Below are 57,671 nucleotides of genomic sequence, written 5' to 3'. Positions count from 1 at the left end.
CTTTGTTTCCGGGTCAATTTTTTAAGCAGACGAGTACCAAGGAAAATAGCCATCAGACTAATCATCGAACCGAATAGTTTTTGCCAAATGGCAATATCAGGTGGCCAGCCGTTCTCAAGCAGCACTGGAGACATCAGATTATAAGAGGGTAAAATGCCAAAAGGGATAATAACCAGCAAAGCACACCAGCTTTTCTTTCCCTTCCAGACTGAAACAATATTCTTCCAATAATTTTTGTCAGTAGTCTCAGAAATACGAGTGTTCTTACTGAACTTATATTCATTAAAAAACCATAATTGTCCCCATGTAAATGCCAAAATCGCAGAGAGCGAAAGCATACAGCCCTTCCAGTCTATGTAAGGATATAGCAACAACAAAACGCCGCCGACGATAATATTGCCGAACATAGAACCGCCACTTTTTACACTAGAAATAAGATATCGCTCATGCTCTTCAAAAATGTTGCAGATTAACCCTGACAACGCCAAATCTTGCGTGGCGGTCATAAATGAAAACAATAAAATGATCAATAAAGCTAGTAAATAATCATTAACCGGTTCAATAAAAACACTCGCGAATAAACACAATATCATCAAAAATTGCGCAATCAACAGCCAGTTCCGATAATGGCCTGAAGATGTTTTTAAATATTTATCAATAAACGGCGCCCATAACACCTTAAAGGCAATTGGCAAAGCCATGAGTGGAAGTGGAATAAGGCTTAATAATTCATCCAGCTTGCGTACAATTAAAATCCCAACAGCCAAAATGCTTATGCTAATGCCAATATACTGCGTGGAATATAAACTAAAAAATAAAAACCAAATCTGTTTGGGGATTTTTTTAATCTTTTTATGGGGCATTTTAATATAAACCTTAACGTGACAACGATTAATTATGTCCAGCGGTTGCTATTTTTAATCCTTTAGAGAGCGGGATTAAGCATATCCATACCAGGATTGCTGAAAAAATAAAAGGGTAACCATCGCTATTTGGTAAGGGCAGACTAACCGTAAAGTAATACATACTGGTAGCACAAACTGGTCCTAATACAGCCCAAAAGCTGGTAATAGACGATAATGCCCCCATTAGCTGCCCTTGCTCAGAATCAGCAACCTGCGACGAAAAAATACTTACCATGGAGGAGTTACTGATGCTTGAAAAACTATAAATCATCATCGCCATATATATCGCTAAAATACTATTGGAAAGAGCAATACATATCAACCCCAGCGCAAATAAAATGAAACCTAACAGAGGAATCTGACGATCGCTTAGTACATAGCGGACCAGCTTAAGCAAAACTGTTTGGGCAAATAAGCCACCGACCCCAAGGATAACAAAAGAGGTTGCAATTTGACTATCATTCCATGTAAAACGATATTTTGTAAAAAACGGCCACAGAGTAATAGAGAACTGCGTCGCAAACATAAAAATAATTTGCACAATAAACAGATGAAATAAACCTTTATACTTAAGAAAATAGGCTACCGAAGAGAACGGATTATCAACTTTGAATGCTCTTCTCTTGTCTTTAGGCAGCGTCTCCTTAAATAAGAAAATAACACACAGTAACCCCAGCAAGCTAAAAATGGCGGCAACATAAAAAGGAACTCTTATCCCTGGCTGAACAACAACTGCTGAGATAGCCGGTCCGATAACTAAGCCCAAACTCATTACACCAAAAATAAACCCATAATTCTGCATTTTACTTTTTTCATCGCTCATATCCGCGACACTTGCCAAAGAAACAATGACGGAAGAGCCAGCAATACCAGCGATAATTCGGGCTAGAAATAAAAGATTCAGATTTTGGCTAATCGCATATAAAAAATAATCGAGGGTGAATGCCGTGAAGCAAATAATTAAAATTGGCTTGCGACCAAATTTATCGGAAATAGCCCCCATTACTGGCGCAAAAATAAACTGCATAATACCAAAAGTCGCTAGCAGCCACCCACCGATAAGCGCATTATCTGCGACACTCTCGTGAGTTACCGATTCCAGCAAAGAGGGAATAATCGGGTAGATAAGAAATAAACCAATCTGGTCTAAAAAAACGGTTATCAACAAGCAAATAAACGATAAAGACAAGGTCTTCTTTTGCATACCAACCTCACAATAACAATTTACTGAAAGATTTACTACCCAATTTCAAAGATGCAGAGTAAACGACTAAGAATGTTGCAACACATTAAGCTGTCTATACTGCTTAATTCACAATGGGCAATAACATTAATGTGGCAGATGGAGTTAGTTTTGCTGAAGATGCCAAAACTCCTTATAAATCCCATTTTGTTGCAATAACTGCTGATGAGTACCACTTTCCACTATTTCGCCTTTATCAATTACTACAATTTGCTTAGCTCCGATGATAGTTGAAAGCCGATGGGCAATAACTAATACTGTTTTTCCTTGTACGAGCTTATTAATCACCTTTTGCACTGCCAGTTCATTCTGAGTATCGAGTGCGGCAGTTGGCTCATCGAGGATAAGAATAGGCGCGTTTTTCAAAATGGCTCTGGCAATAGAGATACGCTGCCTTTCCCCACCAGAGAGACTTTTGCCAATATCATTCAGTTGTGTTTGATAACCGTCGCGGAAATTCTGGATAAATTCATGGCAATTTGCCTGTTTACAAACTTCGATGACTTCCTCGTCACTAGCGGATAATTTTGCCATTCTGATGTTATTAATAATGGTATCCTGAAACAAATAAACATCCTGAAATACGACAGAGACTAGACTCATTAACTGCCTCTGAGACATATCTCGTATATCGATACCACCAATTTTAATACTGCCTGATATTACATCAGCAAACCGGAGAATAAGCTTGGTTATTGTAGTCTTACCGCAGCCACTGGCACCGACCAGAGCGGTTAATGCTTTTTCCGGAATATAAAGGGATATATTCTTAAGTACATACTTGTCCTGGCCCCGGTACGAAAAGTTAACTCGTTCAAATTCAATATTATAGTGCTCAGGCATAATCTCTGCCTTTTTTTCAGGTAATGACGGTGCATTCAACAGTCCCTGCAATTTTTCATACCCTATAACCAATGATTCAAGCATCGATGACATTTGTACAAAAAAGTTTAATACATCTGTGGAACGGGCAACGATTAATAACACGCAGGCTAGCAAGAGGTAAGAAATGGTTGCAGCATTCACCAAATACGCACCTAACGAGATGATAAGGATTAAACCAGCTTGAATCACGATGGTTATAATTAAATTAGGTTTTTCCCCTTTTTTCGTGCCAATGCGCAGTATATTTGCCACATCTGTTGTTACCTTAACAAACTCTGTCATCTTTTCTTCGGTTTGGCCTGTCGATTTTAATACATCAAGTCCTTGTACAAACTCGACAGCTTCACCTTTTAATTTTGCATTGGCTTCTGCCAGAATGCTAAAACCTCTGCGATAGGCCTTCCTGCGCCACAGATAGAGTGGAATTGCCATTGGAAAAACCAAGAGCATCATCAAAGAAAGTTGCCAACTGTAAAATAACAAAGCAATTGCAGCTGACAGTGGTATAACCACGCCGGTAATGATGATATTGAGTAGCATAAATGTAAATACTGCCGCTTCATTTACACTTTGCATCATAAGGTGATTTATTTCACCAGATCTAAACTGACTTAAATAATCTAAGGAAATATTACGTAACTTATTGCCTAATTTTTCCCTTAACTCGGTAACGGCTAAGGTCGAATAACCATCCGCATCATAGCGTTCACAAAGCACCTTAAAAATAAAACTACCCGCCAGTAGAACAACGACAATAATTAAATGAGTGAGTGTTGCAGTAATATTTTTGGCTTCTAGCGCAGCAAATAAGGGATATAGTAAAACCAGCGAAACGCCAAACAGACAAGAGGAAATCACAGTATAAATCAGACTGCGGATCAATATTTTCTTTTGCTTACCTGCCGCATTGATTAAGCCAGTATACGTTGTCAGCAATGATTTTGTTGTGCGTGTGTGTGTATTAATATACTCTTTCATCACTTTTCTCCATCAGCCAAATTATTGACTGGAATCGACCAACTTTTTGCTTTGTTATACTCTTGCCACAACAATTTATAGTCACTAGAATTTTCGATTAAATCATTATGTGTCCCATGAGTTTTAATCATCCCTTTATCCAATAATATTATTTGGTCGGCATTGACAATCGTCGATAAGCGGTGAGTTACCATAATGACAGTTTTATTTCTATCAATTAAACGGTTAAAGGCTTTTAACAACAAAGCTTCATTTCGGGCATCAGAAAAAGCCGTCGGTTCATCTAAAATAACGATTGGTCGATTTTGCAGAAAAACCCGGGCAATGGTGATTCTCTGTTTCTGACCACCTGATAATAGCTGCCCTCTTTCTCCTGCCAGAGTGTTATACTGTTCAGGAAGTGTCAGAATGAAGTCGTGAATTTCAGCTTTTTTGGCGGCTTCAATAACGTCATCGTCAGAGATACCGTTTAACCCATAGCGTATGTTATCTGCGATCGAACATGAGAATAAAAAGTTATCCTGAAAAACAAATGAAATTCTCGACATAAGTTCAGCGTATTCAATATCTTTTATATTCACGCCACCTAAAGTTATCGTTCCAGAGGTTGTATCAAGAAAGCGAGGAATGAGATTAGCCAGCGTTGTCTTGCCAGAACCAGATGTACCAATAAGAACAGTAAATGAATTTTCAGGAATTCTGATATTGATATTGGATAAAACAGTGCCAGAATTCTGGTAAGAAAACCCAACGTTTTTGAAAATTATCTCATTATTGTCAGGTAATAGCGGGTTAGTGGGAGCCTTTAAAATTGGCAGATTTTCAACTTCAAATATCCTTTCTATTGCTGCCTTTGACTTTTGTAATATCTGAAACAGGCTCATCACAGGATAAACACTTTCTGCAATACCGATCGCCAGCAATAAAAAACAGAACGTCGTGATAAAAGAGATTTGGTCATTTAGCTGGGCTATGCTCAATCCAACAACTAATATGATACTCATCGGCATAGCAGAGAAAAGGCTGCGGGCAATTTTTGTAGACAATCGCATAGATTGCAACCAATGAAAGACCACCTGACTATAATTTTCCAGCGCTTTTTGATATTGACCGAATGCCCCCTCCCCGGCATCAAATGTTCTTACTGCACTCATTCCCTGAATATATTCAATGATTTTACCGTTGATTTGAATAGTTGCATTGTTATAGCTTTCCTTTAAAAGCTTAGCTTTTTTCATGATAAAACTCAGCAGCAGAAAAGTAACTAAAGTGATTGCAAATACAATGCTTGCAAAGACCCAATTAAAGATAAATAAAACGAGTAAGGTAAAAATTGGGATAACGAATGCCTCAGCTTTTAAAGGCGGAGCATCAGCCACAAAAGCATGTAATTCTTTAATATCATCAATTAATGTTTTAACAAGATTCCCACTGCCCATGTTTCTAACCGTTTCAATCGGCAATTGATTGATTTTTTTGATAAGCCTGGTTCGTAATATTTCTTCTAGTTCAAATGCCGCATAGTGAGATTTATCATGAGCATAAGTTCTCAGCGTATAAAAAAGAATGCTCAGCACAAGCAGAGAGAGAATGGGCAGTCCCGGGAAGACACTGGCATCCAACATTAATTGGTACAGAACCCAGATCAACATTAGCCAGATACTCAGTTTAAGCACCTGAGCAATTGATGCCAAAAATATAGAATAAGATACTTTATTCTTTACTGGCAGAAATATATCCGTATGATTCATAATTAAGTTTCTCCTTAGCCCATATCTATCATGCAATAAGAAAATCCGAATAGAAAAAAAGCTGTTTTCTTCTGATTATTCGTTAAGTTATGATTCTTTTAAATCATATATCCGGCAATTGATTATCATCTGATAAATTATTTACAATCAGACAGATAAAAAAATACATTGCCAAAGTAGACTACTACTACTTTAGTTGCAGATTTATTGGTAGGGTTAAGAAACTGATATTTTTATTGTTATACAAGAAGCGATTTATCTGCCTGCACAGAAAATTTATTATTCAGTCCAGCCTGCTTTTTCGCAGTCGTAAAGCATTAAGCAATACTGAAATCGAGCTCATCGCCATTGCCGCGCCGGCGATTACCGGGCTGAGCCAGCCAATTGCAGCCAGCGGGATACCGAGAATATTATAGAAAAAAGCAAAAAACAGGTTTTGTTTAACAACGCGTACAGTAGCGTAAGCCAGAGCCAGCGCATCGGCTACCTGAGTCACCGAATGACGCATCAGCGTAGCTGAAGCAGTATTGGTGGCCACATCTGCCCCGCCATACATAGCAAAGCTGACATCCGCCGCGGCCAGTGCCGGCGCATCGTTGATACCGTCGCCGACCATCGCTACTACCTTGCCCTGCTGCATCAGCGCTCTCACCGCTTCGGCCTTGGCACGCGGATTCATTTCTGCCTGATAATAGCTGATACCCAGTTGTTTGGCAATGTATTCAACTACACTGCGCTGGTCACCGCTCATAATATGAATATCAATATTTTGCTGCTGTAAGCGTTTAATTGCACTGGCAGTGTCTTCTTTTAAAGCATCAGCAATAGCAAATGCACCTGCTATTTCATTATTAATAGCGACAACCACAATACTAGCAATCTGCCAGATTTCCTGCTGCTGAAATGGCCCAGGTATGCTGAAACCGCACCAGGCAGGATTGCCGACTTTTACCGCGCCATAACCGTCTACTTGCGCCTGTGTACCCTGCCCGATTTCGCTGTGGCTATTGCTGGCGGTCAGTACCGGCAGGTTTTGCTGTTCAGCAGCCTGAATCACTGCTTGCGCCAGCGGATGAGTGGTGAGCTGTTCAGCGGCGGCTGCCAGCTGCAGAATGGTTTGCGCATCATACTGACAAGCGGGATTTCGCCACTGGGCAACAATCTGGGGTTTACCTTGAGTAAGAGTGCCAGTTTTATCCAGTACAACCGTATTGACCTGACTGGTACGCTCAAGTGAGGCTGCATCTTTAAACCATACTCCGTACCGCGCCGAGCGCCCCATACCCACCATCATCGCGGCCGGTGTGGCCAGACCCAGCGCACACGGACAGGCAATTACCAGTACGGCTACGCCGCGGGTCACTGCTTCGTTAAAATCACCACCAAACCACCAGTTTAGAATAAAAGTTAATACGGCTATGGCAACTACGGCAGGCACAAATACCATGGATACTTTATCAGCCAGCCGTGCAATCGGTGCTTTACTGCCCTGCGCCTGCGCCAGTGCCTGCATCATGTCACCCAGCAGAGTCTGACTGCCAAGGGTCTGAGCCTGATAGGTGATACTGCCGTTGCTCAGTAATGCACCGGCAAGTACTTTATCACCAGCCTGTTTCAGTAATGGTTTAGATTCACCGGTGAGATAGCTTTCATCACACCATGCTTCACCACTGTGCACGATGCCATCGGCAGCGATGCGGTTGCCGGCATTGGTTTGCAGGATGTCACCTTTCTGTATCTGGCTGAGCGGTACTTCCTGCCAGCCGTTGTCTGTTTGTCTGCGCACCATTTTCGGGGTCAGTTGCAGCAGCATGCCCATGCTGTTGAGGCTTTGCTTTTTAGTCCGCTGTTCCAGATATTTGCCCAGCGAAACAAAGGCAATTACCATCACGCTGGCTTCGAAATAGATAAACTGATGCGCATCATGCTGATGATTAAACAGCATAATACTGGAATAGAGCCAGATAGCGACCGTGCCCAGAGACACGAGTACATCCATATTGGCTACGCCGCCTTGCAGGGATTTAATCGCACTATTGTAAAACGGCCACGCCAGACCAAGCTGGATAATCGAAGCGAGAACAAACTGCCACCATGGCGGCAGCATCCAGTGCTGTCCCAGCAGCATGCCCAGCATACCGATAACAAAAGGCAGAGCAATGATCCAGATAACCGCCAGACGCCACGGAATCGCTGTCGTTTTATGCTCCTTATTCTGCATTTCAGCCAGTGCTTCGATACTGGCACTGGTTACGGCTGTGGCTTTAAATCCGGTTTTTGCCACTATCTGAACTATATCGGCCGTACTCAGCAGCTTACTGTCAAAACAGGTTTGTAATTCATCACTGGCAAAGTTTACATCGGCAGCAATAATACCCTGCTGCCGGCGCAATACTTTTTCTATGCGGTTGGCACAGGCCTGACAGTCCATGCCCTCAATGGCAAAGCGCGCTGTTTCGGCTGTATTGCCGTTAGTGTGCTGAGTTTGTTCCATGGTTCTGTCCTTCTGTTTTCCAGCCGCATATCTCAGGATTAAACTACATCAAAACCGGCAGCTTCAACCGCGGCTTTGAGGGTATCTACGTTAGTAAGGCTGTCGTCAAAGCCGATATCGGCAATACCGGTTGCAAAATTAACCGCCACAGTTTCCACACCCGGGCTGCCCTGTAGTGCTGATGTCACACTTTTGGCACAACCTTCGCAGGTCATGCCGTCAATTTTAAACTGAACCATTTGCATTTCTGTCTCCTTATGGATTCGGGTTTAATAAAAAGTAGATAAAGTACAGCTTAAACCTTAACACTGTGATAGAGTCAAGCTTTACATATGCAAATTCAGATTTTTATCTTATGAATATCAGTGCTGCAGAAAAATTAACCGGTTTATCCAGTAAAACCATTCGTGATTATGAGGCTGCCGGACTGATTCAGCCTGTACGCCAGGGTAACGGCTATCGCGATTACAGTGAAGCCGATATTGCCACACTGTGCTTTATCAGACATGCCCGCGAAGTAGATTTTTCGCTGGCACAGATTGCCCAGCTGCTTGCATTACGCAACAATCCACAACGCACCAGTGCTGATGTCAAAGCACTGGCAGGCGAGCACATACAGCGTCTTAACCAGAAAATAAATGATTTATCCAGCATGAAAGAGACTCTGGAAAACTGGTACAACCGCTGTGGCGGTGATGCTTCACCACACTGTGCGATTATCGACGGGCTGGATAAGCATGGTTATGCCGGTAATCACAGTTAAGCCGGCTCTGGTTTGTGTGATCCGTTCAGGACTGGCTGTTATTCATGGTAACTAAAACTGTCTTTTTACTTAAAACAAGCTAAAATAGTCGCTTTTCGGCACTTTTCCCGGGCTTTATTGTTGCTATGCGTCTAACCCATATTAAGCTTTCCGGCTTTAAATCTTTTGTTGATCCCACCACGATTGCAGTACCGGGCAGACTGGTAGCGGTAATCGGGCCAAACGGCTGTGGCAAAAGCAATGTGATTGATGCTGTGCGCTGGGTGCTGGGAGAGGCTTCTGCCCGGCAGTTGCGCGGCGAAAGCATGCAGGACGTAATTTTTAACGGTGCCAATACCCGCCGGCCGGCACCGCGTGCCAGTGTCGAACTGGTATTTGACAATAGTGACGGTCAGCTTCAGGGAGCATGGGGACAATATGCCGAAGTAGCGATAAAGCGCCAGCTGACCCGTCAGGGCGATTCTACTTATTTCATTAATAATCAGGTTGTGCGCCGCCGTGATATTACCGATTTGTTTCTCGGAACTGGCGTTGGTGCCCGCGGTTACGCCGTTATTGAGCAGGGAATGATTTCCCGCATCATTGAAGCACGGCCGGAAGAGCTGCGTGCCCATATCGAAGAAGCCGCCGGCGTGTCTAAATACAAAGAACGCCGCCGTGAAACTGAAAATCGTCTTGCCGATACCCGTGAACATTTACAGCGACTGGCCGATTTACAAAGCGAGCTGGATCGTCAGGTAGAAAAACTCCGGCGACAGGCAAATACCGCACAGCGCTATCAGGAGCTGAAAGCTCAGATAGCCGATAAACAGAATTTATTTGATTACAGCCAGTGGCAGCAGGCTCTGCATCAGGCAGACAGTGCCACAGCACTTTACCAGCAGCATGGCAATGCACAGGAATCACTGAAGCTGCAACTGGAAACACTGGAACAGCAATTACAGCAGCTGCGCGAACAGGAACAGCAACAGCAACAGCGAGTACGCGAAGCTGAAATGCAGCGAGCCGGTCTGCGTGAACAATGGGCACGGCTGGAAGAACAGATTCGCCACCGGCGCGACTGGCAGCAGCGTATTGCCCGGGAACAGACTCAGGCACAAACTGAGTTGCAACGTCTGCACAATGAAAATATTCAGCAACAGCAACAGCTGGAATCGGCCAATTCAGAACTGGAAGAACAGCAATTACAGCGTGAAGAATGGGCTTTACAGGCCGCCGAACATGAAGCGCGCATGCCTGAACTGGAAGAACTGGCTCATCAGGGCGAGCGCACTCGTCAGAACCAGCAAAATGAGCTGGCACGTCTGGAACGTGAACTGGCCATCAAACAACAGCAGCACCAACATGCGACAGCGGCCATTGCTCAATTGCAGCAGCGCCGGCAGCGTCTGGAAGAAGAATTGACGCAACTGGCCTTACCGCAAAACGGAGAGCTGGAAACCGCCCGTGAGACAGCGGCAGAGCTGGAACATATTGTAACTACGCTGGAAGAGAACCTGCTGCAATATGAACAGCAGCGTGAAAGCGCACGGGAAGCACTGCTTCTGGCTCAGCAGCAATACCGGCAGCTGGACAAACAGCAGCTTACTCTTAGCGCGCAGGTAGAAGCTTTAACAGCCATGCTTCCGCAAGCTGAGCGCAGCAGTACTGAAAAAGAAACAGATAGTAATATTCCTTTATTGTGGCAACATTTGCAGGTTGCCAAAAAATGGCAGCATGCGACAACCGTTGTCCTCGGACACAGACTACAGGCACAGTATACCGAACAGCTGCAACCTGGAGATACTCTGCCAGAACACACAACCGTCTGGGTTAATCAGACAGCTGAAACCAACCGGCAAAAATGGGCAACAAATGCCCTTTTACAGCATATAGAAGTTCAGGCTCCATTTTCCGAAGCCATACAATGCTGGCTCGGACAGGTATTTTGTGCAGAAACACTGGAAGAGGCTTTGCTCGGGCAGGCTGATTTACAGGCACAACAGCTTATTATTACTCCTGAAGGCCACTGCATAGATGCCATCAGTGTGACATTGTATGCTGAAGATAATGGCACCGGTCTGCTGCAACAGCAGCAGCAATTGCGCGAACAGCAACAGGCACTGCTTGCACTGGAACAACCTTTGCAGCAGGCTGCAGAAACCATGCAGCTGGCACAGCGCAACCTTGAGAACACGGAAGAACGGCTGAATCAGTGTCAGCAACAGCTTAAACAACAGCAACAGCGCTGGCAAACAGCCTCTGCTCAGGCTACTGAGTTACTGGCACGCACCAGCCAGGGACAACTGCGGCAGGAACATATTCAGCAGGAAAGCGCACAAATCATCAGTGAGCTGGCACAGCAGCAGCATGTGCAGCAGCAAACACAGGCTGATACTGAAAATCTTACACTCGCGGTAGAACAATTGCGTCTGCAATTACAAAATCATACTGTCAGCCAGCAAAACCAGCAGCAAACTTTGAAACAGAGCCAGCTGGCATTGCTGGAAGCGCGACGGCAGCAGGGTTTGGTAGAAATGGCTATAGTACGCCTGCAACAGCGGATTCAGACTGCCACACAGGAACAGCAGCGTATTGCACGCGAAACGGAACGCTGGCAGGAACGTCAGAGCGAGCTTGCACTCGGGATTGCCGAGCAGGAAATGGAAGACGAACAAACCCTGCAAACCGAAGAACTGAATACCCAAATTGATGCAGCTACTGAACAGTGTACAACTGCACAGCAAGTGCTTGAACAGCTCCAGCAACAATTACAGCACATACAGCAACAGCAGCACAATCTCAACAGCCAGCTTCCGCAGTTACAGGCCGATACTCAGTCAGCTTTGCTGCAGCAACAGGAAGCCTTGCTGAATGCCAGACGTTTTCACGAAACCCTGCAACAGAATCAGGCTGATCTGGAGGCATTAGCCGAACTGTTTAATCAGTCACAACAGGCTGTACCGGAATTAAATCAGGAAATTGCGGCACTGGCACAGAAAATCAATGCACTGGGTGCGGTTAATCTGGCGGCATTACAGGAGCTGGAAGAAGCACATGAGCGCGCTGAGTATTATCAGAAACAAACAGCGGATGTACAGGCGGCTATTGCGTTACTGGAAGAAGCCATCAGTACAATTGATGAAGAAACCAAAACCCGCTTTAAAACTACTTTTGATGCGGTAAACGAAAAAGTACAAAGCTACTTTCCTACCTTATTTGGTGGTGGTGAGGCCAGACTGGATATGGTCGGCGATGATTTACTCAGCGCCGGTGTATCCATTATGGCGCGCCCGCCGGGTAAGAAAAACAGCACTATTCATCTACTTTCCGGCGGAGAAAAAGCCTTAACTGCCATGAGTCTGGTCTTTGCCCTGTTCAGCCTTAACCCCGCTCCGTTCTGTCTGCTGGATGAAGTAGATGCCCCGCTGGATGATGCCAATACCAGCCGTTTTTGCAATCTGGTTCAGCAAATGTCGGCACAGACTCAGTTCGTGTATATTTCCCATAACCGGCTGACGATGGAAATGGCCGAGCAGCTGGTAGGGGTAACCATGCAGGAAAAAGGTGTTTCGCGTATTGTTGAAGTCAATATCCGCCAGGCACTGGATATGGCTGAAGCTTAAGTGCGCAGATAACAGAATGGCACTAACCGCACAATACAGCTTCTGCTTTTTCAACTCATGCTTGCTGAATCATTCCTGATAATCAGCTTTTTTTAATTTATAATTCTCTGCAACAGACCATTACAAGCAATACCTATGCTACTGAATTTTTTATACCAAATCTTATGGCAGATAGCACCCCCTTTTTTACGCAAGTATTTACGCCGGCGTGCTGCGCTGGCACCGGCATATGCGCTTAACTGGTCTGAACGTTTCGGCAAACCTTATCCCGATCCGGTAAAACACGGCATCTGGGTTCATGTGGTTTCTGTTGGTGAAACACGTGCTACATTACAATTTATCCGTGCGCTGCAAAAACATTTTCCGGATAAACCATTACTGATGACGCAAACCACACCTACCGGTCGTGCCACGGTACAGCATTTTTTTCCTGAAGCACAATGCCGCTATCTGCCCTATGATAAAAAATCCTGGGTTAAACAATTTATCCGGGATCACCAGCCTGTATTCGGCGTATTAATGGAAACAGAAATCTGGCCGAATCTGATTAATGTCTGCGCCGACAATCAGATTCCGCTGTTTATGGCTAATGCGCGCTTATCCGAAAAGTCTCTGCATGGTTATCTGAGAGTACGTTCACTGGTTGCGCCGGCTCTGAGCACGTTAACTGGTTGTTACGCCCAGACTAAGGCGGATGCTCAGCGGCTTAAACAAATCGGTGCAGCCAATATTCAGGTCTGTGGTAATACCAAATATGATATTACTCCGCCGGCAGAAATGGCTGAACTGGCAGAAACATTCAGACAGCGTATTGGTAACAGACCGGTAGTTGTGTGCAGCAGTACCCGCTTTTATCACGGCACAGACGAAGCTCAGTTACTGCTTGATGCATGGGCAAAACAAAAAACCGGTAATATCCTGCTGATTATCGTTCCGCGTCATACTGAGCGCTTTGAGCCAACTTACGAATATGCCGAAAAACTGAATTTTATTACCCAAAAACGCAGTGATAACCAGAATATCGCCGAACAGACTCAGGTCTGGATAGGTGATAGTATCGGCGAACTGTTTGCTTACTATGAATGTGCCGATATTGCCTTTGTAGGCGGAAGTCTGGTCGACAGCGGCTGCCATAATATTATCGAACCAATTGTGTGCAAACTCCCTACTCTGTTTGGTCCTTCTACCTATAATTTTGCCGACGCCGCGCCCAAAGCAATTGCCGCCGGCGCAGCCAGGCAAATTCAGTCTGCAGAAGACTGGGCAGCAACAACCCTGGCTTTGCTGGATGATTCACAGCAAAGAAAACAGATGTCTGCCAGTGCGCAAGCCTTTATCCGGCAGCATCAGGGAGCAAGTGAGCGCATGGCACAAGCCATTTATCATTGTCTGACCAGCCATACCAATGAACAATCAGCTGATTGAATTTTAAAAAATCAGAGATTTAAAATTAAACTGAGATCATAAAAAATCTTAGATAAATACTGATTTCTATTAATATTAATTAACAACTTTTATATTTGGCCGATAAACTGCATACTGGATTTTCTAAGCAGATAAAAAAGCCGGACAATAGAAATTTGTCCGGCTTTTTTAATGCTAAGCTACATTAATGTACACGTACATGAATAAATGGTACAGAATCTTCCTTAAAACTGTCCTTATATTTATCCAGCATAATTGGCGGACTATGATCACCGACAACCACTATGTCTGTATCTTTAAAACCTCCGGCCTTAATTTCATTGGCAAGCACAGTAAAAAACTGATGCTGTAAATTCAGATTCCGGCATGCCTCCTGCCGGCCGTCAAATATCGGCTGTTTACAATCATAAGTATAATTACCAAGTATATCCTTTTCAGAATACGGATGATGAGTGTCGAGTGTCAGCCAATAGATAAATGATTTGCCCTGCGCAGCTTTATTTGCAGCAGACACATCATGCACAATATTATAGTCACAAGCCCCGGGAAATGAATGGCATTGTTTGATATTACTGAATTGCGGGAAAAAACGGGCATTTTGCAGACCCATATGCGGATACCAGTCTTTACGGTCATACATTTTAGAATATGAACCATGAAATGCCTGAACCAGATAACCTTCTTTTTGCAGGTGTACAGGAACACATTGTTTGAATTTATCAAACGGACCCAGAATAAAATTAGAACTTTTAGCTTTTAAATCACATAACTCACGCAGTTCTCCCATAATAGTACTGTGCAGTGCGGGATTTTCTCCCTGTGTAATTAACTGCACATTCGGGATATTTATTAACGGAGCATCAACAGACGGATTAACAGCTCCGTGTTCAGGTATAAACGTTCCCCACGATTCATTCAGAATGAAGAGTATTTTTTTGGGCGGATTCTGCATATCAATCTGCTTTTGCAATACACCCCCGTGCGGCCAATCATAAAATTCCGGTTTAACCGTACCTCGCCAGAAAAATTCATGATTAAATTTCAGATTTTGAATCGTTTCATAATAACTTCCCCACCAGCCGGATGTCTGATAACGATTGGATAGATTGACCCCGCGGTAATCAAAGAAGAAAACTGAAAAAATCAGATACAGTAAGCCCAATGACCATATCATTCTGCCAGAACATAGCCGAACAATATATTTAAGTATGAGAAACAGACTTATTGCTAAATACAGAACAAATATTGCTGAAAATAACCAGTATAATTTCGGGGCATGAGGAATAAAACGTAAAATCTCAATAAACTCGACAATATTATCATAATGATAAAATTGTTTAATCCAGTACAGAATATCAAATATATATACTACCGTGTATGCCAGAGCAAACAAAATTAATGACCAGCGTCTGCGCAGGAATAATAATGGCAAAATCCATATATACTCTAAAACAATCATATATCTTTCAGAGTAAACAAAAATATGAGCCAGCCAGAACAAACCATTGGTTATTAATAAATAAAGTAATAAAAAAATCCAAAATCGTAATGAAAAATAACACCTTAACAGATTTGCTATTTTAATAATTGTTGGAAAATTCTTATCAAAACCCATACTTAATTCGTTTCATATGTATATATGCTTAATGAAAAAAGCCGCTACTGCGGCTTTGTATGTATACATTTCCTGAATATTTAGATTGTGAATGCTTTAGGTATATATTTATCAGGCATAGTTCCACCATTTTTCTTCAGTGAACCATTTTTTAATACATCCAATATCAAAGTCTTACCAGCAATAGAAGAAGATACTTTGGTTGTGTTTACTGTATATGTAATTGTACAGCCAGTTGCCCCGTTAGCAGAAATACTGCCGGTAGCAGCAGTACCACCGATTTCTGCTACACCATATTTACCAGTTTGTCTGTCAATGGCGGTATCAAGTGCATTATTGGTACCTGACTTACAATTACTATTCTGCAGATTATCAATAATCTGAGTTTTCAGACCAGCAGCAAGGCTAGAAGCTTCTGAAGCCTGAGAACGGGCAATATAATCAGAGTAAGCAGGTACAGCAATTGCAGCAAGAATACCGATAATTGCAATAACGATCATCAATTCAATTAAAGTAAAACCTTTTTGGAATGCTTTCATTTTATTCTCCATCTTACAAAACGGTTGAAAATTCATTAACACATCAATTTGTATAATATTGAAGCAAATTTCATGCCAAATTTTAAAATTTAATTATTTTTTTAAATACAAAAATGCATCTGCAAGATAACATCTTAATTTTTAAATATTTAAATATTAAAATGCTCTGGAAATATATTTATCATTTATGGTTGAAGCATTATTTTTACGTAAGGATCCGTTTTTCAAAAGATCCACTACCAATATTTTATTTGCAATAGCAGCAAAGACTTCTGTACTTTTTACTTTGTAAGTAATTGTGCTTCCTGTAACTGAATTAGCCAAAGTCACTGATGATATTGAAGCATTACCATCAATAGTAGCCATACCATATTTACCGATCTGACTTTCAAAAGAATTGGTTCCCGAATCAATGCATGTATTATTTTGCAGATTCTCAAAAATTTATAATTTCAAAACCTCAGCCATATTCAAAGTCTCACTAGCCTATGTTCTGACTATATAATTTTTATAAGCAGGAAGCACTATAGCCACCAGTATCCCGATAACAGCAATAACGATCATAAACTCAATCAAAGTAAAGCCTTTTCTCAATAAAAGTATTTTCATTGTCCGACCAAATCAGATATTTAAGGAAATGAAAACAACATACATACCACTTTTTAAAAAATGAAATGTATTTTTCAAAAGGATGTTAAATCTGAATTACTCAAATTTTTGTATACAGACTTATTTAAATTGAACAATGATGCCGCAACTGATTAAATAACCAAAGCTTTAGGCAGGTATTTCTGTTCTATAGTACCGTTATTGAGTTTTAATGTTCCGTTCCTCAGTACATCCAATTCGAGATATTTATTTACCAGAACAAATGAAGCATTCTGCGAATATACCGTATATCGAATAGAACAGCCTGTTCTGGCAGTAGCCGAATGCTGAGCATTCACGACAGGAAATTCTGTCGTAATCTCTGCAATTCCGTATTTTCCTTTATAGCTATACTCTGATGGATTTTGTGCCCGGCATTTTTGGTTCTGTAAACTATCTAAAACCTGCGCTTTCAGGTTTCCTGCCAAATCTGCTGCTTCAGCAAGCTGAGCTTTTGCACTGTAATCCATATAAGTAGGCACGGCAATGGCAGTCAGTATCCCTATTATTGCTATAGCAATTATTATTTCAATTAATGTAAAACCCTGGTGATTTAAGCTCATGATGATTTTGTGCGTTTAAATTTGATTGATTTTCCGACTAATTTGCAAATGTAATATTCATTATTATATTTGATTATTCTATACAAAAATTTATTTATTTTGATTAAAAAATCAAATATGTACCTTTATTTCATAATAAATTGATTTATTTGTATATTTTTAATAAATTTTTTGACAAAATTTTTAAATTAAGTTTTTTATTACTAATAGTCAGACAATTATATCCGACGGATATAATTGTAAATCAGATAACTTTGTCCGGACTTACTTAATCTGGAAAATTACAGGTAATATTCCTGCATATACGCCCATACTGCTGCAAGCATAACCATCTGACTGGCCAGATTTCCGGTACCGGCTTCAGAATTAATATAATCAATCTGTTGCCGGGCGGCCCATACTGATAATGAACCATCATCACGAACAGTTTGATTATTCTGTAAAACGACATTGAAATTCCGTCTAGACAAAAACTCAAAAGCTCGTTGGCTGGTAACATAGAAAAAATCATGAGGATCTTTATCGGAGCTGACCGCTACCTGGCTCATCCCTTGCGCCATTGAACCACCAGGCACATAGTTTCGTATGGATAATCCACTTGGATGATTGTTATGCAAAGCAACAATCAATTTGGCGTGAATCATATACTGATTCAGAAAACTGTCGACCTCTTGAGTTAACTCTTCTCTTGCCTGAGCACAATTACCGCACAGACATTTTAATGCATTCTTCCGGCCGGTTTCAGTAAAAATTCTATTTGGATCAAAGTGATAATTTACTTCATTTGTTTGTATCCTGATTTCCCGGCTGCCACCATGGCGAAAATCCAGCAGACAGCCCTGCTGAATCTGGTTTAATGCCATTAATGCGGTCTGACGCGCTGTTTCTTCATTATCATGTACATGCACCCATACAATATGTTGCCATGGTTTACCTGTACAAGTCTGAGTCACCGGCAATATTTTTACTTGTCCGGTTGTATTAAAGGAATTTGAAACAGAATCTTCTGCTTGCGCAGGTAACACACCTGTAATCAATAACAATAAAAAAATATACTGAAAAATATAAAAAGTTGATTTTCTCATTTGGCTGATTATTTTCTGTTTTAATCTCAATTCTTTGTATGTATTTTTATTTTGATAAAGATATGCCTGTCAAATTACATTTTCTGCTGAATATCCAGCCTAAAACAAAATTTTCTGTCAATTTCTTTTAAATAAATTAATTTCTTAATTTATCAATATACATTTCTCATCATCTCACTGAATAGATTATTTGCCAAATGTGTCAAATTTTGTCACATTAAACTGAATTATGTAAGTACCGATAGTTATTATACTGATTAAGTATGAATTTGTATTTTTGTTTAATCAGTATGGTTTTAGTTGAAAATAATAATGGTATTCATTATTATTCGCAGATTTATCAATTTTTCTCTTTTCGTAGCTCAATAGTATGTCTGATCACCCTTTTCCTTCTTTTAAACTGGCATTGATTCCGTTCATTCTTTTTACCGGCAGCACTGTTTATGCTCAGGATAATACAGCAAAGCTGGACGATATTTACGTCACCGCCGAACAGCAGGTTAAACAGTCTCTCGGCGTTTCTAAACTTGATAGTCAGGATATTGAACGCAAAACACCGGTCAATGATATTTCTGAGCAGGTGCATACGATGCCCGGCGTCAATCTGACCGGTAATACTGCTTCCGGTCAGCATGGCAATAAACGCCAGATTGATATTCGCGGAATGGGTCCGGAAAACACCTTAATACTGATTGACGGCCGGCCGGTTACTTCGCGCAACAGTGCACGCATGAGCTGGCGCGGTGAACGTGACACCATTGGCGACGGCAACTGGGTACCGGTAGCAGAAATTCAATCAATTGAAGTTATTTGCGGATCAGCTGCCGCACGCTATGGTTCTGGTGCAGCTGGCGGTGTAGTGAACATTGTAACAAAAAAAGTCAGTAATGAGTTTCACGGTTCTATCAATGCGTTTATGAATTTGCCGGCAGATAAAGAAGAAGGCGATACACATCGTATCGGCTTTGATTTGTCCGGCCCGGTTATTAAAGATGTACTCGGCTTCCGTATATATGGCAATCTGAACAGTACTGATGCAGATTCACCATTCATTAATCAGCGTTCGAATGATAAAGGCAGTAAATCGCTGGCTGCCGGACAGGAAGGTCTGATTAATAAAGATATTGGCGGACGGCCGGCATGGCGCCTGTCTCCGGCACAAACTCTGACACTGGATACTACCTACAGCCGGCAGGGCAATTGCTATAACGGTGATGGTCCCAATAATGTACAGACTGATTACACCCAAAGTTTATATGGTAAGGAAACCCGCCGAGTATACCGCCAGAGTTTTGCACTGACTCATGAAGGTATATGGTACTGGGGTGACAGCAAACTGGTAGCTCAATACGATAAAACTACCAACAGCCACTGCTCTGAAGCTCTGTCAGGTGGTCCTGAAGGCTTGTGTCAGGATTTGGGCAGCAAAGATATTACTTATAAAGACAGTACTCTGACAACAAAACGCCTGACGGGTGAAATACACTTTCCGTTTACATTAGGTGTGTCGCACGTGTGGGTGCGGAATATCAGCACGATAAACTGGATGACCCGGATGGTCTGCGCCGTATAACTCTTCCCGGGGCAGTTTATCCGGCTCCGGCTAACCACACACCATCACTAAGCAGCTGGGCCGGCTATGTGGAAGACAATATCAGCCTGACCGGCTATTTAAAACTGATACCAATGCTGCGCTATGATCATAATAATAAAACGGGCGGTAATGTCAGCCCCGGAGTCAATCTATCATGGCAGCTTCATCCAAACTGGCTGATTAAAGGCGGAATAGCACGTGCCTACAAAGTTCCGAATCTATACCAGAGTACAGACAGTTATATGCTGTACAGCAAAGGTAATGGTTGTGCCACCTCTTCCGGAGGCGGCCGTGGCTGCTATCTGATAGGTAACAGTAATCTCAAACCGGAAACCAGTATTAATAAAGAATTGGGTTTTGAATTTAATAAAAATGGTTATCTGGCTTCTCTGGCTTATTTCCGCAATGATTACAAAAATAAGATTGAAGCCGGCCGGCAGATTATATTCACAGACAGTACTGATACGAATTCTCGCTCAGGCGGATATGATTATTTTCAATGGCAATACCCGTAAAGCGCTGGTAGAAGGACTGGAAGGCAATTTAACCCTGCCGTTTTCAAGTAAATGGAAATGGGTAAACAATTTTACTTATATGTTTAATTCCAAAAATAAGGAAACCGGCAATCCTTTATCTGTCATCCCTAAATATACGATTAATTCGTCTCTGGCCTGGAATCCTGCTGAAAAATGGGACACATTACTTACCTATACTTACTATGGTCGCCAGAAACCGCGTACAGTACCGGTAAATCCTGTTGAGGCAGGTATTGGTAACGGAGGAAAAGGAACTACCGGTTTGAGCGGAGAAGAAATCGGCAGTTATGGTATCTGGGGTATTTCCGCCGGCTACGCTGTAAATAAAAATATTAATATCAGAGCCGGAATGTCAAATATATTCAATAAACGTATCTACGCTTCCACTCTGCGCGGCACTGCATATACATACAATGAACGCGGCAGAGCAGTATGGGGCAGTATGAAAGTTTCTTTCTGATGCTTTCTGCAAACAGGCTGCCATTCAGGCAGCCTGTTTTTTTACAAGCAAATTATTTTTCACCGTGACTTATCCCTCAATTTCAGTTACTATCATAAATAGTAATGATTATTGTTTACACATAATGAGCAACTTTATTAAGTAAACAAACATAAGTTATTCAATCTGACTGTACTTTAACCAAACCACTTGATCCGGCAATATTTTTAACTGGTATTCGATTAATTTTACCATGCAGCAACAAAATCTTACCGCGCACCCGTCCTGTTGTCTCCATATGTTCTGTAACACCAATCAACTGACGGAAAGATTAAATATGCGCCAGATTATTATTTTTCTTTTATTGTTTTTTACGGCCTTAATCTTGCACAACACTGCCAAAGCTCAGCCTAATCTGAATGAACCAGCTAATTTTGCTGCATTAAAGCAATCAGACAGCGGCTATCTGTTTAATACGCTTGCGTTTACTTCTACAGATGGACAGCGTCATTACCGGGTTTATATAGCAGCTCCCGACCGTAAAGTTCCTGCAGGGGGTTTTCCTGCTTTCTATATTCTGGACGGAAATGCTGCACTGGATTTTCTTGCGCCGGAAAATATGCGGGTACTGTCCGCACAGCCTCAGCCTCCGGTGCTGGTACTGATTGGCTATGCCACAGATAAACGCTTTGATGCGCAGGCACGGGCCTACGATTACACCATTGCGCCGGACAATGACAATACCGATCCTCTTGATTCAACCAGAATAAACGGCGGGGCTGATATATTTCTGGATTTAATTCAGAATGAAATTATGCCGGCAGTAAATCAACAGGTTCGGATTAATCCCAATGCACAAACTCTGTGGGGGCATTCATACGGCGGGCTGATGGTTATGCATACTTTATTTACTCAGCCTAATCTTTTTCAGCACTATATTGCTGCCGATCCGTCCGTCTGGTTACACGGCGATCTGTTACAGCAGGAAGCTGAAACCATGCTTAAACGTCAGGTGGCTTTTTCCGGCAGCAGTCTGTGGGTTTTAAGCAGCAAACTCAAAGCCGGTAAATTACCGAAAAATCCTCAGGCGGCCGCACGTATCCGCATACGCAATGAGCATACAGCCAGATATGCCGGTCTGATTAACAAACTGATTAACGAATTAGAGCAAAAAACTGATTTAACTATCAGATATGAGCATTATCCGCAGGAAAATCATGGCAGCCTGTTTGGCAAAAGCCTGCAGCAGGCATTATTTTATCCAGTAATCAGGCAATAAAATGAATAAACGTTCACCACATCAGGCTTATCTGACACGCGTTCAGGATATTATCGATCTGAGCCCGAATTTACGCCGGCTGGTTTTGCATAGTCCGGAGCTGACTGATTATCCGCATCAGTATAATGGTGCCCATATCAAAATATTTCTGGCACCGGATGGTCAGATAACACCGCAATTACCCCAGTTTTCCGGTCATGGTTTTAACTGGACTGAGCCGGATAATAAACCGATTGTGCGTACCTATACTATTCGCAATTATGATGCACAGACGTGTACGGTAAGTATTGATTTTGTCAAACACGGAGACACCGGACCCGCTTCATCTTTTGCCGAGCATGCTCAGGCTGGAGATATTCTTGGAATCTCTTCTCCCGGCGGGCCGAATCCAATGCTGAAAACAGCGTCACGCTATTTATTTGCCGGTGATATTACAGCTCTTCCGGCAATTGAATCTCTGCTGGCAGATATTGCCGCAGATGCGAGCGGTGACGTTGTGCTGTTATTACCGCAGGCAGAAGATCTGCCTGCATCACTCCCGTTACCTGAAAAAATGCATCTGCATACCTTTTTTGGTGATTTGAGCCAGATTCCTGCTGTAGTAGAGCATATAAGCAGTTTTGCCCCGTTGAATGATGATGACTTTGCCTGGGTTGCCGGCGAAGCGGCACTGGTTAAGCCACTGCGTGAATTGCTGCGTACACAGTGGCAATTACCGCCTCAGCGCCATTATGCCGTCCCCTACTGGCGTCAGGGAGAAAATGAAGAAAGTTATCATGAAGCACGGCACAGATTTATTGATAAATAGATACCTGCTCAAGAAAATTAACTTTAGCCTTGTTCAGGCGGTATAATTAATGCAAACGATAATGATAGGAAATACTGAAAAATGATTAAATCTTGCTGGAAACCTCTTGCTTTGTCTGTTTTAACTTTGTCTCTGCTTTCTGCCTGTGGCGAAAAAACCAATGAGAATAACACTGCCAGTAATGCTTCGTCTGCTGCTGCAACTACTGTTAACGGACCAACAGTGACAATAAAAACTGCCCGCGGAGAAATAACCGTACCGGAGAATCCATCTAAAGTCGTGGTATTTGATATGGCTACACTGGATGATTTACAGGCATTGAAGGTGCCGGTTATCGGTGCCCCGAAAAAAGTGCTGGTACCGTATCTGCAGCAAACTCTGGAAACGGTAAACAATACCGGTACTTTATTTGAACCGGATATGGAAGCACTTAATGCGCTGAAACCACAGCTTATTATTATCGCTGGTCGTACCGCTCCGAAATATGATGAACTCGCGGCTCTTGCTCCCACTATCGATATGTCTGACAGCGGACAGGATTTAATTGGCGATGGCATGAAAATGCTTGATAGCTACGGTAAGCTGTTTAAGAAAGAAGCTGAAGCGAAAAAATTGCATGATGATATCCAGAATCTGCTTAATGAAACCCAGCAGGCAGCCAAAGGAAAAGGCACTGGTCTGATTCTGATGGTTAATGCCGGCAAACTTTCAGCATTTGGTTCTTCCTCTCGCTTTGGCTGGATTCATACTCAGGTTGGCGTACCGGCTGCAGATACCAGCATTCCGGCTTCTCCGCACGGTCAGTCTGTCTCTTTCGAATACGTGCAGAAAATCAATCCGGACTGGTTATTCGTTATTGACCGTACTGCTGCCATCGGCGAAGAAGGTAAAACCGCTCAGGCTGTACTGAATAATGATCTGGTACGTCAGTCTAAAGCATGGAAAGAAGGTCACATTATTTATCTGAGCAGCGCATCTTATCTGGCCGCAGGCGGTGTACAGCAAATGAAAACTGATCTGACCAATATTAAAGCGGCAATGTCACACTAAGCCGGAGTTTTATTCACGATAATCAGGTTTCGCTATGCTGCATAAATATGCAGTATTAGCGTAAACCTGTTGTCTGTATTTTTTTCTGTCATATGCTTCGTTCCTCTCAGATTAATGCAATCAATTTTTTGCTGTTACCTATTTTACTGATTATCAGCATTAGTATTGGTGCAGCTTCTTTTCATTGGGGTGATCTGTTTATCAGTAGTGATACCCGTTCTTTGCTTTTGTATAGCCGTCTACCCCGCTCTCTGGCGATTATTCTCACCGGAGCCACACTGGCCGTAGCGGGTATGGTGTTACAGATAGTATTGCGCAATCGTTTTCTGGAACCGGGTATGGTTGGTGCTACCCAAAGTGCAGCACTTGGGGTATTACTGGTCTCCATCTGGTTGCCGCAGGCCAGTCAGCTGACCAAAATGAGCTGCGCCAGTCTGGCTGCTTTGCTGGGGATGACGCTGTTTTTATTTTTATTTCGGCGTCTGCCTGCACACCGGCAACTGATGATTCCGCTAATCGGCATAATCTATGGCAGTATTATTGAAGCACTGGTGAATTTTATCGGCGTGGAAACCAATACCCTGCAATTGCTGGCGGTGTGGTTTGCCGGTGATTTTTCTGCAGTACTCGCCGGACGTTACGAATTGCTGTGGATTACCGGTCTGATGACATTAGTTATTTATTTTCTGGCTGACCGGCTTACCATTGCCGGACTGGGACAGAATATCAGTACCAGCCTCGGTATCAACTATGCACAAATGATGTGGATTTCCCTGATTACCGTGGCCATGATTACTGCCATTGTCGTGGTAACAGTCGGACAGATTCCTTTTATCGGGCTGGTAGTACCTAATATTATTTCCCGGCTGGCAGGTGACCGTTTACGTCAGAATCTGCCTGCAGTTGCACTCCTGGGTGCCAACGCTCTGCTGATCTGTGACATTATCGGCCGCACTATCGACCCGCCTTATGAAATACCGGTGTCTCTGATTTTCGGTATCGTCGGAACCGTGATTTTCCTGTATTTGCTGTTTAGAAAGCCTTCTGTACATGCAGTTTAATTCCACCATGCCGTCACATCGCTCCGGTGCACGTTTTTTCGGTGTGCTCGGTATTCTGTTAATTATTGCCAGTATTCTGTTTATGACATATGGCGTTAAAGGAAGTTGGGATTTTGTACTGCAACTGCGCGGTAAAAAGCTGCTGATGCTGCTTACTGTTGCCTACGCAGTTGGTGTATCCACTTTACTTTTCCAGACTCTGACCCATAACCCTATTCTTACACCGGGATTACTTGGCTACGATTCACTTTATCTGTTGCTGCAAACCATTACTTTGTTTGTATTCGGTGCAGTGGGATTCACCAGTATGAGTGTGCTGAGCAAATTTGTTATCGAAGCACCAATAATGATGGTTGCCTCGCTCCTGCTGTTTCGCACTTTAACCCGGAACAGTAACGGTGATTTGGCCCGATTGATACTTACCGGTATGATATTCGGAGTCATGTTTCGCAGTTTCAATAGTCTGCTGCAACGCCTGATTGACCCTACTCTGTTTACGGTTGCTCAAACCAGCTATTTTGCTCAGTTTACCTCCGTGAATGTCACTATGCTGATTATCGGCATGAGTATCATGCTGTTCAGTACAGTCTGGATCTGGCGGATGCGCTATCAGCTCGATGTTCTTATGCTCGGACGCAATGCCTCTATTGCTCTGGGTATTAACTATGTACGGCTGAGCCACAGCATTTTGTTATGGATTGCTCTGCTGGTTTCGGTTTCCACTGCACTGGTCGGTCCGGTCAGTTTTTTCGGTTTACTGATATGCGCACTGGTTAATACCTGCACCCCCGATATGAAACATCAGCTGCGGCTGCCGGCAGCATTTCTGATTGCAGCACTGGTACTGGTCAGCGGCCAGCTGATATTTGAGCAGCTGCTTGGTATGCAGGGCGTACTGAGTGCCGTTATTGAATTTTGCGGCGGCATTGTGTTTCTGTGGCTGGTATTAAAACGCAAACGCTAAGCTGCAACAGTAGCTTGTTATCATCACCATTTTTTGCACCGATTTAACCTGACAGCATTATGATTACCATAAAAAATGTTAACCACCACATCAACGGTACACCCATTCTCCGCGATATTAATCTTGATATTCCGGATAAAAGCATTACTGCACTGATTGGTCCCAATGGTGCAGGTAAATCTACATTGTTCTCGCTGATTGCCCGCTTGCAACCTTTACAGGAAGGCAATATCCATATTGATGAACTTGAAGTCAGCCACAGCAAATCAACTGCCATAGCCAGAAAACTGGCTATATTGTCGCAAGAGAACAACATACAGAGCCGTATTACCGTACGTGACTTATTACTGTTTGGCCGCTATCCGCATAATCAGGGACGCATCACAGCAGAAGATCAGCAAATTGTTGATCAGGCTTTACAGCGCTTTGAGCTGGAACCATTACAACAGCGTTATCTTAGTGCACTTTCCGGCGGACAGCGCCAGCGCGCACTGGTAGCCATGACTTTCTGCCAGCAAACCAAACATGTTATTCTTGATGAACCGCTTAACAATCTGGATATGTATCATGCACGTGAGCTGATGCGTTTATTACACCAGCTGACCAGCGAACAGGGGCTGGCTACCATTATGGTGGTTCACGACATCAACATGGCAGCAGCCTATGCTGACCATATTGTTGCTCTTAAAGACGGGCAGATTGTTATGCAAGGTACACCAGAAGATATTATTACTGTAGACCATATTCAAACCATATTTAATCTGGATACAGAAGTTGTCAGCCATAAAGGGAAACCTCTTGTTATCCATCACTTCTAGCAGGCTTTATTATGCAAAACGATAATACCCCCGGTTCACGCAAAATGACGGGGCTGATTACTGCCATGATTGCTTTGTTTGTCGTACTGGCTGCATGGTTTATCTGGCTGTTTTTGGGAGATGATGCTGCCGTACGGATGTCAATGGCACGGATTATGCTTATTTTTATGGGGCTGGTGTGTACTTTTCTGTTTGGCGTATTTATTATGATTGGCGCGAAAATCTGGCGCCGGCAACACCCGCATCACTAAAAACGCATAGATTCAAAGCCAAACTGAAAGTTATGCTAATCCGCATAACTTAGTACCAGCGTGTTTATTAAAATAATTTTCCTGCTGCTTTCCGGCTCAGACTTAATAATTATTCCGCATAGCAATCAAAAATCTGTATTCTTATTATCTTGTTGTTCATCTATATCTTTATCTGATTCTGAGATATAAATCTGCCATGGAATGCCTGTAAAAAAGCAGTTTTGGCAGATTTGGTATAATACACACACTACTAATTTTCCGGCAATCTCTGTGCCATGTCTGTATACGAACTTAACCAAATCCTGAGTAAAGACCGCTATTACCTGTATCGAGCCTGCAAAAATCCTGCCCGTTTCGGTGGCGAGGAAAAAGTAAACAGCCGTTACCAGCGCTCTCATCAGGCTTATCTGCAGCGTCTGGCCGGACTGCCTGTACCCGAATACGATAACACTTTGCCAGTGCATGAAAGACGCGAAGAAATCAAGCAGGCAATCAGTCAGCATCAGGTCGTAATCGTTTGTGGTGAAACCGGTTCCGGTAAAACCACCCAGTTACCGAAAATCTGTCTTGAGCTTGGCCGTGGTGTAGCCGGACTGATTGGTCACACTCAGCCAAGGCGGCTGGCCGCACGCTCAGTAGCCGAACGAATTGCTGAAGAACTGCATAGCCGGATCGGACAGCATGTTGGCTATAAAGTGCGCTTCAATGACAAAACCGCCCCGGAAAGCTACATCAAGCTGATGACTGACGGCATTTTGCTGGCAGAAAGCCAGACCGACCGCTTTCTCAGTGCTTACGATACCATCATCATTGATGAAGCGCATGAACGCAGCCTGAACATTGATTTCCTGCTTGGTTATCTCAAACAACTGCTGCCACGGCGCCCGGACCTGAAAGTCATCATTACCTCAGCTACGATTGATGCCGAACGTTTTAGTAAACATTTCACACAGAACGGTGTAGCAGCACCGGTAATTGAAGTATCCGGACGTACCTATCCGGTAGAAGTACGTTACCGTCCGTTGCACACCACAGATGCAGACGAAGCTGAAATAGAAATCAATGATGCCATCGTCGATGCCGCAGATGAACTGGCACGAGAAGGTGAAGGTGATATTCTGATTTTTCTGCCGGGTGAAAGAGAAATTCGCGAAGCAGCACATGCATTACAGCAATCACCTTTGCGTCGCAATGATGAGATTCTGCCTCTATTTGCACGCCTGTCAGCAGCCGAACAGCATAAAATCTTTCATCCCAATGGTCGTCAGCGGCGTATCGTACTGGCTACCAATGTTGCCGAAACCTCACTCACCGTACCCGGTATCCGTTATGTTATCGATACCGGACTGGCGCGGGTAAAACGCTATTCAGCCCGTGCTAAAGTCGAACAACTGCATATCGAACCTATCAGTCAGGCTGCGGCTCGTCAGCGCGCCGGCCGTTGCGGGCGCATTGCCGCCGGTATCTGTATACGCCTCTACAGCGAGCAGGATTTTAATCAGCGCCCTGCCTTTACAGATCCGGAAATTATCCGCAGTAATCTGGCGGCTGTAATCCTGCGCATGATCAGCCTGAAACTCGGCGATGTTAATGCATTCCCCTTTCTCGAAGCACCTGACCAGCGCTATATCAATGATGGCTATCAGGTATTGCTCGAACTGGGCGCAGTAAATGAACATAATCAGCTAAGCAAACTTGGCGAACAAATGGCACGTCTGCCAGTAGACCCGCGTATCAGCCGCATGCTGCTGGCGGGGAAACGCTTGCAGTGCGTTGCCGAAATGCTGGTTATTGTGGCTGCACTGTCGATTCAGGATCCGCGTGAACGACCACTGGAAGCTCGCGAAGCTGCTGCCAAAGCACATGAACGTTTTAACGATAAGCAGTCGGATTTTCTCGCCTATCTGAATATCTGGGACTCCTATCAGCGCGAACGTGACAAAGGGTTATCCAATCGTCAGATGGTGCAGTGGTGTCATCAATATTTTCTTTCTCATCTGCGTATGCGCGAATGGCGCGAGCTACATCACCAGCTGGCACAAATTGCCATAGATATGGAACTTACCGATAAGGCCGGTGCTTACCGACAATTACCGGACAATCATCCCCAGCCAGCCATAACTGACATTAGTGATCAGGATTTATCCGCAAAACTCAAACAGCAGCAAATCGTCCGCCGGCAGCAGCGTCAGCAACGGCAACAGGCAAAAGAAGCCAGCTACGAACAAATTCACCGTGCTCTACTGACCGGACTAATAGCCAATGTCGGACTGAAAAGCCCCGAAGGCCACGACTATACCGGTGCACGAGGAATTCATTTTCACCTTTTTCCGGCATCCGCTCTGTTTAAAAGTAAGCCTAAATGGATTATTGCTGCAGAGCTAACCGAAACCTCACGACTATATGCCCGTGATGTCGGCAAGATTGAACCGGAATGGATTGAAAGCGAAGTACCTCATCTTCTGCGCTATCATTATTTTGAACCCCACTGGGAACAGAAACGCGGTGAAGTGGTGGCCAGTGAACGCATTACTCTTTATGGTCTCACTGTTCTGCCCCGCCGCCCGGTCGCCTATGGGCGCATCAATGCCAAAGAAGCACGCGAAATCTTTATTCGCAGTGCACTGGTAGCGCAGGAATGCGATCTTAAAGCAGCTTTTTTCCGGCATAACCATCAACTGATCGAAGAAATCACCGAACTGGAACATAAATCACGCCGGCAGGATGTACTGGTAGATGAAGAAGCACTGTTCAGTTTCTACGACCAGCGTCTGCCGGCAAATGTAGAAAACAAAGGCCGTATTCTGCCGCTGGCTGATATCCGTACCTTTGAAATGTGGCGTAAACAGGCTGAGGCAGAAAATCCGAAACTATTGTATCTGAGCCGTGACGACCTGATGCAACATGCAGCCAGTAATGTTACTGAAAGCCAGTTTCCGGAATACCTTGATACTACAGACGGTCGCTGTGCGCTCAGCTACCGTTTCGAACCCCATCATCCGTTTGACGGTGTCACTATAGCTGTGCCTCTGCCACTGCTTAACCGCATCAATGCATCCAGACTGGAATGGCTGGTTCCCGGCATGATTCGAGAAAAGCTGCAGTTACTGATAAAAGCTTTACCCAAACAAATTCGCCGGATCTGCGTGCCTGTACCTGATTTCATCACTACATTTCTCAGCAATCATCCCGATATCAATGCGCCTTTACTGCCTCAGCTGGCACATGCCATTGCCCGTCAGGCCGGAGACATGCGTCTGCTTAACCAGATAGACGTCGAACACTGGCAAACCCAGCAACTGCCGGCACATTGTTATTTCAATATTCAGGTGATTGATGACAGCGGTACAGAACTGGCCAGCGGTCGTGATCTTATTAGCCTGCAACAACAGCTCGGACAGGCGGCTGCGGTTACTTTCCGTGACAACAGCAATGAGTTTGAGCGAGATAACATTACCAGCTGGGATATAGGTAAACTACCGGAAAGCATCAAATTTGCCCGTGCTCAGCAACAGCTTACCGGCTATCTCGGCCTGCAACTGCAAAAAAACGGCAGTATTTCCCTGAGGCTGTTTGATACAGCGGCGGCTGCCGAACAGGCACACCGCAGCGGCGTACTTGCTCTGATGAGTCTGCAACTGAAAGAACAGGTTAAAGACCTGAATAAAGGTCTGCCCGACTTCACCCAAATCGCCATGCTGCTTAAACACCTGGGTACTGATACTTTGCGTGAAGACCTGACTCATGCCGTTCTGGATCGGGCTCTGATAGGTGAAGATGAACTGCCGCGTGATGAAAGAGCTTTTAAAGAACAGATAAAACGTGCCCGCAGCCGTTTACCGGCAGTTAAAGAAGCTGTTAATCAATATGCCCTGCAAACAGCGCAGGCTTATACTGAAGTCAGCAGCCATCTGGGTAAACACCCGTTAACCCCGCTTCTGCGTGAGCATCTGAACAGTCTGGTTTATCCGGGTTTTGCCAGTGCCACACCATGGCAGCAGTGGCCGCGTCTGCCGGTTTATCTGCAAGCCATGCTCAGGCGTATGGATAAATACGGCAGTAATCCGGCACGTGATAATGCGCGGGAAAACGACATTCAGGAACTTACTGATACCTGGCAAAAAAAAGTACAGCAATACCGGCAACAAAATCAGCCGGTACCTGCGGCCATTGCCGAATTCCGGTGGATGCTGGAAGAACTGCGCGTCTCCCTGTTTGCTCAGGAGCTGAAAACACCCTATCCGGTTTCAGCAAAACGCCTGAGCAAAGAATGGGATAAACGCACGGCTATTTTATAAATGTACTCAATAAAATAGCTCTGTTCGGAAAAACAGAGCTGTTATCCCGTCCGTTTTACCGGCAGTTATGACACAGATTTCTATTACTTTTCATCTGCTAACTCCTGGAAATCTTTATCTATATAACCAGGCAAACGAAATCTCACTTTGACCGGGGGCAGATCAATACTCATTTTCTGTGCCAGTAACTGACCGTCAATATACTTATTTTCAAAAACCGGTACAGTTAATTCACCGAGAAAAACCATCAACTGTTCATAGGACTGAAAACAGACAGCACACCAGTATTCACTGTCAGTCACTCTTTGTCTGAGCTGCGCAGGCATTTTTTTAACCTGTTGAAACTCTTCTTTCAGCCCTCTCATCTGCTCTAATGCATCTGCATCTGTATTCCTGTCAGCATGCTTTGAACATGAAACCGGTTCGGATTTACCTCTCTGCCTTCCCCTGTTATAAACAGATTGTGCAGATACTTTAATTTTCATTGTTTTATCTTTTTCCATTAGCACATTCCCAGCGATAAATTTCTAAATCACACAGCGGAAAATACTCCAGAATTTTTCGGTAATCCTTCGGATAGAGTTCTTTAACAGGTAACAAAAAACGTAAATCCAGACTATCAAATGAGCAGCCAAACACCCTGTAATCACTTCCCAGCCTGATGTTATGCTGCTTAAAACAGCGGAGCAAATCCCCTTTTTTCCAGTCCCATACTGGATAATACTGACACTGACTCTTCACAATCGATCCGTGTCTCTGCATACTCAGGCGCTGTTTGGAACTATGTTCCACTCTGGTACCGTTCGCTACCGGGGTATTGGACGGTAAATTAAATTTTCTGCACATCATCCGGCGGATATCAGCAAAATCAAAATTCACCAAATTTGCCTTATCAATCACAGATATATTAGATGGTGGCTGAAAAACATGTGCACTGAGCATCTGATACAGTGCTGGATGCGGCAAACGGGTAATTTTGAAATTAAACTGGCGTTCATATAAATCAAGCTGTTCTTCTACAAATTCCAGCTCGGGCACCAGATACAAATAATAGGGATAAATCTCAGTAAAACTATCCCTGATTGCCAGATACGCAGCAACAGCATTCTTACCTGTGCTAAATGCCAGAATACTCTGACGATGATCACAGGCCATCTTCCGGACTGTTCTGGCCCCAGATAAAATAGCCATATTCGCAAAATTCCCTTATAAACCAACACTGCATAACTCAATTAGTATAGCTAAAATAAATTTAGATGCTCAACATGCTACAATCACCATAAACTATTAAAAAATATAAAAAATAGCTGCATACTCATTAAACCAGCAATAAAAAAGCATAACCAACCTTATTTAAATAAATTTATGTCTGGCATTCAGCTTATTATGCAAATAAATACCTAATGATATATCTGGTAAAGTTTTCGATTCCTGCTTCAACCTGCTTCTTGACACTAAAAGCTATTTCCTGGCACATATTGACAAGTCAACTTATATAAAAAAAATTAAATTAAAAATCAGTAATTTACAACATTAAACATTACATTAATTCCTGATTTAACATCATTCATAACCCAGCTTTAAAAATATTTATATAAATATCAAAACCATATTTAAAATATTTTGTATATTTCAGTAATAATAAGAAAATATTTGTAGACATAGATTAATATGACTGATATCATTAACACCTGAATATCTAAGCTATTTATTTCCCTGACCCGGTCATTTTGTTTATAAGCTTTTCTCCTACATTACGGCTTATAAATTTTTAATGACGGGTTCTTTTTTTATATAAATTCAGAAATCTATTTTACATTACTAAAATTTTATTCTTTTTCTATCTATTCTATTCTTCTCAATTCATTAAAAAACAGAATAAAAAACTTCCTCATAAATAACTGTTAATTTTAAGTAAATTATTTGTGGTTTTTTTACAAATTAATCAAATTTTTATACTTTTGCTTTTTTATATAGGTATTACAATTTTCGAAGCAGGCATCAAATTCATCTTTACTGCTAAAGTCTTTTCTATCCAAATATATTAAACGTCTGTATGATCTGATAGAGTTTTTTCTCTTTAAATACAAATAAATTCTATTGTGAAATTTAATTACTGAATAAAAATCCTGCCATTCAAAGCATGTCTTATTTCCCTTTTTTTCTTTTGTCAGGCACTCAGAAGTAATTTCAATAATATAATTGCCAAATCCTCCTATTTTTTCAAATTCATCCTTGATTTTAAATATCGGATAGAAAATAGTTATAATATTCAGAATTATCAGAGAAATTGTTATTCTATTTATATAAATATTATAAGCATCAATACCAATTACTATAATCAATATTGGAAGTGTCATAATAAAAGCATAAAAGGCTTTAGTATTTATTTTAATAATCATAGGATTAATCCGGTAAAAATAAATTTATAATTACTGATGTTTTACTTACCAATATATAAATTTTTTTTTAACGCCTGATTTTTCATTTTAGCCATTACATTATACATTTATTTGTTAACTTAACATCGACCATAAATCCTCAAGTCAGACAGCATTCTGTTAAATTAAAATTTTAATTTCTTAAAAAAAGAATTTTAGTTAACCTGAAATCCGGTTAATTATCCGTTTTACTACTTATCATAATCAGAAAGTGATTTTTAAGTTTGCCATCCCTGAATTACTGTGCCAGTGGCTACCATTTTCATACTGATACTGAATACCGGCTTTCAGATTACGGCTGATCTGTACATTTCCACCTACAGCAGCATTCCAGCGTGTTTTTGCTGAAGCCCATTTACCGGAACGTTCATTTCCGTGTATTCCGGCAAAACCTCCGCTCATTGCATATTCTCTGTCGCGAAAATCATGCTCAATACCCAGCAGTCCGAAAATATCAAACACAGTATCCCGTATACCAAAACGATATTGAGTAAGAATACTGGCCGAACCGGCTACAACACCTTTATTAAGCTTTCGGGCATATAAACCATAACCGTTTGCCCCGTCTTCACTAAAATGATTCTGTTGCAAATAATCATATCTCAGACCTAGCTGCGGTGTCAGAATCAATTGATTCAGATAAAACGCTTTACCTCCTTTAAAAGCCAGTTGCCATACGTTACCTTTGGCTTTTGCTCCTGTTGCTTCTGACGACTCACCCAGCCATATTCGCCGGTTGACATCATTGGAAAAACGGTTGTATCCAAAGCTGCCGGATATGTAGGCACCGTTCCATCGATTTGGCGCATAAAATGAACCAGCAATTAAACCATTGGTTTTAATATCAGCATTGCCATATTGTTCATTCCAGCCGGTATTTTGAAAAGTATAAGCCATCGCTGCAGATAATCCGTTACCAAATTTTTTACTGATACCGAATATACCGCTATTAGTATTCTGTTTTCCTCTGACAACAGTGGGATTCCAGCGATTCTGTGAATGATTAAATTCCATAATCACATTAACCTCATCAGAGTTATTCTGAATTGATGACATAAAGTCACTATTCAGTTTTCCTAATGTCAGAGTGCTGACCATATTAGCGTTACTGTAAACCGCACCGGATAAAGAATATAACGACCGCCTTAAACTCTGAGCGGACTGTACATTCTGAATTCTGGCCGCACCATCGAATAATTCTTTATCCTGTTCACTATATTGGTCTGCAGCGGGTATACCATCCAGCTGGCTGAAAGCCGTATCCACAGCTCTGGCAGCGGACTCTATTGCCGGATCGGCAATACTGCGGGTTAACAGACCATTATCCATAACAGCTTTTTGTGTAGAAATGCGGGTAATATCAAAATCTACATTATTGTCATCGTAAACCGTTTTACCATCTAGCAGAATTCCACCGGAAAATTCAGTTGAGTCAAATTCACCCAAGCGTTTCTGTGCATTAATAACAGCTACTTTTATCCCTGTCTGAGGCACAAAACCGGCTTTAAGCGCATCGAAATATAATCTACCGGCTAGACTGGCAGTACCATTGACAGTAGTTCGGCTACCAAGGCTGGTCTGAAAAGTACCCGCTGCCGTCTGGTTAAAACTACCATTAACAGTGGCATCCTGACTAATAAAAGTACCTGCATTATCTACTGAACCAGTGAAGCCTTTAACCAGATAAGCAGCATCTTTACCAATTTGCGTTGCAGACTGGCTACTGCCATTTACGGCCAGCGTACCGGAATTAATCTGCGTTTTACCCTGATAAGTATGATTACCCTGCAATATCAGTGTTCCAGTACCGTCTTTGATTAGCCCGCCTTGCCCGCTGATATCATTACTGAATACATAGCTGCCGTCGGTTACATTTGCTGAGAAATCACCGAAGGCAAATTGTGCCGGTCCGTTAACCGCCTTACCAATATTCAGCAGTCCCCAGCCATATACCGAATCTACACCTTTAGCGCCCAGGTCAGTGGCCGTCGTCAGTAATGTGGTTCGTAAATTATTATTGGTCATCCAGGGATATTTTTGTTTAACCAGTGCCGCAGCAGCAGTAACCTGCGGAGCAGAAAATGAAGTGCCCGTGATATAGGTTAGTGGCAATGCATTAATATCATCGCCGGGCTTTGCGTATAAATTAGCAATCTCATACTGATAATAAGCCACCATACACCAATTTTTAGTATCGCCGCATCTGTTGGAAGACTTTTGAATTGTATTATCGCTATTTACACCAGCAACAACGATCCAGCCTTTCTGCAATTCAGGTTCAATTAAAGGAAATAACGATTCAATACTGGGCTGACTTTGCCCGTCATTGGCAGCTGCCCAGATAAACAGCATATCATCCCGAACCAGAGAAACAAAACGACCGATATAGGATGCAGATTTATCAGCAGGATTATTTGCATTTAAATAAGCTTTAGCTACATTAGTGTACCATTGCTTATTACTATAATAATTAGCGCCATAACTGTTATTGACGATTTTCACGCCAGCCTTATCAAGCGCGTTAAACGAATCTATGGTAGCCAGTAAATTGATTAATCCCGGCCCACGGCTATCTGTTGCACTGGCTGAATAAATTTGCACCTCTGGAGCAATTCCAATTTTTTTACCCCTGACATCTTTACCAGCAATATTTAAAGCTACTGCATCACCATGCGGGTAAGCTTTACCATTATAAGGTGTCCCGAACTGTCCCAAATCAACAACATTGTCAGGTAAAGCCGGATGATTAACATCGACTGGCAAATCAACAATACCGACCTTCACCCCCTTACCATCAAGCCCCTGATCCCGTGCATCTTTCAGATTTAGTAGGTTAGCTTGTGTATTATCCTCACCGTATACACTGCGGGGATACTGGTTTTTACTCAACGGAATTTTTATTGCTGATTCGGTACTGTCCATTCTCGACGGATTGGATGAAGGAACAGGAATATTATCAGCCGGATCTATCGGAGTCGGATCAACCGGCTCATGTTTGTCTGGATCTGGATTAACTGGAGGAGGAGTAACCGGAGGAGGAGTAACCGGAGGAGGAGTAACCGGAGGAGGAGTAACTGGTGAAGGCACATTCGGTGTATTTTCTCCGTCTCCCGGTGTCTGGTTTCCGGTACCGGGATCGGTTCCGCCCGGTTTACCGCCAGTTTCCGTAGAATTAGAATGAACACCACTGCCACCGCCACCACATGCCGTTAAAGCAAATGAAACAGCAATCACTATGGATTTAAGCATTAAAGCTGAATGTTTCATACTGGCTGTTCCTTTATCTTAATTTGAAAAATAAATATAAAAATTTAAATTTCATTTTTATTAATATTTCTTGATAACCTTAATGAACATTGATTTGCTTATTCAGTTCGGGTTTAGCATTCAGGCATGATACATGGTCTAAATTGCTGATTTACTTGTCTATATATTTATTAACCAAATAAGATTTTTTTTATCTATTTTAATATTCCGTACTATTATGTATTTAATTTCAGATTGGTAAATTATAAATAAATATACCAAAAAAATAATTTATAGCTTTATTTACAATATGGATTTAAACCGGCGAAATACTGGCTCTGAAAGGCATTAAAGCAGTATCTTATTAAAAGAAATAAAATTTTTACGCATAAAGAATAATATTTTTTAAATTTTTTACTCATAAAACATAAATATATGCTTTATAAATTAATTATATTTGACTTGATATATTAAATATTTAGAAGAAAAAATTTAAATAAACAATATTCGATTAAATTCAGCTAATTATTACTTATATTAAAAATACTTTCATAGACAACAACTTATACAATCAGTTACCGTTATAAAAGGAACACAAGGCAACAAACCGTAACTTGTTTAGATAAATAAGGAGATAAGCATGAACAAACGCAAACCGCTAAAAAGAGATATTAAATTCAGCACCACTGAAGAATTAAGGGAAAATGCACGCAAAAATTATGAAGACGGACCGATTACTTCTACTTATGAGCTGGATGTAGAACGGGTAATCGAACTGCTTAATATAGCTTTGGCTTCAGAATGGGTATGTGTACTGCGTTATCTGCGACATTACTACATGGCAACCGGCCTGTTTATGGATGCCGTTAAAGAAGAATTTATGGAACATGCAGAGCAGGAACAAAAACATGCAGCTATGCTGGCTGAACGTATCACCCAGCTTGGCGGTGAACCGGATTTGAATCCGGATGTGTTTATTCAGCGTTCACCGACAGAATATATTGAGGGAGAAACTTTACGGGATATGGTAGAGTCAGATTTGATTGCAGAACGTATTGTGATTGATCTTTACCGGCAGGCCATTATGTATGTCAGCGATTATGACACCACTACTAAACGCATACTCGAACATATTCTTGCTGAAGAAGAAGATCATGCAGACGAATTATCCGACATGATGGAAGGTTTGGATGGCAAACCCGTATCGAAAAAAATAATTTAATAATTTAGTGATTTAACATAAAAATCCGTAGTTAGTCTGCGGATTTTTTCAGACTGCTTTTCCAGCCATTAGTGTATGTTTGAACTTTATATTTATTATTATTTCAAACTATCTATTATGACATAATTCTATTTATCTTTATAGCAATAAATCGCTCAAACTTGAGGCAGATTAATAATCAGATAAACCTTTTAAAGAAAATACTCAGGTAAATTGTGGTGTGAATCTCTTTGCACTACAATCATATTAAGAGGTTTCCAGAAAGATATCTGGATTATTTTTCAATAGTTTATGGAGTAAACAACATGAAAGCAATGGTGTACTACGGAGCAGGTGACATTCGTTTTGAAGAACGTGCTAAACCAGTTATTATCGAACCAACTGATGCAATCATTCGTTTAACCCGGACAACTATTTGCGGTACCGATCTGGGTATCTGGAAAGGAAAAAATCCAGAGATTGAACAAACCGCCATTCAAAAAGACGGTCAATTCAACGGTCGTATTCTCGGACATGAAGGGATTGGTATTATTGAAGAAACAGGCAGTGCAGTTAAAAATTTTAAAAAAGGCGATAAAGTCATTATTTCCTGTGTCAGCCGCTGTGGTACTTGTGAAAACTGTCAGAAACAGCTTTATGCACATTGCCAGAGTGGTGGCGGCTGGATTATGGGCTACATGATTGATGGTACTCAGGCTGAATACGTACGTACTCCCTTTGCAGATAATTCACTTTACCGATTACCGGCAAATTTAAATGAAGATGTGGCCGTTTTGTTGTCAGATGCCTTACCTACTGCACATGAAATCGGCGTGCAATATGGTGATGTTAAACCCGGCGATACAATAGCCATTGTCGGTGCCGGCCCGGTAGGAATGAGTTGTTTATTGACCGCACAACTATATTCTCCCTCCCAGATTATCATGATTGATATGGATGATAACCGCCTGCATATGGCAAAAGAGCTGGGTGCCACGCAAATCATTAATTCTGCCAGCGAAGACGCGGTGGCGCGTGTTTTGGAATACACAGGCGGCCGCGGAGTAGACTGCGCTATGGAAGCTGTAGGGCTTGAAGCCACATGGAATATCTGTCAGCGCGTGGTAAAAGAAGGCGGACACTTGGCTAACGTAGGTGTACATGGGCAATCAGTCAACTTTGAGCTGGAAAAACTCTGGATTAAAAATCTTACCATTACCACAGGTCTGGTTAATGCCAACACTACCGGCATGTTGCTGAAAACCTGTTGCTCAGGCAAACTGCCGATGGAAAAGCTGGCTACTCACCACTTCCACTTTAATGAACTGGAAAAAGCTTATGATGTCTTTATGCATGCTGCAGATGAAAAAGCCATGAAAGTTATTATTGATTATTAAATACTGCCGAGCAGATAAAAGCTTTAATGAAATCTGCCCTACTAAATAAAGCAGCCATTAAGGCTGCTTTATTGATTACTGTCTGTTTATAAAATGATTATCTCTTTAAATCCGCTGAAAAATCGAATATTCAGCAATTCTGTTATTTATCCGATTCGCCGTAGAATTTAAAATATCAATTTATTCTTCTTCATCCTCATCTTCCTGCACGCTGACACTGTGTTCAATCAAACTGGGAACCACAAAAGAAGTGGCTAATGCATTTTTATTCTCAGAAAGATGTTGCAGATAAGCTTCATCAACATCACCCGTAATATAACGGCCGTCAAAGCAAGAACTGTCAAAACCTTCAATTTGCGGATTCAGCTTTAAAACTACCTCTTTCAAATCATCCAAATCCTGAAATACAACACCATCGGCACCAATTTCCGCAGCCACCTGCTCTGCATTACGCCGGTATGAAATCAATTCTTCCCGGGTTGGCATATCAATACCATAAACATTCGGAAACAATACAGCCGGTGCGGCGGAAGCAAAGTAAACTTTTATCGCTCCTGCCTCACGCACCATATCCACAATTTCCCGGCTGGTTGTCCCGCGTACAATAGAATCATCTACCAGCAGAACTTTTTTACCGCTAAACTCATAATTCATCGGATTAAGCTTTTGCCGCACAGATTTTTTACGCACAGCCTGCCCGGGCATAATAAATGTCCGGCCGATATAACGATTTTTAAATAATCCTTCCCGGTAAGGCTTATTCAGATGCAGAGCCAGTTCCATAGCACTGGGACGGCTGGTATCGGGTACAGGCATAATTACATCAATGTCTGCTAAATCCAGTGTCCGTTTTACCTTTTCTGCCAGTGTTACCCCCATATTCAGACGAGCCTGATATACCGATACTCCATCAATGACTGAGTCTGGACGGGCAAAGTATACATATTCAAACAGACAAGGCATCAGATGAGGTGCCTGTGCGCACTGCTGTGAAAATAGCTGACCTTCATTACTGATAAAAATAGCTTCACCGGGTGCCACATCTCTTACCAGCTCATAATCCAGACTAGGGAAAACCACAGATTCAGAAGCAACGACATAATCTGTATGACCGTTCTCTTCCCTTTTACCCAGACACAGAGGCCGGATACCGAGCGGATCACGAAAAGCCAGTAAACCATAACCGGCAATTAATGCCACCACACCATACGCACCATGTACTCGTTTATGCAGTGCGGCCACAGCAGCAAAAATATCCGATAAAGCCAGTGCAGTACGATTACCAACCTGATTTTCCAGCTCTCGTGCCAGTACATTAAGTAGCACTTCAGAATCAGAGCGGGTATTTACATGGCGCAATTCAGTAAAACAGACATTTTTAAATAAATCCTCGGTATTGGTCAGATTACCATTATGTGCCAGCACAATTCCGAAAGGGGAATTTACATAAAAAGGTTGCGCTTCAGCACTGCAATTGGCATTTCCGGCTGTCGGGTAACGGACATGAGCAATACCAGCATTACCTATCAGTTCACGCATATTACGGGTACGGAATACATCACGTACCATACCGCGACCTTTATGCATGTGAAACATATTACCCTCAGCGGTAACAATTCCGGCAGCATCCTGTCCGCGATGTTGCAGCATCTGTAAACCATCATATAAAAGCTGATTTACCGGTTCATGTGCCACAATACCCAATACACCACACATTACTTTCTCCATTCAAGACAAATAAATACGCGCGTTTTTTGTTATTAAAAACGCGCGTTGTATTCGGTTACTTATGTTCATGCTGTTATACCGATGGTGAATTCAGCTTATCAGCAAGAAAAGACGGCAGATAAGGCACCGCCACCATCGCCAGCCTTTCAAACATGCCTGCTGTAAATGAATCCCGCCACACAGGAGATTTCGGCAAATCAGTAAAAGAACATATCAGCACCACTAAAGTGACAATAATAATTCCTTTAATCGCACCGAAACAGGCGCCCAGCATACGGTTAACTCCGCCAAGCCCGATCGATTTCAATGCTGAAGTAATCACTGTTCGCATCAGACGCTGAATAATCCACAAAACACCGAATACCATCACATATGATAATGAAACAGCCAGCGCCCGTGGCTGCATAGTCGTAAAAGCCATATCAGCCACAGGTGCAGCCAGCAACTTGGCTCCGACAAATGCAACCACCCAGCATAACAGTGAAGCTATTTCGCCCACCAGCCCGCGCATCATAGCAACCAGAGTTGTTAATAATATCAGGCCGAGAGCCAGCACATCAAAAAGGGTCATGCAATACCAACTTCCTATAAACCAATTACCAATCCGTCCAGTCCTGCAGCATGCACTTTATCCAGATTTTGCAAAGCCTGACTGCGATTATTATAAACCTGGCTGCGTACCCGATACAGTGTGCCTTTACTAGTCTGACTTTTACTGATACTGGTAGTGACACCGGCAACAGCCAGCCTTTGCTGTACCAGATTAGCCTGCGCCTCAGTGGTATAGGCACCAATCTGAATTATAGTCCGTTCCACAGACGGTTTATTATTGCTACTGGTAGCATTGCCTCGATTCTGACCGGAAGCAGAATTTTTAGACACCGTACCGGCTGCTTTATTTTCCAATATCTGCTGCGGTGTCAGTTTACCGCCTGCCGTATTATTTGCCGGTTTTGCTGTCGCCGCCGGTTTTACGGGTACTGGATTTTTATTTATTGGTTTAGGTGTTGCAGACACAGGTTTTTTGTCTGTATTAGCAACTTCACTTCTGTTTTTTACTACAGGTGTAGTATCAACTGTACTGGCTGGTGTTTTATTCACCGGCTTTACTGTTACAGGTTCAGTTTTAGGGCGGTTACTGCTTGCCGTATTAACAGGAACCTGTTTAGTTTTTTCTGTTGTTTCTACCGGAGTTCTGTTAATAACCGGTTTTGGTTTAACAACTGGTACTGCTTCAGTATGTACTTGTTGTCTGTTATTTTTTTCAACAATCTTTCTTTCAGAAGACGGTTTGATACCTGCTGAATCAGTATCATTTGGCCGCCGCTCTGACGGTACCGGTGTATTATTTATTTTAGCTGGCAAGACAGGTTTAGGATGTGTTGTTTCTTCACGCATTACAGGTCTGGATATACTGTTTTCCTGTTTATGTTCAGATGCTGCAGATGCATTACCCGAACCGACAGTTGTATTTACCGCAGATGACCTTGCCGCCGTTACCGGTTCCAGTACTATAGCTGAAGCAGATTGTGCCTGCGCCACAACACTCGCCTGAGACACCATACCTGCTGTGCCGGAAGCTGTTTCTGACGGAGCAGTTCTGACTTCAAGCTGCGGTGCCGGTACAGACTGAGGCGTGCGACGGCTCAGCATAATAACCAGCAATATAGCAGCAATAACTACCATAATTAATGCACCTACCAAACGGCGCCTGTTGCGCCGTTTCAGCTGTTCATAATTTTCCTGTGCATTCATTAATCACTAACTCCTCTGACCTTATCGTTTCTATTTTCAGAATTTACCTTGAAGATAAATCTATTATTTCTGCTACTGTATGAAACGAACCAAATACAACAATTCTATCATTCTCACCGGCCTCTGATAAAGCAGCCTGATAAGCTTCTTTAACATCAGGATAAGCTGTCACAGCAGCAATATTATGCTGAATAAATTTTTCTTGTAAAGCCTGTATAGTCATACCGCGTGGCAAAGCAAGCGGAGCTATCAGCCAGCAATCAAACTGATCTTTAATAATTTCCAGAACCGCATCAATGTCTTTATCAGCCAGCATACTGAATACAGCCATGCGTTTTTCCGCATAGGGTAAAGCAATCAAACTTCTGCGCAATGCCCTTGCTGCATGAGGGTTATGCCCCACATCCAGTACCGTAACCGGTCGTCCGGGTAACACCTGAAATCTTCCCGGATGGCGTACGCGCAACAAGCCGCGTTTAATTGCACCAATATCCAGAGGCAAACGTTCAGACAAACATTCCAGCACAGTTAATGCACAAGCCGCGTTACTGAGTTGAAAATTACCGCGCAATACTGGTATCGGTAAAGCATGACGGGCATGTTCATCCTTATATAAGCTACTTTTCTGCGGATGAAAACGATACGACCACTGCTGCATTTCCATCTTATGGCAATCAAAATCTCGGCCAAGCAAAAGTAAATCTGCCCCCACCTCTGCCGCATGCGATGACAGACTGAGCGGTACAGGAATTTGAGCACAAATTACAGGCTTTCCAGCACGCATAATGCCTGCTTTTTCAAATGCCACTTTTTCTACTGTATCACCAAGAAATGCCTCATGATCCAAATCAACACTGGTAATCACTGCCACATCGGCATCAAATATATTGACAGCATCCAGCCGCCCGCCCAGCCCTACTTCCAGTATCATTACGTCTACCTGCTGACGTATAAATACATCTACGGCAGCCAGCGTATTAAACTCAAAATAGGTTAACGGTATCTCAGCCCGTGCTGTCTGTATATGTTCAAACGCACTGACAATCAAATCATCAGCAACAGCTTCACCATTAATCGCAATACGTTCATTAAAACGTAACAAATGCGGACTGGTTAAGGTACCAACCCGATAACCGGCTTCATGATAAATCTGTGTCAGATAGGCACATACCGAACCCTTACCATTGGTTCCGCCAACAACAATCAGCGGACATACCGGCTTTAAACCCATCCAGTCACGAACAGCACCTACTCTGGCCAGCCCCATTTCAATTTCGCCGCCGACCACACCATTTTCCAGATGTTGCAGCCATGAAGACAAACCAGTTGCATGAAATTTTTCTGCCATTATTCTAATTCTTATCCTTCAGCCTGAACCTGCGGATTACCTTATTCAAGATTGATTGCCTCAAAACCGATTGTGTATTGTTTGGCTGACACCAGCGTACCCATACTTGTAATCTTCGCCATGCCTGCGCATCGGTCATATCCGGTAGCAAAAGCTGGTATACGCAGCCGCGCGAAGTTTGCCAGTGTAAAGCCATCATATTTGCTCTGATAATAATACCACTGCAACACAGTTTAGCCGGTACTGCAGCTTTGCCCTGTGTAAATAGCAGTGAAGCCTGCCCCTGTGAGCTGATTTCAATTTTTTTGACTCTGCTTTGCCGCAAGCCATAACCTGCCCATAATGCAGATAATAACCATGCCAGCAGCCATACCAGACACAACCAGCCTGTGCTGTAGAACACAATAGCCACTAGTGTCAGTACATGCATAATCACCGCCAGATAAAAAGCACATCTGGATGGCTTCAGCCGCACAACACACGCCATCATAAGATACTAAACCTGTTCTTCACCATATACCGGAGATATATGTATATCTGTATCTACCAGATCCAGTACCATATCATGTACTTCTACTGTAAAAAAATTCCAGAACTGATCAATATCCAATACCGGCCACAGCTTACGCTCAACCTCCCATGCAGACAGCTCTGCCTCAAAAATCAGATTAAAGCGTTCACCAATATAACCAATGACCTGTTCCGGAGTTTCAAATTCCGGTACCAGCAATGTAGTACAATTACTCTGTAGCTGTGACAAAGTTAACTCAGGCAAATCATCACTTGTACTTTTCAGCCAGTCGAGAAAAGCCTGAGCAGGTTTCAGCACAACAGCACTGCGATCAACAAAATACATGCCCTATCCTTACTAATATTACTGAATAACCATATTGTACTGTAAACGTTCTGCGATAGCGTATATTTACCGCTCAGCAATTTTCAATTACCGTACAATCAGCTTATTGTGTCTACAGAGTTAACTGCCATGCCTCACACCATTCATCTAGCCCGGTTTCAGCAAATCCTTACGCCTGATGAAATCCTCACTGACAATCAGCTTATCGAACCATTTTGTACCGACCAGCGTGGCCGTTATCATGGACAGGCTTTTGCAGTATTACAACCGCATACTGTCAGCGCTGTACAGGAAATTATGCGCTATTGCCATCAGCAGCATATTCCTGTTACTCCACAAGGTGGAAATACAGGCTTGTGCGGCGGTGCTACACCGCATGCTTCTGTTGCCGGTAAAGGAATTATCCTTTCGTTAAGTAAACTTAACCGCATGCGCAAACTCAATCTGGCTGACAACACCATTACCGTAGAAGCCGGCATGATACTCGCTGAAGTACAGAAAATCGCTCAAACTGCCAATCGCTATTTTCCCCTGAGTCTGGCCAGTGAAGGCTCCTGTCAGATAGGCGGAAATATTGCCTGTAATGCCGGCGGTCTGAATGTAGTGCGTTATGGCACAATGCGTGATCTGGTACTGGGTCTGGAATATGTCCTGTCCGATGGCGAACTGGTCAGTCACCTGTATCCACTGCATAAAAACACCAGTGGCTATGAAATGCGTCAGCAAATCATTGGCAGTGAAGGCACACTGGCGATTATTACCGCTGCCACACTAAAACTGTTTGCTCCGCCGCAAAGTGTCTTAACAGCATGGATTGGCGTAGACAATATTCACTCTGCCACCAGTCTGTTAGCCGCACTGAAAAATCACTTTGCCGAGCGCCTGTCCAGCTTTGAACTGATCAGTCAGGCGGCTCTGAGTCTGTCAGCCAGCTATAGTCAGTTACGCGAACCAACTCATGCGAGCTGGCATATTCTGGTAGAACTGAGCGATAGCCTGCCGGCACAAAATTTAACCGATCCCTTAATCAGCGTACTGGAACAAGGTAACTGGCTTAATACAGTTATTGCTCAGTCTGAAACAGAACGTCAGCATTTATGGAGCTTGCGTGAAAACATATCTGCTGCACAACGCAGTCTCGGAGCCAGTATTAAGCATGATATTGTCGTTCCGATTAAACATGTTGCTGACTTTGTCGAAAACTGCCAGCAACAACTGATTAAAACCTTTCCGCAAACCAAAACCATTTTATTCGGACATCTCGGTGATGGCAGTCTGCATTACAATGTTTTTATTGCTGATATAATGAATAATGATGTTTATCAATATGAAGAAAACATCAATAAAGTCGTATATGAACAGGTATTAAACTACCATGGCAGTATAGCCGCCGAACATGGCATTGGTCAGTTAAAAAATCAGTGGCTGCCACGTGTTCGCAGTAACGCAGAAATCAAATGGATGCAGGCACAAAAGCATAACCTCGACCCTGAAGGTATCCTGAATCCCGGAAAAGTTTTACCTGTGCATACATGATATAGTAAGCATTTTTAAGTCAACTATGAATATGAGTGAAGTTACTCTGTATACCGACGGTGCCTGCAAAGGCAATCCTGGCGTAGGTGGCTGGGGAGCATTTTTACAATCCGGCAGCCACAGTAAAGAGCTTTTCGGCGGTGAGGCTAATACCACCAATAACCGCATGGAGCTCACAGCTGTAATTCAAGGACTTGCAGCATTAAAACGCCCGTGCATTGTTAATATCTATACAGATTCCCAATATGTTAAAAACGGCATGCAGGAATGGATTCATAACTGGAAAGCGCGCGGCTGGAAAACTGCCTCAAAACAGCCGGTAAAAAATGCTGAACTGTGGCAGGCACTGGACAGCGAAGTAAGTAAGCATCAGGTACACTGGCACTGGGTTAAAGGTCATGCCGGACATCCGGGAAATGAAAAAGCTGATGAACTGGCTAATCGCGGCGTGGAACTGGTTAAATAAAGCTTTAATTTCTTTGTAAATTATCATCACCTACCCACTTCTCAGCTACCATAATAGTGCTATCATGCCTAGAAGCATACTATTTGATAAATTTTGGTATCGGCTTAGAGGAATTTAAAACTTAGCCTAAAGCGGTAACTGTGGGCTCGAAGAAATATTCTGGAAAAACATATTAATTTAATTAAATTAACTATTTAAGAAATATTCAGATAATAATTCTATTTAACTGAAAACATTCTACTCTGAACAAAATTTTGCTACAAATTAGTATTGAAAATAATCATCAATGTCCATCATAGTTATAGCAAAAAAAAATTAAATAAATTCAATAATATAATAAACAACTAGAAAACAATACTAACATATCTTATATTATTATCATTCAAGATTGAAACTAAATTATTGTTATATCTATCAATTGATCTATTAAGCAGAAATATATTAATTTATTAAAAAACAAAGCCTGATCTCTTAGAGATCAGGCTATGCAATGCTAAATTGAGCGTTAAATCATAATGGGTAACAGAGATGATTACCAAATCATATTCCCCTTAATATTCCAATCCATATCAACTTTATTCCATACAGAGAATTGTTAAGCTCAACCTATCATTTAACCAAACAGTTATTATTTAGCTTTACATTCATCACATTGTTCTCTATCACTGGGTTGATGACTATCTTTAACCCAACCCTTAGCAGGGTAATGATTTTTAGAACAATTGCTTTCCCAGTGATAAGTATCACTGTCTATTTTATTTTCTTTAAAATAATAAGGAGGATTTGGTTTAGACATAATATATCCTTTCTAATTAATAGATACATAATTAATTGATAATTTAAATATAAATTATCACCATATATCCATATTTTACATTTCAATAATATATGAATACATTTTTTATATAATATCTTTTCTTATATTTTCAATAGGAATTTAAAAATAAATTTGGTATTTTATTAATTGATTGTCCTTGGCATAGAACTAGACAAATAAAGCTTTAATTTCTTTATAAATTATTATCACTCACCCGCATCTTAACTACCTTAATAGTGCTATCAAGCATAGAAAACATATTGTTTGATAAGTTTTGGTATCGGCTTAGAAGAATTTAATACTCAGCCTAAGCCGGCAGATATGGGCTCGATGAAATTTTATGGAAAAAACAGATTAATTTAATTAAACCGTTTTTTTATTTCATGCTAAAATATTCCAATATTATTGAAAAAACAATAGCACAACTGCAATGATTATTTATAATTAATCTATAAATACATGTATAAAATACCTAATTTTTCACCTAAAATATAACTCAGTATCTAGTTGAATTTTTTAAAATAAATCAAATTTCCATTTAAAATAATATATTAATTGAATTAAAAATATATTCAGTGTACCTGTATTTAATACAGTTTTAATCTCATTTGAGAAATATAATGGTGTGTGCATGATTAATTTTAATTTACAATCATATTATAAGAACATAGGCGGGCTTATTTTTGAATTCGCCATACCCCCTAATAAAAAAGCCGTCTACAGTACTACATCTAAATACCTGACAGAAGGAGCGTTCAGCTTTATTGAGGGCATTATATACGAGTATGTTCCTAAATACGGTGAATATGGGCATTGGGGAATCACCGAAGTTAATACAGAACAATGGCTACTTATAAAACCGGCACTATTAAGGCTTAAGACCAGGGTTGATCAAGCCCAGAATTTAAAAGAACTTAAAAGTGATTTATTTAATTTTCGTTTTGTCTGTATGCTGGAAGACGATTATTTAAAAGAAACGGCTCACAAGTTTTCTAAATCCAAGCCTTTGCTTTCTCAGATGATTATCGATTTTATAGCCTGGATTGATATAACTATACAAAAGTATAGTTCATTCTATATTATGGGCATATAACTTTTTCATTTACTAAATCTATAAAGTTTATCAATTAAACTTGTAGCATTAATTTTTATTCTATCTTTGGCAAGGTTTGCTTATCTTTTTGGAATATATGATATTCCAGGATGATTTACATTTCCGCTATTTATTCCGTCATGATGATAGCCTGCTTTATTAATCCATGCTAAGGACAAGGTTTAACCAGACTAATTATTTAATATATTATATTAAAATGATGACGTAACAAAAATAAATAACCTATTGATTTATTAATTGCTACCTTCATGCTGTTGTTTATATTATTTACAATTGAAATCCGTTGCTTTGATTAAACTGCTTAACTTTTTGCTGTTTTATGTACATAAACCTAATATCCGCCGTTTAACGCAGCGGTTAAAACATAAAACTATCATTATAACAGGCGCCAGTTATGGCATTGGTGAGTCGCTTTGTTATCTTTTGGCCGATATTGATTGCAACTTAATATTGGTTGCGCGCACAGTTGATAAACTGCGCGAATTAAAGCAACGGCTTACTATGAGCAAAGCTAAAATTGACATTTATGCAGCTGATTTGCGTGATCAGGAACAAATTGATGAATTCATAAAATATATACAAAATTTACCTGTTGACATATTTATTAATAATGCCGGTAAATCGATTTGTCGCCCGGTCATGCAATCGTTAGACCGCCAGCATGATTTTGAACGAACCATAAAATTAAACTACCTGACTCCGGTACAATTATGCCTTGCACTTATCCCCAAATTACAGCAAAGTAAAGGACATATCATTAACGTTTCGGCTGTCAATGTGTTGTTTGCGCCAGCGGTGAATTGGTCAGCATATCAAGCCTCAAAAACGGCATTCGATCAATGGCTGCGTTCAGCAATGCCTGAATTACATAACCGGCAAATCAAAGTATCGACAGCATATTTACCTTTAGTAAAAACAAGGATGATTGAGCCGACCAAAGCTTATCAGAACTTACCTGCATTACAGCCAAAGCAAGCTGCTACAATTATAAGTTATTTATTACAAACACAAAAACGCCAATATAAACCATGGTGGGCGATGGTAGTGCAATTGGCCGGCGTCCTGTTTAATGGCATCTGGTTTAAATTAAATTGTTATTACATTAAGAGAAAATGATGATAAAAACAATCAAAGCGCTTTACACCATTAAACTTTTGACTTTTAAAGGAATTTTTTATTTATTAATGAGTTTTCGTTCGGTTGGAATGAATTTAATGGCATTGCTCTATGTACGTCAGAAGCTGAGCCCAGACCAAATCGCCATTAATGAAAATGATAATTGCATAAATTATCGTACACTTTATACGCAGTCACAGCATTTAGCCAAAAAATTAGCGGCGCATTGTGACATAAAACCGCATCAAAAAATAGCCATAATGGCAAGTAATCATACTATTATGATTCAAACTCTCTTTGCTATTGCCCGGCTAAGTGCAGATATTTACTTACTCAATACAGAACTATCAGCCAAGCAATTACAAAATATACAAGATGCGGTAAAATTTGATTGGATCATACATGATCCTCAAATTCCTATCTTAATTGATGTCAAATCATTACCAACAGATCATCCGGAGCAAATTTCCATTTACTCGCTCTTAAAGGATAAGATACCCCCCTATTCCGGCAATCTTAAAGTTACCCATTTTAATAAACTTACTGTGTTAACCAGTGGTACAACAGGACGTTTTAAAATGGCAGGGCGCAATAGTAAAGCACAAAATTTTATCAGTCCTTTTTATCAATTGCTGATGAAATTAAACCTGAGCAAATATAACAGAATCTATATAGCAACACCGATTTACCATGGTTTTGGTATTGCAACATTGTGTATGTCGGTACTATTAGGTGCCACTATATTTATCAATAAACGCTTTGATGCCGCCAAAGTTTGTCAACTTATTAACAAACATAACATTGAAGTTATCACCCTCGTTCCCTTAATGCTCAGTCGAATGATGAATTATTCTGTAACGCAGTTACATAGTTTAAGATGCATCATCACCGGCGGCGCACCAATTGCTGTCACACTGGTTCAACGAACAATTAATCAACTTGGTAAAGTGTTATTTAACTTATATGGCACATCGGAAGCTGGAATATGCCTGATTGCAACGCCGGATGATTTAATCACTCACCCATCAACTCTAGGTAAGCCTGTTAAAGGATTATCAGTCAAATTAATGAACAATGGCAAAGAGGATGCGATAAAAGGTGAACTCTATATCAAATGTGCATGGTCCACTCAGGGCAAAAACTGGACAGCTACTGGTGATATAGTTCACAAAGACAGTACAAATAATTATTATCTAAATGGCCGGGCTGATGACATGATAGTTTCAGGTGGTGAAAATGTTTACCCATTCGAACTCGAACAATGCTTAGTTAACCATCCTGACATTAACGACTTAGCCGTTATTAGTGTTAATGATGAGGAATTCGGACAGAGATTAGTGGCATTTGTGGTATTAGCAGCGCATACTGAACAAACCGAAGATACTTTAATAGACTGGTTAAAACCACAAATTGCACGTTACCAAATGCCCAAAAAAATATATATCATTGACGAATTGCCCATGACTCATATTGGCAAAGTTGACAGAAAACAACTTATCAATCGATATTATGAATTATCTAAGATCTGAGTTAGCGAAAACACCAGTACTGATAAGCATAATAGTATTTTTTAAAAATTTATTTTTCGAAAGCATTATCATTGCTTGTTACCCGCTCAACTAATCCTTTTATCGTATTTATAAAAGGATTTTTCTCCGATTTATAATACATAATATAATCAATATCTGGTAATGCCGGAAGTTTCAGGATATCGGTGTAATCGATAAATTTCTTAGACATTGACGATCTGTTCAGGCAACCTATGCCTAATTGAGCCTCAATAGCAGACTGCATACCAATAACACTGGAAGCATAATGAGATAAATTATAAGATATTTTATTATTTTCTAATTTATCTATAGCTAATTTTTGTAATAAGCAGCCTTTTGGCAAAGTTATAATTGGCAGTGGATCAGATCCGGTTATACTAAGATCTTTCGAGCCAGCCCAGCAGAGTGGTTCATGCCCTACAACCATTAAATTATCATTATCGGGTAATCTCTGCCCGTTTAAATGAATAAATAAAGCAATATCATATTGTTCCAGAGTATGTTCAAGAAGCATTTTTGAACTGCTCTGAATTGAGACATTAAATTGAATATTCTGACATTGGTCACGTAGCCCTCTTAATACAGATGCTATCGTGGCAGGCATAAAATAATCTGTAATTGAAAGTGTCAGCTCATATACCGAATCATGGTTTCTAATATCATTTATGATATTATCATTTAAAGATAATATCTTTTTTGCATGCTTATACATTTTTTCACCAATAGCTGTCGGTTTCGCGCCGTATCTCCCACGATGCAAAAGTTGTGCATCGCAAAATACCTCAAGCTTTTGGATTTGCTCACTTATAGCCGATTGAGATTTAAATAAAATATTCGAAGCTTTTGTGTAGCTGCCCATTTCTACAATGACAACAAATGTGTGAAGAATTTCTAAATCAAGTTTTTCCATAGTGTAATCAGTCTTCATCGGTTATTGTCATTAGATTTCTTTAATATATCGGATTTTCCGTTATAAATAAATCAAAAAATCCTGTTTTACAGATATAAAAAATTCTAGCTATTATTTTCTGGAAAAACAGGAGTTAATCAATGTCTTTAAATTCAAACAAATTGCCGGATAAAAATAAAATTTTTTTTTCTGATAACCATAAATGGAAAGTTTTATTTACTGGCGCATTCGCTAATACATGCTTTACCTTTGTTATCGGCGGCGTACCTGCAGCTTCCATTATTCTACGTAATGATTACCATATCCCAACATCTGTATTAGGGCTTTTAATGGGAATTGTAGGTTTTGGAATTGCTGTAAGTGAATTACCCTGGGGAATTGCCACCGATCGCTTCGGAGATCGGCCGATATTAATTGCAGGATTGTCTACGACTGCCATAGCTCTTTTCATCCTTGCTTATTTTGCAAGAATATCATCACACACTTCAATAAGTATCATCTTATGTGCCGGTTTACTAGTAGTCGGTCTTTTTGGGAGCAGTGTAAATGGTTCCAGTGGCAAAGCGATCATACAATGGTTTAAACCACAGCAACGCGGCTTAGCAATGAGTGTAAGGCAGGCAGCTGTACCACTTGGTTATGCATTAGGAGCATTATTCTATCCTTATATATCAATTCATTATGGATTCTCGACCACACTATTTATATCGGCATTTATTTGTATTCTGGCTGCATTATTCAGCTATCTATGGATTATTGATCCAGATAGTAAGAGTGAACGCAAAACACCGGATATAACACAATCACTAAAAAATAAATCAACTCAGCCAATGAAATCATTGAAAGTATGGCGCATCGTATTAGCTGTGGGTATTCTATGTGCGCCACAGTTTGCATTGATGACATTTTCAATGCTTTTCTTGCACGATTTTGCCGGATTAAGTATTGGATATATCAGTATCCTACTATTTTTCATACAAATCAGTTCAATACCAACACGTATCGGTAGTGGCTTTTATACAGATAAAAAGGGAAATAGAAAATTTTTTCTGAAAGCGGTTACAGCCCTGTCATTCATCTTATTCGCAGCCCTTACCGTATTTACTTATTTTTCATATAAATTCAATATACATCATTTTGCCTACTTTGTTAGTTTCATTATTCTTATATCTGGTATATCAATTTCTTCCTGGCATGGAATCGGATATACCGAACTGGCTACCGTTGCCGGACAAAAGAGTGTTGCAACTGTATTAGCCATGGCTAATACAGTAGTATTTTTCATTCTGTTTGCAACTCCAGCCATAATTCCATGGCTATTACATCAATTCTCCTGGGTTGGCGTTTGGGCAGTCATGGCTGTTATTTGCGCAATAAGCTATTTCTTATTTGAGAATTCATCATCTGAAAAATAATTTTTTATTCATAGGAATGTACCAACTTGCTTTACGCTGCATAAAACAGACTGAATTTTTGGTTGGTGATTTTACCGATAAATTTAATTTATCTAATTTTGAATTGATTTATGAAGATTATTTTGAAAATAGCTAAACAGTTTTTTAGATTTGAAATTTCATTTTTCACATCATGATAATTAATCATTTTATGATATGAGCTGAAATATTGATAAAAGTTTCATTTATCAATATTTCAGCTATATAACGTTCTTATTGACTAAGATTTATTGAAAAAATCAAATCAAAATAAAGATATTTTCCACAGGCATAAAAAACTAATAGCTACAATAAAAGGTATAAAGCTTATAAATCCGCTTTGAACTAAAGCATAGTTAACACATTGAAAAAATTAATAATAAGTAATTACTAACAAAAGAGGTGTGGCTAATACTGTACTTTTACACAATATCATCATCAACACATTTAACAGCAAAAGAATGGTTACTTTGTCTGATATGTGGGTGATAAAATCTGAAGCATCTGGCCATTATTATAGTTAAACCATTCAATATAAAAATAGTGAGCATAACACCGGTTATGCTCACTATTAGCTATATGTTGACTAGTTAGCCAGACATGACTATTACATCATGCCGCCCATGCCACCCATGCCACCCATATCAGGAGCAGCAGGTTTATCTTCCGGTAATTCGGTAATCATGCAATCAGTAGTCAGCATCAGACCAGCGATAGAAGCAGCATGCTGCAAAGCAGTGCGAGTAACTTTAGCCGGATCCAGTACACCCATTTCCAGCATATCACCATACTCACCGGTACCTGCGTTATAGCCGTAGTTACCAGAACCATTCAGCACATTGTTTACTACAACGCTTGGTTCATCACCGGCATTAGCAACAATCTGGCGTAATGGTGCTTCAACTGCTTTCAGTACGATTTTCACCCCGGCTTCCTGATCGGCATTAGCACCTTTCAGGTCTTTAATCGCAGCACGGGCACGCAGCAGGGCAACACCACCACCGGCTACCACACCTTCTTCTACCGCAGCACGGGTAGCATGCAGGGCGTCATCCACGCGATCTTTTTTCTCTTTCATTTCAACTTCAGTAGCAGCACCAACTTTAATTACTGCCACACCGCCGGCCAGTTTAGCCACGCGTTCCTGCAATTTTTCTTTATCGTAGTCGCTGGTAGCCACTTCGATCTGTTTGCGGATTTCAGCAACACGTGCTTCAACAGCAGCCTTGTCACCCAGCCCGTCAATCACAGTAGTATTTTCTTTACCAACTTCTACACGTTTAGCCTGACCCAAATCTTCCAGAGTGGCTTTTTCCAGAGACAGACCAACTTCTTCAGCAATAACAGTACCACCGGTCAGGATAGCAATATCCTGCAACATGGCTTTACGACGGTCACCAAAGCCCGGAGCTTTAACAGCAACAGTTTTCAGGATACCGCGAATGTTGTTTACTACCAGAGTAGCCAGAGCTTCACCTTCAACATCTTCAGCAATAATCAGCAACGGACGGCTGGTTTTTGCGACTTGTTCCAGAACAGGCAGCAAATCGCGGATGTTAGAGATTTTTTTATCAAACAGCAAAATATACGGGCTGTCCAGACCAGCAATCTGTTTTTCTACATCAGTAACAAAGTAAGGAGACAGGTAGCCGCGGTCAAACTGCATACCTTTAACAACTTCTACTTCATTTTCCAGTGATTTGCCGTCTTCAACAGTGATCACACCTTCTTTACCCACTTCATTCATGGCTTTGGCAATGATTTCACCGATAGATTCATCTGCATTGGCAGAAATAGAAGCAACCTGAGAAATTTCTTTAGATTTTTCCGGAACCGGTTTAGAAATATTTTTCAGTTCGGCAATAACAGCTTCAACAGCTTTATCGATACCGCGTTTTAAATCCATCGGATTCATACCGGCAGTAACGTATTTCATGCCTTCAGTAACAATAGCCTGAGCCAGAACAGTTGCCGTAGTGGTACCGTCACCAGCCACGTCATTGGTTTTAGAAGCAACTTCTTTAACCAGCTGTGCGCCCATATTTTCGAATTTGTCTTTCAATTCTACTTCTTTAGCAACAGATACACCGTCTTTAGTGATGTGTGGTCCGCCAAAGGCACGATCCAGCAGCACGTTACGACCTTTAGGGCCTAAAGTTACTTTTACTGCTTCAGCCAATACATTGACACCAGCAACCATTTTCTGACGGGCTTCGTCAGAGAATTTCACGTCTTTTGCTGCCATTTGCAACTCCTAATCTTTAATAATTAATTACGCAATAAAATTTAATTTCTGGATAAATAATTTATTCAACGATACCGAAAATATCTTCTTCGCGCATTACCAGCAACTCTTCACCGTCTACTTTAACAGTCTGGCCGCTGTATTTTCCGAAAATTACTTTATCGCCAACTTTAACATCCAGTTTCTGACGGTCACCGTTTTTCAGCAGTTTGCCATTACCTACGGCAATTATTTCACCCATATCAGGTTTTTCAGCAGCAGAACCGGGTAACACAATACCAGAAGCAGTTTTTTCTTCAGCTTCCAGACGTTTTACGACAACGCGGTCATTCAAAGGACGAATAGTCATATTATCTTCTCCACATCTTTAGTGCCCGAGGCACAGCAAAGTCGGTTAATACAAACCCGCATTTTCAGCGGGGCGTAAATATAAATTTATTCGTTACTTAAAGTAGGGCTGGCTTGCTGCAATTCAAGAGTAAGTAAAATAATTTTTTTCCTTACTCTTACAAATACTTAGCAAATTTGACAAATTATCTTAGTCATTACAGACAGATAGCTGCAATTACAAGCAGATCTCCTGCATCCCAGTTCGACCCGATAAATTAATTTGAGACAGAGCAAATAAATTACCTCAGCCCACCGGACAGATTCCGGATACAGGTAACACATCAAGAAAAAAGATAGTTTATCTGCTAATTACAGATAAACTGTTTTTTGCATAATATTAAGTATATATACCAGATTAAAATATAAGTGGTGAAATGCCAAATAATGCTGATTAACTTAATTACCAGAATTATTTTACCAAATTCTGAAAATCAGAATTTCAATTTACAGAGGGACTTATTTTCTTTCAAATCTGGTATCAATCTGGGCTGATAACGTTTCGCGGGCACGTGCAATACGTGAACG

48 protein-coding genes and 1 pseudogene (2 of these 49 running past the window's edge) are annotated in these 57,671 nt (G+C 41.4%); 22 read left to right on the top strand and 27 right to left on the bottom strand.

What is annotated here, in order from left to right; translation table 11 throughout:
• The 6 genes from H3U82_RS01670 to H3U82_RS01645 all read right to left on the bottom strand — a co-directional run.
• On the bottom strand, positions 1-863 hold the 5' portion of the coding sequence (locus H3U82_RS01670; RefSeq protein WP_198208884.1) for an MFS transporter. The gene continues 358 nt to the left of window position 1, outside the view; only the first 863 of its 1,221 coding nucleotides appear in the window; the start codon lies at positions 861-863; its stop codon lies off the left edge, out of view.
• A gap of 28 nt (positions 864-891) precedes the next feature.
• Positions 892-2,109 (bottom strand): MFS transporter, encoded by a 1,218-nt coding sequence (locus tag H3U82_RS01665; RefSeq protein ID WP_198208883.1) that lies wholly within the window; start codon positions 2,107-2,109, stop codon positions 892-894.
• A 144-nt stretch (positions 2,110-2,253) separates the two neighbouring features.
• Entirely contained in the window at positions 2,254-4,011 is a 1,758-nt protein-coding gene (locus tag H3U82_RS01660) for an ABC transporter ATP-binding protein (RefSeq protein WP_198208882.1), read from the bottom strand.
• Entirely contained in the window at positions 4,011-5,762 is a 1,752-nt protein-coding gene (locus tag H3U82_RS01655) for an ABC transporter ATP-binding protein (RefSeq protein ID WP_198208881.1), read from the bottom strand. Before H3U82_RS01655 ends, H3U82_RS01660 begins: the two co-directional genes overlap by 1 nt.
• 283 nt (positions 5,763-6,045) lie before the next feature.
• The gene (locus tag H3U82_RS01650; protein ID WP_198208880.1) at positions 6,046-8,256 is read right to left on the bottom strand and encodes a cation-translocating P-type ATPase; all 2,211 of its coding nucleotides are present in this window, start codon (positions 8,254-8,256) and stop codon (positions 6,046-6,048) included.
• Between the two features lie 38 nt (positions 8,257-8,294).
• A complete protein-coding gene (locus tag H3U82_RS01645; protein ID WP_025331110.1) occupies positions 8,295-8,501 on the bottom strand; it encodes a heavy-metal-associated domain-containing protein in 207 nt (68 codons plus the stop codon).
• 110 nt (positions 8,502-8,611) lie between these two features.
• Between H3U82_RS01645 and H3U82_RS01640 the strand changes: the two genes are divergently transcribed.
• The 3 genes from H3U82_RS01640 (at position 8,612) to waaA (ending at position 14,049) form a co-directional block, all read left to right on the top strand.
• Positions 8,612-9,019, top strand: coding sequence for a MerR family DNA-binding protein (locus H3U82_RS01640; protein ID WP_198208878.1), 408 nt, complete (start codon positions 8,612-8,614; stop codon positions 9,017-9,019).
• A 125-nt stretch (positions 9,020-9,144) separates the two neighbouring features.
• Entirely contained in the window at positions 9,145-12,624 is a 3,480-nt protein-coding gene (gene smc, locus H3U82_RS01635; RefSeq protein ID WP_198208876.1) for a chromosome segregation protein SMC, read from the top strand.
• Between the two features lie 135 nt (positions 12,625-12,759).
• Entirely contained in the window at positions 12,760-14,049 is a 1,290-nt protein-coding gene (waaA, locus tag H3U82_RS01630) for a lipid IV(A) 3-deoxy-D-manno-octulosonic acid transferase (RefSeq protein WP_198208868.1), read from the top strand.
• Positions 14,050-14,233: 184 nt separating this feature from the next.
• On the opposite strand, the gene H3U82_RS01625 is transcribed toward waaA, so the two are convergent.
• The 6 genes and pseudogenes from H3U82_RS01625 to H3U82_RS01600 all read right to left on the bottom strand — a co-directional run bounded on the left by H3U82_RS01625 (position 14,234) and on the right by H3U82_RS01600 (position 18,499).
• Positions 14,234-15,508, bottom strand: a complete 1,275-nt coding sequence (locus tag H3U82_RS01625; protein WP_198208866.1) for a sulfatase-like hydrolase/transferase — start codon at positions 15,506-15,508, stop codon at positions 14,234-14,236.
• A gap of 236 nt (positions 15,509-15,744) precedes the next feature.
• Positions 15,745-16,203, bottom strand: coding sequence for a pilin (locus tag H3U82_RS01620; protein WP_198208863.1), 459 nt, complete (start codon positions 16,201-16,203; stop codon positions 15,745-15,747).
• 156 nt (positions 16,204-16,359) lie between these two features.
• Positions 16,360-16,569, bottom strand: a complete 210-nt coding sequence (locus H3U82_RS01615; RefSeq protein ID WP_078475165.1) for a hypothetical protein — start codon at positions 16,567-16,569, stop codon at positions 16,360-16,362.
• 126 nt (positions 16,570-16,695) lie between these two features.
• Positions 16,696-16,806, bottom strand: a pseudogene (locus H3U82_RS01610) (prepilin-type N-terminal cleavage/methylation domain-containing protein); the annotation flags it as partial.
• Positions 16,807-16,964: 158 nt separating this feature from the next.
• The gene (locus H3U82_RS01605; RefSeq protein ID WP_025331117.1) at positions 16,965-17,414 is read right to left on the bottom strand and encodes a pilin; all 450 of its coding nucleotides are present in this window, start codon (positions 17,412-17,414) and stop codon (positions 16,965-16,967) included.
• Between the two features lie 281 nt (positions 17,415-17,695).
• Entirely contained in the window at positions 17,696-18,499 is an 804-nt protein-coding gene (locus tag H3U82_RS01600; RefSeq protein WP_198208861.1) for a hypothetical protein, read from the bottom strand.
• A gap of 370 nt (positions 18,500-18,869) precedes the next feature.
• Here H3U82_RS01600 and H3U82_RS10805 point away from each other — a divergent pair, with 370 nt between their 5' ends.
• From H3U82_RS10805 to hrpA, 11 genes are all read left to right on the top strand, one after another.
• Positions 18,870-20,072 carry a TonB-dependent receptor plug domain-containing protein gene (locus H3U82_RS10805; protein WP_232336090.1) on the top strand — a complete coding sequence of 401 codons (1,203 nt, stop codon included), beginning with the start codon at positions 18,870-18,872 and terminating at the stop codon, positions 20,070-20,072.
• On the top strand, positions 20,015-20,608 hold the full coding sequence (locus H3U82_RS10925) for a TonB-dependent receptor domain-containing protein (protein WP_172397424.1): 594 nt from the start codon (positions 20,015-20,017) through the stop codon (positions 20,606-20,608). Before H3U82_RS10805 ends, H3U82_RS10925 begins: the two co-directional genes overlap by 58 nt.
• Entirely contained in the window at positions 20,580-21,089 is a 510-nt protein-coding gene (locus tag H3U82_RS10920) for a TonB-dependent receptor domain-containing protein (protein ID WP_172397425.1), read from the top strand. The genes H3U82_RS10925 and H3U82_RS10920 overlap by 29 nt, the downstream gene beginning before the upstream one ends.
• Positions 21,090-21,405: 316 nt before the next feature.
• A complete protein-coding gene (locus H3U82_RS01590; protein ID WP_172397426.1) occupies positions 21,406-22,347 on the top strand; it encodes an alpha/beta hydrolase in 942 nt (313 codons plus the stop codon).
• A 1-nt stretch (position 22,348) separates the two neighbouring features.
• Positions 22,349-23,155 (top strand): siderophore-interacting protein, encoded by an 807-nt coding sequence (locus H3U82_RS01585; RefSeq protein WP_084552009.1) that lies wholly within the window; start codon positions 22,349-22,351, stop codon positions 23,153-23,155.
• An 81-nt stretch (positions 23,156-23,236) separates the two neighbouring features.
• Complete coding sequence (locus H3U82_RS01580; protein WP_198208859.1) at positions 23,237-24,205, top strand: siderophore ABC transporter substrate-binding protein; 969 nt, start codon at positions 23,237-23,239, stop codon at positions 24,203-24,205.
• A gap of 92 nt (positions 24,206-24,297) precedes the next feature.
• On the top strand, positions 24,298-25,266 hold the full coding sequence (locus H3U82_RS01575) for an ABC transporter permease (protein ID WP_198186271.1): 969 nt from the start codon (positions 24,298-24,300) through the stop codon (positions 25,264-25,266).
• 7 nt (positions 25,267-25,273) lie between these two features.
• Positions 25,274-26,230: an iron chelate uptake ABC transporter family permease subunit gene (locus H3U82_RS01570; RefSeq protein ID WP_198209948.1), complete on the top strand. Its 957-nt coding sequence runs from the start codon at positions 25,274-25,276 to the stop codon at positions 26,228-26,230.
• 59 nt (positions 26,231-26,289) lie between these two features.
• Positions 26,290-27,048: an ABC transporter ATP-binding protein gene (locus H3U82_RS01565; protein WP_096765594.1), complete on the top strand. Its 759-nt coding sequence runs from the start codon at positions 26,290-26,292 to the stop codon at positions 27,046-27,048.
• An 11-nt stretch (positions 27,049-27,059) separates the two neighbouring features.
• Positions 27,060-27,299, top strand: coding sequence for a hypothetical protein (locus tag H3U82_RS01560; protein WP_198208857.1), 240 nt, complete (start codon positions 27,060-27,062; stop codon positions 27,297-27,299).
• A gap of 275 nt (positions 27,300-27,574) precedes the next feature.
• On the top strand, positions 27,575-31,597 hold the full coding sequence (gene hrpA / locus H3U82_RS01555) for an ATP-dependent RNA helicase HrpA (protein WP_198208856.1): 4,023 nt from the start codon (positions 27,575-27,577) through the stop codon (positions 31,595-31,597).
• A gap of 83 nt (positions 31,598-31,680) precedes the next feature.
• On the opposite strand, the gene H3U82_RS01550 is transcribed toward hrpA, so the two are convergent.
• The 4 genes from H3U82_RS01550 to H3U82_RS01535 all read right to left on the bottom strand — a co-directional run bounded on the left by H3U82_RS01550 (position 31,681) and on the right by H3U82_RS01535 (position 37,305).
• On the bottom strand, positions 31,681-32,100 hold the full coding sequence (locus H3U82_RS01550) for a hypothetical protein (protein ID WP_078475159.1): 420 nt from the start codon (positions 32,098-32,100) through the stop codon (positions 31,681-31,683).
• Entirely contained in the window at positions 32,087-32,788 is a 702-nt protein-coding gene (locus H3U82_RS01545) for a phosphoadenosine phosphosulfate reductase (RefSeq protein WP_078475158.1), read from the bottom strand. Before H3U82_RS01545 ends, H3U82_RS01550 begins: the two co-directional genes overlap by 14 nt.
• A 743-nt stretch (positions 32,789-33,531) precedes the next feature.
• The gene (locus H3U82_RS01540) at positions 33,532-33,999 is read right to left on the bottom strand and encodes a YcxB family protein (RefSeq protein ID WP_078475157.1); all 468 of its coding nucleotides are present in this window, start codon (positions 33,997-33,999) and stop codon (positions 33,532-33,534) included.
• 243 nt (positions 34,000-34,242) lie between these two features.
• Positions 34,243-37,305, bottom strand: a complete 3,063-nt coding sequence (locus H3U82_RS01535; RefSeq protein WP_198208854.1) for a S8 family serine peptidase — start codon at positions 37,303-37,305, stop codon at positions 34,243-34,245.
• A gap of 619 nt (positions 37,306-37,924) precedes the next feature.
• Here H3U82_RS01535 and H3U82_RS01530 point away from each other — a divergent pair.
• Positions 37,925-38,506, top strand: coding sequence for a bacterioferritin (locus H3U82_RS01530; RefSeq protein ID WP_025331132.1), 582 nt, complete (start codon positions 37,925-37,927; stop codon positions 38,504-38,506).
• A 305-nt stretch (positions 38,507-38,811) separates the two neighbouring features.
• Positions 38,812-39,882, top strand: a complete 1,071-nt coding sequence (locus H3U82_RS01525; RefSeq protein WP_198208851.1) for a zinc-dependent alcohol dehydrogenase family protein — start codon at positions 38,812-38,814, stop codon at positions 39,880-39,882.
• A 180-nt stretch (positions 39,883-40,062) separates the two neighbouring features.
• Here H3U82_RS01525 and purF read toward each other — a convergent pair whose 3' ends face one another.
• From purF to H3U82_RS01495, 6 genes are all read right to left on the bottom strand, one after another.
• Positions 40,063-41,598, bottom strand: coding sequence for an amidophosphoribosyltransferase (purF, locus tag H3U82_RS01520; RefSeq protein ID WP_198208849.1), 1,536 nt, complete (start codon positions 41,596-41,598; stop codon positions 40,063-40,065).
• An 85-nt stretch (positions 41,599-41,683) separates the two neighbouring features.
• The gene (locus H3U82_RS01515; RefSeq protein ID WP_025331135.1) at positions 41,684-42,181 is read right to left on the bottom strand and encodes a CvpA family protein; all 498 of its coding nucleotides are present in this window, start codon (positions 42,179-42,181) and stop codon (positions 41,684-41,686) included.
• Positions 42,182-42,195: 14 nt separating this feature from the next.
• The gene (locus H3U82_RS01510) at positions 42,196-43,365 is read right to left on the bottom strand and encodes an SPOR domain-containing protein (protein WP_198208847.1); all 1,170 of its coding nucleotides are present in this window, start codon (positions 43,363-43,365) and stop codon (positions 42,196-42,198) included.
• Positions 43,366-43,408: 43 nt separating this feature from the next.
• The gene (gene folC / locus H3U82_RS01505; protein ID WP_198208845.1) at positions 43,409-44,713 is read right to left on the bottom strand and encodes a bifunctional tetrahydrofolate synthase/dihydrofolate synthase; all 1,305 of its coding nucleotides are present in this window, start codon (positions 44,711-44,713) and stop codon (positions 43,409-43,411) included.
• 4 nt (positions 44,714-44,717) lie between these two features.
• The gene (locus H3U82_RS01500; protein ID WP_198208843.1) at positions 44,718-45,203 is read right to left on the bottom strand and encodes a protein YgfX; all 486 of its coding nucleotides are present in this window, start codon (positions 45,201-45,203) and stop codon (positions 44,718-44,720) included.
• A gap of 6 nt (positions 45,204-45,209) precedes the next feature.
• Positions 45,210-45,569, bottom strand: coding sequence for a hypothetical protein (locus H3U82_RS01495; protein WP_078475149.1), 360 nt, complete (start codon positions 45,567-45,569; stop codon positions 45,210-45,212).
• A gap of 129 nt (positions 45,570-45,698) precedes the next feature.
• On the opposite strand from H3U82_RS01495, the gene H3U82_RS01490 reads away from it, so the two are divergent.
• Positions 45,699-47,105 (top strand): FAD-binding oxidoreductase, encoded by a 1,407-nt coding sequence (locus H3U82_RS01490; protein ID WP_198208841.1) that lies wholly within the window; start codon positions 45,699-45,701, stop codon positions 47,103-47,105.
• 31 nt (positions 47,106-47,136) lie between these two features.
• Entirely contained in the window at positions 47,137-47,571 is a 435-nt protein-coding gene (rnhA, locus tag H3U82_RS01485) for a ribonuclease HI (protein ID WP_078475184.1), read from the top strand.
• A gap of 628 nt (positions 47,572-48,199) precedes the next feature.
• On the opposite strand, the gene H3U82_RS01480 is transcribed toward rnhA, so the two are convergent.
• On the bottom strand, positions 48,200-48,367 hold the full coding sequence (locus tag H3U82_RS01480; RefSeq protein WP_198208839.1) for a hypothetical protein: 168 nt from the start codon (positions 48,365-48,367) through the stop codon (positions 48,200-48,202).
• 652 nt (positions 48,368-49,019) lie between these two features.
• Here H3U82_RS01480 and H3U82_RS01475 point away from each other — a divergent pair.
• From H3U82_RS01475 to H3U82_RS01465, 3 genes are all read left to right on the top strand, one after another.
• A complete protein-coding gene (locus H3U82_RS01475) occupies positions 49,020-49,481 on the top strand; it encodes a hypothetical protein (protein ID WP_198208837.1) in 462 nt (153 codons plus the stop codon).
• A gap of 258 nt (positions 49,482-49,739) precedes the next feature.
• A complete protein-coding gene (locus tag H3U82_RS01470; RefSeq protein ID WP_370524405.1) occupies positions 49,740-50,618 on the top strand; it encodes an SDR family NAD(P)-dependent oxidoreductase in 879 nt (292 codons plus the stop codon).
• Positions 50,618-52,147, top strand: coding sequence for a class I adenylate-forming enzyme family protein (locus tag H3U82_RS01465; RefSeq protein WP_198208833.1), 1,530 nt, complete (start codon positions 50,618-50,620; stop codon positions 52,145-52,147). The genes H3U82_RS01470 and H3U82_RS01465 overlap by 1 nt, the downstream gene beginning before the upstream one ends.
• Before the next feature lie 49 nt (positions 52,148-52,196).
• Here the strand turns inward: H3U82_RS01465 and H3U82_RS01460 are convergent, their stop codons facing one another.
• Positions 52,197-53,078, bottom strand: coding sequence for a LysR family transcriptional regulator (locus H3U82_RS01460; RefSeq protein ID WP_172397561.1), 882 nt, complete (start codon positions 53,076-53,078; stop codon positions 52,197-52,199).
• A 140-nt stretch (positions 53,079-53,218) separates the two neighbouring features.
• Between H3U82_RS01460 and H3U82_RS01455 the strand changes: the two genes are divergently transcribed.
• Complete coding sequence (locus H3U82_RS01455; protein ID WP_110414420.1) at positions 53,219-54,493, top strand: MFS transporter; 1,275 nt, start codon at positions 53,219-53,221, stop codon at positions 54,491-54,493.
• A 625-nt stretch (positions 54,494-55,118) separates the two neighbouring features.
• On the opposite strand, the gene groL is transcribed toward H3U82_RS01455, so the two are convergent.
• The 3 genes from groL to H3U82_RS01440 all read right to left on the bottom strand — a co-directional run.
• Positions 55,119-56,756 carry a chaperonin GroEL gene (groL, locus tag H3U82_RS01450; RefSeq protein ID WP_198208831.1) on the bottom strand — a complete coding sequence of 546 codons (1,638 nt, stop codon included), beginning with the start codon at positions 56,754-56,756 and terminating at the stop codon, positions 55,119-55,121.
• Between the two features lie 61 nt (positions 56,757-56,817).
• Positions 56,818-57,105 carry a co-chaperone GroES gene (gene groES / locus H3U82_RS01445; RefSeq protein ID WP_025331149.1) on the bottom strand — a complete coding sequence of 96 codons (288 nt, stop codon included), beginning with the start codon at positions 57,103-57,105 and terminating at the stop codon, positions 56,818-56,820.
• A gap of 497 nt (positions 57,106-57,602) precedes the next feature.
• Positions 57,603-57,671, bottom strand: the 3' end of a protein-coding gene (locus H3U82_RS01440; RefSeq protein WP_025331150.1) for a sigma-70 family RNA polymerase sigma factor. 528 nt of this gene lie beyond the right edge of the window; only the last 69 of its 597 coding nucleotides appear in the window; the start codon falls outside the window, past its right edge; the stop codon is at positions 57,603-57,605.

The organism is Snodgrassella sp. W8132 (genome assembly GCF_016100865.1).
Lineage (GTDB): Bacteria > Pseudomonadota > Gammaproteobacteria > Burkholderiales > Neisseriaceae > Snodgrassella > Snodgrassella alvi.
The sequence above is the reverse complement of the archived record's forward strand: the minus strand, read 5'-3'. Positions and strand labels throughout refer to the sequence as shown.

Coding starts and splice junctions, on each gene's coding strand:
- H3U82_RS01665 (WP_198208883.1), bottom strand. CDS start 2,109: ATGCAAAAGAAGACCTTGTCTTTATCGTTTATTTGCTTGTTGATAACC.
- H3U82_RS01660 (WP_198208882.1), bottom strand. CDS start 4,011: ATGAAAGAGTATATTAATACACACACACGCACAACAAAATCATTGCTG.
- H3U82_RS01655 (WP_198208881.1), bottom strand. CDS start 5,762: ATGAATCATACGGATATATTTCTGCCAGTAAAGAATAAAGTATCTTAT.
- H3U82_RS01650 (WP_198208880.1), bottom strand. CDS start 8,256: ATGGAACAAACTCAGCACACTAACGGCAATACAGCCGAAACAGCGCGC.
- H3U82_RS01645 (WP_025331110.1), bottom strand. CDS start 8,501: ATGCAAATGGTTCAGTTTAAAATTGACGGCATGACCTGCGAAGGTTGT.
- H3U82_RS01640 (WP_198208878.1), top strand. CDS start 8,612: ATGAATATCAGTGCTGCAGAAAAATTAACCGGTTTATCCAGTAAAACC.
- smc (WP_198208876.1), top strand. CDS start 9,145: ATGCGTCTAACCCATATTAAGCTTTCCGGCTTTAAATCTTTTGTTGAT.
- waaA (WP_198208868.1), top strand. CDS start 12,760: ATGCTACTGAATTTTTTATACCAAATCTTATGGCAGATAGCACCCCCT.
- H3U82_RS01625 (WP_198208866.1), bottom strand. CDS start 15,508: ATGATTGTTTTAGAGTATATATGGATTTTGCCATTATTATTCCTGCGC.
- H3U82_RS01620 (WP_198208863.1), bottom strand. CDS start 16,203: ATGAAAGCATTCCAAAAAGGTTTTACTTTAATTGAATTGATGATCGTT.
- H3U82_RS01615 (WP_078475165.1), bottom strand. CDS start 16,569: ATGGCTACTATTGATGGTAATGCTTCAATATCATCAGTGACTTTGGCT.
- H3U82_RS01605 (WP_025331117.1), bottom strand. CDS start 17,414: ATGAGCTTAAATCACCAGGGTTTTACATTAATTGAAATAATAATTGCT.
- H3U82_RS01600 (WP_198208861.1), bottom strand. CDS start 18,499: ATGAGAAAATCAACTTTTTATATTTTTCAGTATATTTTTTTATTGTTA.
- H3U82_RS10805 (WP_232336090.1), top strand. CDS start 18,870: ATGTCTGATCACCCTTTTCCTTCTTTTAAACTGGCATTGATTCCGTTC.
- H3U82_RS10920 (WP_172397425.1), top strand. CDS start 20,580: ATGATTATTTTCAATGGCAATACCCGTAAAGCGCTGGTAGAAGGACTG.
- H3U82_RS01590 (WP_172397426.1), top strand. CDS start 21,406: ATGCGCCAGATTATTATTTTTCTTTTATTGTTTTTTACGGCCTTAATC.
- H3U82_RS01585 (WP_084552009.1), top strand. CDS start 22,349: ATGAATAAACGTTCACCACATCAGGCTTATCTGACACGCGTTCAGGAT.
- H3U82_RS01580 (WP_198208859.1), top strand. CDS start 23,237: ATGATTAAATCTTGCTGGAAACCTCTTGCTTTGTCTGTTTTAACTTTG.
- H3U82_RS01575 (WP_198186271.1), top strand. CDS start 24,298: ATGCTTCGTTCCTCTCAGATTAATGCAATCAATTTTTTGCTGTTACCT.
- H3U82_RS01570 (WP_198209948.1), top strand. CDS start 25,274: ATGCCGTCACATCGCTCCGGTGCACGTTTTTTCGGTGTGCTCGGTATT.
- H3U82_RS01565 (WP_096765594.1), top strand. CDS start 26,290: ATGATTACCATAAAAAATGTTAACCACCACATCAACGGTACACCCATT.
- H3U82_RS01560 (WP_198208857.1), top strand. CDS start 27,060: ATGCAAAACGATAATACCCCCGGTTCACGCAAAATGACGGGGCTGATT.
- hrpA (WP_198208856.1), top strand. CDS start 27,575: ATGTCTGTATACGAACTTAACCAAATCCTGAGTAAAGACCGCTATTAC.
- H3U82_RS01550 (WP_078475159.1), bottom strand. CDS start 32,100: ATGGAAAAAGATAAAACAATGAAAATTAAAGTATCTGCACAATCTGTT.
- H3U82_RS01545 (WP_078475158.1), bottom strand. CDS start 32,788: ATGGCTATTTTATCTGGGGCCAGAACAGTCCGGAAGATGGCCTGTGAT.
- H3U82_RS01540 (WP_078475157.1), bottom strand. CDS start 33,999: ATGATTATTAAAATAAATACTAAAGCCTTTTATGCTTTTATTATGACA.
- H3U82_RS01535 (WP_198208854.1), bottom strand. CDS start 37,305: ATGAAACATTCAGCTTTAATGCTTAAATCCATAGTGATTGCTGTTTCA.
- H3U82_RS01530 (WP_025331132.1), top strand. CDS start 37,925: ATGAACAAACGCAAACCGCTAAAAAGAGATATTAAATTCAGCACCACT.
- H3U82_RS01525 (WP_198208851.1), top strand. CDS start 38,812: ATGAAAGCAATGGTGTACTACGGAGCAGGTGACATTCGTTTTGAAGAA.
- purF (WP_198208849.1), bottom strand. CDS start 41,598: ATGTGTGGTGTATTGGGTATTGTGGCACATGAACCGGTAAATCAGCTT.
- H3U82_RS01515 (WP_025331135.1), bottom strand. CDS start 42,181: ATGACCCTTTTTGATGTGCTGGCTCTCGGCCTGATATTATTAACAACT.
- H3U82_RS01510 (WP_198208847.1), bottom strand. CDS start 43,365: ATGAATGCACAGGAAAATTATGAACAGCTGAAACGGCGCAACAGGCGC.
- folC (WP_198208845.1), bottom strand. CDS start 44,713: ATGGCAGAAAAATTTCATGCAACTGGTTTGTCTTCATGGCTGCAACAT.
- H3U82_RS01500 (WP_198208843.1), bottom strand. CDS start 45,203: ATGATGGCGTGTGTTGTGCGGCTGAAGCCATCCAGATGTGCTTTTTAT.
- H3U82_RS01495 (WP_078475149.1), bottom strand. CDS start 45,569: ATGTATTTTGTTGATCGCAGTGCTGTTGTGCTGAAACCTGCTCAGGCT.
- H3U82_RS01490 (WP_198208841.1), top strand. CDS start 45,699: ATGCCTCACACCATTCATCTAGCCCGGTTTCAGCAAATCCTTACGCCT.
- rnhA (WP_078475184.1), top strand. CDS start 47,137: ATGAGTGAAGTTACTCTGTATACCGACGGTGCCTGCAAAGGCAATCCT.
- H3U82_RS01480 (WP_198208839.1), bottom strand. CDS start 48,367: ATGTCTAAACCAAATCCTCCTTATTATTTTAAAGAAAATAAAATAGAC.
- H3U82_RS01475 (WP_198208837.1), top strand. CDS start 49,020: ATGATTAATTTTAATTTACAATCATATTATAAGAACATAGGCGGGCTT.
- H3U82_RS01465 (WP_198208833.1), top strand. CDS start 50,618: ATGATAAAAACAATCAAAGCGCTTTACACCATTAAACTTTTGACTTTT.
- H3U82_RS01460 (WP_172397561.1), bottom strand. CDS start 53,078: ATGGAAAAACTTGATTTAGAAATTCTTCACACATTTGTTGTCATTGTA.
- H3U82_RS01455 (WP_110414420.1), top strand. CDS start 53,219: ATGTCTTTAAATTCAAACAAATTGCCGGATAAAAATAAAATTTTTTTT.
- groL (WP_198208831.1), bottom strand. CDS start 56,756: ATGGCAGCAAAAGACGTGAAATTCTCTGACGAAGCCCGTCAGAAAATG.
- groES (WP_025331149.1), bottom strand. CDS start 57,105: ATGACTATTCGTCCTTTGAATGACCGCGTTGTCGTAAAACGTCTGGAA.